The organism is Cellulomonas fengjieae, assembly GCF_018388465.1.
In the GTDB taxonomy this organism is placed as follows: domain Bacteria; phylum Actinomycetota; class Actinomycetes; order Actinomycetales; family Cellulomonadaceae; genus Cellulomonas; species Cellulomonas fengjieae.
Map to the genome: position 1 here is coordinate 801,102 of NZ_CP074404.1, position 57,671 is coordinate 858,772.

Genomic DNA, 57,671 nt, shown 5'->3' on the forward strand with positions numbered 1-57,671 from the left:
CCCGCGGCGGACGCCACAGGGCCTGAGCCCGACCACGACGACGGCCCGCACCCGGAAGGGCGCGGGCCGTCGTCGTCCCTGGACTAGAGCAAGGGACTAGAGCAGGCCCTTGGTGTGCCAGACCGTCTTGGTCTCCACGAAGGCGGTGATGCGGTCCAGCGACGGGGCCGCCGAGCCCGGGCCGTTCGGCGGGAGCACGCGCTTGAGCGTGTCCGCCGCGGCGATCTGCAGGTCGACCCAGTCGAGGGAACCGGCACCGACCAGGTCGAGCGCGTTGACGTCCTGGTGGCCGGCCAGCCAGGGGGCGATCTCCGCCGGCGAGCCGGTGAGGATGTTGACGACGCCCTTGGGCACGTCGCTGGTGGCGAGCACCTCCGCGAGGCTGATCGCCGACAGGGGCAGCAGCTCGGCGGCCGCCACGACGACCGTGTTCCCGGACACCAGCGCCGGGGCGACGGCCGAGACCAGGCCGAGCAGCGACGAGTCCTGCGGGGCGATGATCGCGACGACGCCCGTGGGCTCGGGGACCGAGATGTTGAAGTAGGGCCCCGCGACGGGGTTGGCGTTGCCGGCCACCTGCGCGTACTTGTCGGCCCATCCGGCATACCAGACCCACCGGTCGATCGCCGCGTCGACCTGCGCGGTCGCGACCGCGGCGGACACGCCCTCGGCGTCGACGATCTCCGCCACGAACTGCGCCCGTCGGCCCTCGAGCAGCTCCGCGATGCGGTAGAGCACCTGGCCACGGTTGTACGCGGTGGCGCCCGACCAGCCACCGACCGCGGCCCGTGCGGCGACGACGGCGTCCCGGGCGTCCTTGCGCGAGGCCTTCGCGGCGTTGGCCAGGAAGGCGCCCTTGGCGCTCACGATCTCGTAGGTCCGACCGGACTCGCTGCGCGGGAACGCCCCGCCGATGTACAGCTTGTAGGTCTTGGGTACGGCGAGGCGGGTCACGTGCGGGCTCCCTTGGCGACGGACGTGCGCGGGGTCTCGACGGAGGGCACGGTCGTGCCGCTCGTCAGGTACGCGGCGATGCCGTGGCGGCCACCCTCCCGGCCGTAGCCGGACTCCTTGTAGCCGCCGAACGGGCTCGCGGGGTCGAACCGGTTGAAGGTGTTCGCCCAGACCACGCCGGCGCGGAGCTTGTCGGCGACGGCGAGGACGCGGCTGCCCTTCTCGGACCAGATGCCGGCGGACAGGCCGTACGGCGTGTTGTTCGTCTTGGCGATCGCCTCCGCGGGCGTGCGGAAGGTCAGGACCGAGAGGACCGGTCCGAAGATCTCCTCGCGCGCGATCCGGTGGCTGGTCGAGACGTTGGTGAAGATGGTCGGCGCGTACCAGAACCCGTTCTCCGGGATTGTGCACGCGGCGGTCCAGCGCTCGGCGCCCTCGGCCTCGCCCGCGTCGGTGAGCTCGCGGATCCGCGCCAGCTGCTCGGCGCTGTTGATGGCGCCGATGTCGGTGTTCTTGTCCAGCGGGTCGCCGAGGCGCAGGGTGGACAGCCGAACCTTGAGCCGGTCGACGACCTCGTCGTGGACCGACTCCTGCACCAGCAGCCGACTGCCCGCGCAGCAGACGTGGCCCTGGTTGAAGAAGATGCCGTTGACGATGCCCTCGATGGCCTGGTCGATGGGGGCGTCGTCGAACACGATGTTCGCCGCCTTGCCGCCCAGCTCGAGGGTCAGCTTCTTGTGGGTGCCGGCGACGGTGCGCGCGATCGACCGCCCGACGGCGGTCGACCCCGTGAACGCGACCTTGTCGACGTCGCCGTGCCCGACGAGCGCGGCGCCCGTCTCACCGGCACCCGTGATGATGTTGACGACACCCGGCGGCAGGTCGGCCTGCTGCAGGATCTCGGCGAACAGCAGCGCGGTCAGCGAGGTGGTCTCGGCCGGCTTGAGCACGACCGTGTTGCCGGCGGCCAGGGCCGGGGCGATCTTCCACGCCAGCATGAGCAGCGGGAAGTTCCACGGGATCACCTGCGCGGCGACGCCGAGCGGGACGGGACGGGCGCCGAGGCCGACGTGGTCGAGCTTGTCCGCCCAGCCCGCGTAGTAGAAGAACCAGGCGGCGACCAGCGGCACGTCGACGTCACGGCTCTCCTTGATCGGCTTGCCGTTGTCCAGGCTCTCCGCCACGGCCAGCTCGCGGCTGCGCTCCTGCACCAGGCGGGCGATCCGGAACAGGTACTTGCCGCGGTCGGCGCCGGACATCCGCGACCAGGTCCGGTCGTAGGCGCGGCGGGCGGCGGCCACGGCGGCGTCGACGTCGGACGCGTCGGCGTGCGCGATCGTCGCGAGGTGCTGCTCGGTGGCCGGTGAGATCGACGCGAACGGGACGCCGTGGCCCTCGCGGAACTCGCCGTCGATGAACAGGCCGTAGGAGTCGCGCAGGTGCAGGACCGCCTGCGACTCGGGGGCGGGGGCGTAGTCGAGGAATGACATCGGTGGGCCCTTCAGTCGATCGTCACGTAGTCGGGGCCGGCGTAGTGCCCGCTGGCCATCTTCTGGCGCTGCAGCAGCACGTCGTTGAGCAGGCTCGAGGCGCCGAACCGGAAGAGGTGCGGCGTCAGCCACTCCTCGCCGACCGTCTCCGCGACCGTCACGAGGTACCTGATCGCATCCTTGGACGTGCGGATGCCACCGGCCGGCTTCACGCCGACCTTCTCGCCGCTGAGCCGGTGCCAGTCGCGCACGACCTCGAGCATCAGCAGCGTGACGGGCAGGGTCGCGGCGGGGGAGACCTTGCCCGTCGAGGTCTTGATGAAGTCCCCGCCCGCGAGGATCGCCAGCCAGGAGGCGCGGCGGACGTTGTCGTAGGTGGTCAGCTCGCCGGTCTCGAGGATCACCTTGAGGTGCGCGTAGGTGCCGTCGGGGCGGCGGCAGGCCTCCTTCACGGCGACGATCTCGTCGTGCACCTGGCCGTAGCGCCCGGACAGGAAGGCCCCGCGGTCGATGACCATGTCGATCTCGTCGGCCCCCGCGGCGACCGCGTCGGCGGTGTCCGCGAGCTTGACGGACCGCGAGGCGCGCCCGCTCGGGAAGGCCGTGGCGACGGCGGCCACGCTGATTCCGCCGTCGGTGGGGTCACCGTGCGCGGCGCCGAGCGCCTGCAGCGCGTGCGGGACCATGTCGCCGTACACGCAGACCGCGGCGACGCGGGGGCAGGTGGGGTCGGCCGGGTCGGGCGTGATGCCCTTCGCGACCAGCGAGCGGACCTTCCCGGGGGTGTCCGCGCCCTCCAGGGTGGTCAGGTCGACGAGCCCGATGGTGCGGTCCAGCGCCCACGCCTTGGAGGTGGTCTTGATCGACCGCGTGCCGAGCCCGGCCGCCCGCTGCTCGAGGCCGACGGCGTCGACGCCGGGGATGCCGTGCAGGTAGCGGCGCAGGTTCGCGTCGTTCGCCTCGCCGCCCAGGAGCGCGAGTGCGCGCTCCCCGGGGACGACCTGGGTGCCTGTCATGTCGGGTCCTCACTGACCGTTGCTGTCGCTGACCGGTGGGTGGTTCTCGATGAGGTGCACGGCCGTCTCCTCGTCCGTGACGAGGACCGTGCACAGGCCGCTGCCGACCACCGCCCGGGCGACCGCGTGCTTGGCCGGGCCGGCGATGACCGCGATGCTGAGCGCCGCCGAGCGCAGGTGCTCCAGCGGGAGGCCCACGGTGCGCTCGTCGAGGTCGGGGTCGACGACGGCGCCGCGGTGGTCGATGTACCGGCCGACGACGTCACCGACCGCGCCCCGCCGGACCAGCTCGGCCACGTCGCCCGCCGTGAGGTAGCCGGAGTCCACCAGCACGGAGCCCGCGTCGGCGGCCCCCGCGCTGAACAGGTAGGCGTCGGCACCGGCGGCCTCGTCCAGGACGGCGGCGACGGCGCGGTCGGACTCGATGGCCCGCTTGGTCTCCAGCCGCTCGAGGATGGCCGGGCTGGGCAGCAGCGTCGCGTGCCCACCGGCCTTCTGCGCGATGGTGACGGCGGTGGCGGCCGCGGTTCCGGCACGCCGGTTGACGCTGATGCCGCCGTTGATCTGGACGACGTCGACGCCGGAGCCCCAGCCGTCCGCGAGGTGCCGGGAGAGGTCGTCGAGCGTGCGGCCCCAGCTGATCCCGAGCGTGCGGGGGACGGGGCGCAGCGCGGCGAGGTAGTCGGCGGCGGCCTGCGCGGTGCGCGACTGCAGCTCGTCCGCGCCGTCGACGCCCGTGGCGGACACGACGACCGCGTCCGCGAGCCCGCAGGTCTCCCGCAGCCGCCGCTCGAGCGCCAGCCGCCGTGCCCGCGGGTGGACGATCTGGATGCGCACGAAGCCGCTCGCCTTGGCCTGCGCCAGGAGCCGACCGACCTTCCAGCGGGTCAGCGCCAGGATCGAGCCGATCTCGTCCTGAGTCTTGTCCGCCTCGTAGTACAGCTCGGCAGCGCGGATGGACAGCAGCTCGTCCGACTCGATCATCCGGTTCCTCCCGCCTCGTCCCACCGTAGGCACGGCCGCACCCCGTGGCAACAGTCGTAGGTTTACGTGCTCATCTGAGCAGCGCGGGGGCGTTGACTCGACCCGGACGTTCGGCGACAGTGGGGCAGCCTTGCGGCGGAGCCGGGCAGCACGCGAGAGGACGGACCGGATGGGTCGGTGGGGACGCGGCGTCGTCGCCGTCGTCGTCCTGGTCGTCGTCGGCGCCGGGCTCGCCGCGGCCGTGCGGCACCTCCGGCCGGACAAGACCGTGGTGGTGCCCGCCACCTGGGCGCAGTCGTGGGAACGCGGGCACGTGCGCGAAGGGCGGGACGTGGTGCTCGCCTGGGGGGACCTGGCGGGAGCCGACCCGGCGACGGCGCCGCCCGGGCTGCGGTTCGACCCCGCGCGCGCACTCGCCCAGCTGGACGCCCTGTACGCCCTCGACGTGCACGACCTCGGCGTCGTCGACGACCGCGGCGCGATCGCCCGGCACAAGATCGTGGTCGTCGTCGACGGGACGTGGTCGCGCGGCCCGGGATCGGGCCCACGCACCGCCGTCCCCGGCGGCGGGCTCGCCCAACCCGGGCGCGGGGCCACCGGCACGGTGAGCAACGGCGTCGGGCTGCTGCGCGTGGACGTGGCCGCGCTGACCGCCCGCGGGCACGAGTCCGCGACGGCGCCGCCCACGGGTCAGCCGGCACCCGCCGGGGGCTCCGAGTTCGACCCGTCCTGGGACCTCGCCCGCGGCTTCGCGGAGGTCGTCCAGGGGTTCGCCGTCCTCGACACGCCCGGCGGCGGGTTCGCCTCCGACGACGCCGCGACGTACTGGGCGGCGAGCGCCGCCTACCTGGCCACCGTGGCGGCGCCCGGCGGCATCGGGAACCCGGCGGACCTGGTGCGCAGCCCGCAGCTGCACTGGCCGAGCCCGCGCCTCGGGGACGGCAGTTGGTTGCTGCTCCAGTACCTCGCCGAGCGTGACGGCGAGCAGCTGCTCGCGAGCTTGTGGCGCGAGGCCGAGGCCGGCGAGGACCCCCTGAGCGCCTACAAGCGCCTGACCGGCCTCAGCCAGGCGGACCTGAACCGACGGGTCGCCGAGTACGCGCTGCGCACCGTGTCCTGGGACTTCGCCAACGGCAGCGCGATCGCGGACGCGGTCGACAAGCTCGACCCCGTCCTGCTCGCCGACCGCACCACCCCGGTCCAGGCCGTCGACGGCGACCCCGGGCACTACCGGGTGCTCGACGCGTTCGCGCCGTCCGACTACGGCTTCACGATCGTCCGGCTCGCGCCCGACCCCGGGGCGCGCGCCATCCACCTGCGCCTGCGCGGGCACGAGGTCGCCCCTGACGCGGGGCTGAGCTTCGGGTTCGTCGTCCTCCGCGACGGCGTCCCCCGGTACAGCCCCGTGACCGAGAGCCTCGACCAGGAGGTGCAGCTCACGCTGCGGACGGACGAGCAGGTGTACCTGGTCGTCGTCGGGGCCCCCACCGTGCACCACCCGCACGCCTCCGACGAGGGTTTCGGGGAGGTCGCGCGCTACCCGTACGAGTTCCGGGTGTCGGGCGCGAGCGTGCCCGCCGACGGCACGGAGCCGATCCCGTCGGGCGGCCACCGGCACCCGAACGGCGGCGGCTGGGTGGACGACGCGGCGACGGTGGACCCCACCGCGTTCGTCGGTCCCGACGCGGTCGTGCGCGGCGACGCACAGGTGCGGGGCAACGTGCGGATCGAGGGGCGGGCCTGGGTCGAGGCCGGCGCGGTGGCCGAGGGGGACGTGGTCGTGCGGGACGTGGCGCTCCTGCGCTCGTCGGCCCACCTGAGCGGGAGCGTGGTGGTAGGGGGCGACGCGGTCGTCGACTTCCGGTGCACGGCCGGCTCCTACCTGACGTACGACCCGGCGCGGTCGTGCGACGGGCGCGCGGGCGAGCCCGACGCGAACCCGGCGCCGACCCCGATGACGGCCGCCGACCTGGCGCTCAGCGCGGTCCCGGGGCCCACCGGCACGCCGACGCCGGGGCCGACGTCCCCGACGCCCGCTCCGAGCACGGCCCCGACCCCCGCGCCGACGGCCCCGCCCGACGAGCCGGACGTGCCGACGGTGCCGTCCGCACCGCCGACGCAGGGCGGCGTCGAGCCCCCCGAACCGGTGCCGGCGAGCGCGTGCTCCGCGGCGTACACGGTGACCAGCCACTGGAGCTCCGAGGGCCAGAACTGGTTCCAGGCGCAGGTCGTGGTCACCGCCGGCAGCTCGGGGGTCGGGGGGTGGGCGGTCGGCTGGACGCTGCCCGCCGGCGGACAGGTGACCTCGGTGTGGAACGCGCGGCTGGGCACCAGCGGGTCCGCCGTGACGGCGGAGAACATGTCCTACAACGGCAGCCTGCGTCCGGGCGACACCGCGACCTTCGGGTTCCAGGGCACCGCCCCCGGCGAGACCGGGCGGCAGGCGCCTCAGGTGACCTGCACCCGGACGCGCTAGATCCCCAGCGCCCCGCGCACGTCGGCCGCCACGGCGTCCAGGCGGGCGCGGGCGTCGGTCCGGGCGCGCCCCACGGCCTCGTCGTCCGCCGCGGCGTCCAGCGGCACGATGACCTCGAGGTAGCACTTGACCTTCGGCTCGGTGCCGCTGGGTCGCACGATGACGCGCGTCCCGTCCGCCGTGAGCAGCCGCAGGCCCTCGGTCGGCGGCAGGCCGTCGCGGTCGTCCAGGGTCCCGGCGGCGAGGTCGACCACCTCGGTGACGCGGGACCCGCCCAGCGAGGTGGGCGGGCTGCTGCGCAGGCGGTGCACCGTGGCACCGATCTGGTCGAGGTCCGCGAACCGCGCGGAGACCTGGTCGGTCAGGTGCAGGCCGTGCTCGCGGGCCAGGTCGTCGAGGGCGTCGATGACGGTCCGGCCCTCGGCCTTGAGCCGTGCGGCCAGGCCGGCGACGAGCACGGCCGCCGAGATGCCGTCCTTGTCCCGCACGTGTGCCGGGTCCACGCAGTACCCGAGCGCCTCCTCGTACCCGAACACCAGGCCGTCGACCCGGGAGATCCACTTGAAGCCCGTGAGGGTCTGCGCGTAGCCGTAGCCCGCGCGGCCCGCGATCTTGGCGAGCAGCCGCGACGAGACGATCGAGCTCGCGAAGGACGAACCGGCCCGCGGAGGGGTCCGCGCCAGGTCGGCGCCCAGCAGCGAGCCCGTCTCGTCGCCGTGCAGGATGCGCCAGCCCTCCGCCTGCGCGGTGTCCGGCCCACGGTACGACCGGTGCCGCAGGTCCAGGATGCCGACGCCACAGCGGTCGGCGTCGGGGTCGAGCGCGATCACGAGGTCGGCGCGCTCGTCGCTGGCCAGCCCCAGCGCCAGGTCGATCGCACCCGGCTCCTCGGGGTTCGGGAACGCCACGCTCGGGAAGTCGGGGTCGGGATCGGCCTGCTCGGGAACCACCAGGACGTCGGTGAACCCGGCCTCCGCCAGGACGCGCTGGGCCACCTGGCCCCCGACGCCGTGCAGCGGCGTCAGGACGATCCGCAGGCGGGCGGCGGCGGCGCGCGTGGCGTCGTCCGTGGGTGCCAGCGCGACCGCCGAGGCCACGTACGCGTCGAGCACGTCGGGACCCAGGACCGTCCAGCCGTTCGCCGCGCGCGGCACCGAGGCGACCGAGGGCACGTGCGCGATCTCGGCGGCGATCGCCGCGTCGGCGGGCGGCACGATCTGCGCGCCCTGGCCCGCGTCCACGACGACGCGACCGCCGAGGTACACCTTGTAGCCGTTGTCCTGCGGCGGGTTGTGCGAGGCCGTCACCATGATGCCGGCGTCGGCGCCCAGGTGCCGGACCGCGAAGGCGAGCACGGGGGTGGGCAGCGGCGACGGCAGGACCAGCACCTCGATGCCCACAGCCGTCAGGACGGCGGCCGAGTCCCGCGCGAAGTCCGCGGACTTGTACCGGGCGTCGTAGCCGATCACCACGCGCGGGCGCGGCTGCACACCGTCCAGCTCGCCCAGCAGGTAGTCCGCCAGGCCGGACGCGGCCCGGATGACGACCGCGCGGTTCATCCGGTGAGGGCCGCCGCCGAGCCGCCCGCGCAGCCCCGCGGTGCCGAACTGCAGGAGGCCGCTGAACCGGTCCGCCAGGTCGTCCCGGGCCATCGCCCGGTCCTCGAGCGCGAGCCGTTGCGCGGGGGTCGGGTCGACCCCCGGGTCGATCGTCGGGGGTGCAGCACAGGCCAGGTCGAGCAGCTCACGCAGCTCGTCGGCCGTCTGGGGATCGGGGTCGTCATCGATCCACGTCCGTACCCGCGCCTCGAGGCCTGCCCATGCGTCGTCGCCGGTCATGGGCCCAACGTACCGACCCAGACCGGCCGACGCCGCATCGGACCGCTACAGCCGGCGCACGATCTGTGCCAGCAGGGCGCTGATCCGGGGACCGGCGGCGCGCCCCGCCTCGAGGACCTCCTCGTGCGACAGCGGCTCGTCGCTGATGCCCGCCGCGAGGTTGGTCACCAGGGAGATCCCGAGCACCTCGAGACCGGCGTGCCGCGCCGCGATGGCCTCGAGCGCGGTCGACATGCCGACCAGGTCGCCGCCGAGCACGCCGGCCATCCTGACCTCGGCCGGGGTCTCGTAGTGGGGACCGCGGAACTGCACGTACACGCCGTCGTCGAGTTCCGGGTCCACCTCGCGGGCGACCGCGCGCAGCCGCGCGCTGTAGAGGTCGGTCAGGTCGACGAACGTGGCGCCCTCCAGCGGGGACGTCGCGGTGAGGTTGAGGTGGTCGCTGATCAGGACGGGCGTGCCCGGTCCCCACGCGGGGTTCAGCCCTCCGCAGCCGTTGGTCAGCACGACCGTCGTCGCGCCGGCCGCGGCGGCCGTGCGGACGCCGTGCACGACGCGCCGCACGCCCTTGCCCTCGTACAGGTGCGTCCGCGAGCCGAGCACGAGCGCGTGCTTGTCCGTGCCGCCGATGCGGATGGAGCGGATGGTGCCGACGTGCCCGACGACGGCAGGTGCGGCGAACCCGGGCACCTCGGTGCTGGGCAGGACCGCGACCGTCTCGCCCAGGAGCTCGGCAGCACCGGCCCAGCCGGATCCGAGCACGAGCGCGACGTCGTGGCGGGCCACACCCGTGGCCACGGCGATGTGCTCGGCGGCCGCGCCGGCCAGGTCGAACGGGTCGGTCGTGGGGTCGTCGAGGTCGGGGTGCAGGGTCACGTCGCTCATGGGTCCGAGGCTAACGTGGTCCGTCCGTCTCGCCGTCGGCCCCGGGACCGGCAGAATGTCTGCTCGTGAGCACCCCCGAGCAGCCCCCGTCCGTCCGCGTCGTCATCATCGGTGGTGGGCCCGGGGGGTATGAGGCGGCCCTCGTCGGCCGCCGCCTCGGGGCGGATGTCACCGTCGTCGAGGCCGCCGGCATGGGCGGCGCGGCGGTGCTGACGGACGTGGTGCCCTCCAAGACCCTCATCGCCACCGCCGAGTGGATGACGATCGCCGACCGCGCCCCCGAGCTGGGCATCCGGCTCGACGGCACGCCCCTGGCGGGCGCCGTCGGCGGCACGCTCGAGCAGCTGCGCCACCGCATCGACCTGGCCGCGGTCAACACGCGCGTCAAGGCGCTCGCGGGCGCGCAGTCCGCGGACATCCGGGCGCGGCTCGAGCGGGAGGGCGTGCGGATCGTGCTCGGGCACGGCCGGCTCGACGGGCCGTCGCGGGTGGTCGTGACGCGGCAGGACGGCGTCGAGGACCTCACGCTCGAGGCGGACGCGGTGCTGGTGGCCACCGGGGCGACGCCGCGGACGCTGGACTCCGCGCGGCCGGACGGCGAGCGCATCCTCACGTGGACCCAGCTGTACGACCTGAACGCGCTGCCCAGTCGGCTCATCGTCGTGGGCTCGGGCGTGACGGGCGCCGAGTTCGCCGGCGCCTTCACCTCGCTGGGGGCCGACGTGGTGCTGGTCTCCAGCCGCGACCGCGTGCTGCCCGGAGAGGACGCCGACGCGGCCACGCTGCTCGAGGACGTGTTCAAGACCCGCGGCATGACCGTCATGTCGCGGTGCCGCGCCTCGGGTGCCCGCCGCACCGCGGACGGCGTCGAGGTCACCCTGGCGGACGGCAGCGTGATCGAGGGGTCGCACGTGCTGTTCGCCGTCGGGTCCGTCCCGACGACCGCGGGCCTCGGGCTCGAGGAGGCCGGTGTGCGCCTGAAGCCGTCCGGTCACGTGGAGGTGGACAAGGTCTCGCGCACCAACGTCCGGGGCGTCTACGCCGCCGGGGACGTGACGGGGGTGCTGCCGCTCGCGTCGGTCGCGGCCATGCAGGGCCGGATCGCGATGGCGCACGCCCTGGGCGACGCCGTGAAGCCGCTGTCGCTGCGCGGCGTGTCCGCGAACATCTTCACGTCGCCCGAGATCGCGACCGTCGGCTGGTCCGAGGCCCGCATGCAGGAGCAGGGCGTGAAGTACTCGGTGAGCATGCTGCCCCTGGCCCGCAACCCGCGCGCCAAGATGCTGGGGGTGCGCGACGGCTTCATCAAGGTCTTCGCGCACGCCGGCACCGGCACCGTGCTCGGCGCGGTGGTCGTCGGGCCGCGCGCCAGCGAGTCGATCTACCCGCTGACGCTCGCGGTGACGCACCGCATGACCACCGACCAGCTGGCCGAGACCGCCACCGTGTACCCGTCGATGTCGGGGACGATCGCGGAGGTCGCCCGCATCCTGCACCAGCGCATCGAGGACTGACCGGGGCGCCGAGCGACCATGCCCTGAGCGACGGTCTGCACCGTGCCCGCGTCGCTCAGGGCATGGTCGGCCGTCACGCGCGGGCGAAGAGCAGCTCGCCGACCGCGGTGGCCAGCGGCGGGTCGAGCTCCAGGGACTGCAGGTGGGACGCCCGGACCGTCAGGGGTGCGTCCGACGTCGCGATCTGGTGGATGCGCGTCTTGAGGTCGTAGCCGATCCTCGCGCGGTCGAGCAGCGTGAACAGGCGACCCGCCACGTCGTTCTCCGCGACCTGCGCGCCGGCACCGACCTCGACCGTGAGCGTGGCGTCGACCGGGACGTCGTCGACCGTGACCGAGACCCGGCCGTCCCCGCGCACCAACCGGCTCTCGAAGCCCGGTACGCGCGGCGAGCCGTCGAACGACAGGAACGTCACGGTCCACGTGCGCGTCGCGGGCAGGCACTGCACCGCTCCCTGCGCCGGGTGGACCGTGAACGTGCCGTCGCGGTAGGTGAGCGCCGTGCGGACCACCGCGTCGTCGGTGTCGTCGTCCTCGACCAGCGTGAAGGACCCGTCGGCGCCGACGACCACCCAGACCTCCAGCGCGGCCGGGTTCACCGGGTCGTTGCCGGGGATCGCCGCGGCGTCGAGCGGCACGATCGCACCGGCCGGCGCCAGCACCGGGATGCTCGACAGGTCGCGGTGCAGCAGCAGCTCACGGCCGCCGTCGTAGACCAGGCCGGTGAACACGTCGACCCAGGTGCCCGCCGGCAGCCAGGCCCGCACGGAGGACAGCCGCGTGTGCGGGTCGGCGGGGGAGGTCAGCGGGGCGACCACCAGCTCGCTGCCGAACACGTACTGGTTGGGCTGCTCGTAGGCCTCCCGGGCGTTCGGCCACGCGTGGTAGAGCGGCTCGACGAGCGGGCGGCCGTCGTGCGCGGCGCGGTGGTTCATGGTGTGCAGGTACGGCAGCAGCCGGTGGCGCAGCCGGAGGTGCTCGGTCATGACGGCCTGCGCCGCGGGCTCGTAGGTCCACGGCTCCTTGGTCGTGAACGCGTTGGCCCCCGAGTGCAGGCGCAGGATCGGGGAGAACACCCCGAGCTGCAGCCAGCGGGTGGCCAGCTCGTCGTCCTTGGCGCCGAACATGTGGCCGCCGATGTCGTGGCTCCACCAGCCGTAGCCGATGTTCGAGGCGGTCGCGGTGAAGTACGGCTGGAACTCCAGCGACGCCCACGAGATGACGGTGTCGCCGGAGAAGCCGACGGGGTAGCGGTGGCTCCCGGGGCCCGCGTAGCGCGAGAACGTCAACGGCCGGCGCCCGTCGCGCGCGCTGTCGAGGAAGTGGAAGTGGTTGAGCATCCACAGGGGGTCGATGCCGGCGACGCGCGAGTGCGGTCCGGACTGCCAGTCGAGCCACCAGAAGTCGACGCCCTCGTCCTCGAGGCCGCGGTGCAGCACGTCGAAGTACGCGTCGAGGAACTCGCGGTCCGTCACGTCGAACGGGATGGCGTCCCCCGGCTCGCGGCCGAGCGCCGCGCACATCGCCAGGTAGACCTCCTCGTGCGGTCGCACGCCGTCCGCCGGGTGCACGTTGAGCGTCACCCGCAGACCCCGTTCGTGCAGCGACGCGAGGAACGCCGGCGGGTCGGGGAACAGCGACCGGTTCCACGTGTAGCCCGTCCAGCCGCTGCCGAGGCTGGGGTCGACGTCGGTGACGTGCCAGTCCATGTCGATCACGGCGACGGAGAACGGCAGACCCTCGGCGGCGAACCGGTCGAGCAGGGCCGAGTAGGTGTCGGTGGTGTACCGGTGGTAGCGGCTCCACCAGTTGCCGAGCGCGAACCGGGGCAGCACGGGGGTCCGGCCGGAGACCGCGTAGAACGCCTGGATCGCGGCCCGGTGGTCGTGACCGTAGGCGAACACGTACAGGTCGGTCCGGGAGCCGTCGCGGGGGGCGACCCACCCCTCGCCGTCCAGGACCATCGAACGGGAGTCGTCGATGACCGCGTAGCCCTCGCGCGACACCACGCCGGGCTCGAGCGGGATGGCTCCGTCGGCCATGTCGAGGGTGCGCGCGGTGCCACCGAGGTTCGGGGCGTCCTCGCCGTAGCGCCACACCGAGTGGTACGCGCTGACGCCGCCGAGCACCGACACGCTCAGGCCGCTGGTGCTGAAGGGTGAGCGGTCGTAGACCAGGTGGAACCGGTCCGTGAGCACCTCCACGTGCGTGTCGGACTCGATGACGCGCAGGTCCGGCACCGGGAGCTCGCGGTTGAGCGCGAACGTCGAGGCGCGGTCCTCGAAGACACCGTCCGCGGAGTGCTCGAGCCGCACGAGGCCGTCGGTGAGGACGGTGATGCGGTAGGTCGGACCGAGGACCACCGCGCGGGGGTCGGCGATCGGGCGCGAGGGCAGCGGTTGGCGATGCGTCATGCACACGATTGTCCCTGGTGCGGGTGGTCGCGACGACGTGAGCCGGTGCGCGTCAGTCGTCGACCGAGAGCTCCACGACCAGCGGGCTGTGGTCGGACAGCGACGTCTGCGGGCTGGTCGGCGTGCGGAACGTCACGCCCTGCCCGAGCACCCAGTCGATCTTCCGGTCCGGCTGCTGCGCGGTGAACGTGAGCAGCGTGTCGTCGGCCGCGACCCACCCCCCGGCCTCGAGCCGTTCGATCTCCGGCCACCCCGGCTCCGCGTTGAGGTCGCCCGCCAGCACCGCCGGTGGCCGCACCGGCTCGGCGTCGGCCAGCGCGGTCAGCTGCGCCAGGCGCGTCGGCGTGCTCGGCTCGCGGTGCTGCAGGTGCACCGACGTGACCCGGACCTCGGTCCCGTCGGCGGTGGTCAGCGTGGTCGAGAGTGCCGACCGGGCCTGGGGGCCGACGCCGAAGGGCAGCGGGTGGACGGCGACGTCGGTGAGCTCCGAGCGGGCCAGCACCGCGTTGCCGAACTGGTGGTCGGCCGCGGGTGCGAAGTGGACCGTCATGTCCAGGCGGTGCGCCAGCCAGGTGGCCATGTCCGACCCGCCGCCGAACACCCAGCCGCGCTGCACCTCCTGCAGCGCGACGACGTCCGGGTCGAACGTCTCGATGGTCGCGGCGATGCCCTCCAGGTCGACCGCTGTCAGCGGGGAGACGCCGTAGTGCAGGTTCCAGTCGACTAGCGTGAGGTCGTCACCCGCCGCCCGGGCGGGCACGTCGGCCCCCGTGGCGCTCGCGTCGGACCTGAGGAACCCGAGCAGCGCCAGGACGAGCGCGGGCAGGATGAGCAGCCGCACCGAGCTCGTCCGCGCGGGCATCCGGTCCGGGCTCGTGAGGGCGGGGACCGCACCCGGCGTGCGCCGGCGCAGCCCGGACAGCGCCAGACCGAGCGCCGCGAGCACCATCACCCACACGTTGTCGACGGGCAGGGGGACGTCGTAGTCGAGCATGTAGAGGAGCAGCGGGCCGATGGTGCCGAGCCCGACCACCAGCGTGGCGGCGCCCGTCCGCACGATCCCGCGCGGCGCGGGCCGGTGCGCGCTCAGCGCGGCGGACAGCACGATGCCCAGGCACAGCTCGAGCACCACCACGCAGACCAGGGCGGCGACCCCCGAGAGCCAGAGGGCGCCGGCGGCGCCCGCCACGACCAGGACCGCGGCACCCACACGCACGGGACCCCGCCACGGGTCGGCGCGCAGGAGCGCCCAGGTGCCCACGGAGTTCGCGAGGACGACCGCCAGGCCCGCCCAGCCGAGCGCCACCCCGGACTGCGAGGCGACGAACGCCGGGTTGGCCACGACCGTCGCGGCCAGCGCGAGGAACAGGCCCAGCACCCAGAGGCGTCGCGGTCGCCCGGTCGCCTCCGCGGCCGACGCCGAGGTGGCCCTGGCGGTGAACGACACGAGCCCGCGGGCGGTCACGAGGGCGCCGACCGAGAGCGCGACGGCGACGACCCAGCCGACCCACCCGTCGCGCCACACCGCGTCCCACGTGCCGAGCACCAGCTGCAGCCCGACCGAGAGCCCGCAGCCGATCATCAGGCCGATCGCCGCCTGCCGTCCTCCGGCGGGCCGCCCGGCGACGAACGCGACCGCCAGCGTCAGCACCGCCACGCAGACCGCGACCGCCACGAGGCCGACGACGAACAGCGCCTCGCCGTCCAGGGCCTGGACGACCAGCCGCAGCACCCCCAGTGCGGCGGTCCCCAGCAGGAGCGTGCGGGCGTCGGGTGTGCCGGAGGTCCGACCGAGCACGAGCAGCAGGAGGGCCGCCACCAGTCCGGCGGCAGCGTACGTGCCCAGGGCGGTGACCGCGACGCTCGCGGCGCCCCCGGCGAACGCACGGTCCAGCAGCGGCCCGCTGGCGCGGATCAGCTCCAGGCAGAGCACGGTGAGCATGGCGACGAGCCACACCCGCGTCGGTGTCCCGGCGTCGGGGGGTGTCCGGACGGGCGTACCGGTGGTGGGGGTGGACGTCACGCGCGCGACAGTACCCCGGGTCCCCGTGCTGCCCGGTCCGCGCCGGAGGTCACCGACCGTCGAGCGTCTCCAGGCGGGTCAGCAGCCCCGGCCACGCGTCGGCGAACGCGGGCAGCAGCGGGAGGCGGGCCACCTCGTCGACCGGTACCCAGCGCAGCTCCAGGCTCTCCGCGTCCGTGACCGCCGGGTGGATCTCGCCGACCTCGTCGGCGATCACCGTGGTGTAGGACCAGCCGGGGTGCTCCAGGACGCTGGACTCGCGCACCCGGACGCGCGACGGCTCGATCCCGGCCTCCTCCGCAGCCTCCCGCAGCGCGGCGTCCTGCGCCGCCTCGCCGGGCATCCGCGCGCCGCCCGGCACGCCCCACGTGCCGCCCTGGTCGCTCCACAGCGCCCGGTGCTGCAGGACGACGGCGACGGGTCTGCCGTCCGCGTCACGTCGCACGACGAGCAGCCCAGCAGCGCCGTTCAGACCCCAGTGGCGATGACCGCAGCCGCACTCGACCCAGCCGTCGCCCGGCTGGCGCTGGCGGTGACCCGCGGCCGCGTCGCTCACTCGCGGGTCAGCCGACGATCTCGCAGATGGCCATCCCGGCGCTGACGCTGGACCCGACGGCCGCCGACAGGGCGGTGACCGTTCCGGGCCGGTGCGCCACGAGGGGCTGCTCCATCTTCATGGCCTCGAGCACGACGACCAGGTCACCCGCGGCCACGAGGGCGCCCTCGGCGACCGCGACCTTGACGATCGTGCCCTGCATCGGCGAGCTGAGCGTGGTGCCGTTCCCGCTGGTGGTCGGCCGCGCCACCCGGCGCACGGGCCGGCGCGCGCCCGTCGCGGATCCGCGCGACCCGTTCGTCGCGCCCCGGCTCAGCGACAACGCGGCCGGCAGCACCACCTCGAGCCGCTTGCCGCCCACCTCGACGACGACGCGCTCGAGCACGGCGGGCTCGGCGTCCTCGTCCTCCGGGGTCGGCGTGGCGCTGAGCGCGGCGACCGTCTCGGCGAACTCGGTCTCGATCCAGCGGGTGTGCACCGAGAACGGCTGCGCCGGGTCCGCGGGGGCGAACGCCTCGGCGTCGAGCACGGCGCGGTGGAACGGGACGACGGTCGGGATGCCGACGACCTCCAGCTCGGCCAGGGCGCGTCGGGCGCGCGCGAGCGCCTGGGTGCGGTCGGCTCCCGTCACGATCACCTTGGCGATCATCGAGTCGAACATGCCGGACACGCTGTCGCCCTCGACGACGCCCGAGTCGACCCGCACGCCCGGGCCGGACGGCATCCGCAGCGTCGTGATGCGGCCGGGGGCAGGCAGGAAGCCCTTGCCGGGGTCCTCGCCGTTGATGCGGAACTCGATCGAGTGGCCGCGGGTCTGCACGTGGTCGTAGCCGAGCGGCTCGCCCGACGCGATCCGGAGCTGCTCGCGCACCAGGTCCACGCCGCTGATCTCCTCCGACACCGGGTGCTCGACCTGCAGCCGCGTGTTGACCTCGAGGAACGAGATGACCCCGTCGGCGCCGACCAGGAACTCGCACGTCCCGGCGCCGACGTAGCCGGCCTCGCGCAGGATCGCCTGGGAGGACTCGACCAGCTGGGTGTTCTGCGCCGCGGTGAGGAAGGGGGCGGGTGCCTCCTCGACGAGCTTCTGGTGACGCCGCTGCAGGGAGCAGTCGCGCGTGGACACCACGACGACCGTCCCGTGCTGGTCCGCCAGGCACTGCGTCTCGACGTGGCGGGGCCGGTCGAGGTACCGCTCGACGAAGCACTCGCCGCGGCCGAACGCGGCGACCGCCTCACGCGTCGCCGACTCGAACAGCTCGCCGATCTCGCTCGCCTCGCGCACCACCTTCAGGCCACGGCCGCCGCCGCCGAACGCGGCCTTGATGGCCACCGGCAGCCCGTGCTCGGCGACGAACGCGTGGATCTCGTCGACCCCGGTGACCGGGTCGGCCGTGCCGGCGACGAGTGGGGCGCCGGCGCGCTGGGCGATGTGTCGCGCGCTGACCTTGTCGCCGAGCGCGTCGATGGCCGAGGGCGGGGGACCGATCCAGGTCAGGCCCGCGTCCAGGACGGCCTGCGCGAACGACGCGTTCTCGGCGAGGAAGCCGTACCCGGGGTGTACGGCGTCCGCGCCGGCACGCCGTGCGACGTCGAGCAGCTTGGGGACGTCCAGGTAGGTCTCGGCCGCACGGGCCCCGTTGAGGGCGAACGCCTCGTCGGCGATGCGCACGTGCAGCGCCTCCCGGTCGGTGTCCGCGTACACGGCGACCGAGCCGATCCCTGCGTCGCGGCAGGCTCGGGCGATGCGGACGGCGATCTCACCGCGGTTGGCGATGAGGACCTTGGAGATGGCGGGCACGGCTCACCGTAACGCCCAGGGCGATCCGGACCCGTGCGCGCGCGGCGTACCCGGCCAAGATTGTCGATCCGGCCAGCGCCCCGGCGCGACCGTTGTAGGGATCCACAGCGCGGTGGTGCCCGAGGGCGCGCCAGGGTCCGTGCCGTTGTCCGGTCGCCACAACGAACGAGCCCGGCCCCCCTGCGGGGACCGGGCTCGTCGTGCGGTGCGGTGTCGTCAGACTGCGGCCAGCGCGTTGTCGTCGGCGGCCTTCGCGGCAGCGGCGGACGGGGCGAGGTGGCGCAGGGCGAAGCCGATGAGGCCGAACAGGACGCCGACACCCATGACCAGGGCGGCGACACCGAACGCGACGACCGAGGTGAACAGCGAGGCGCGCAGGAACGAGGCGTTCATCGCGGTGCCGCGCAGCGGGTCCTCCTTGTCGAGCTCGGCGTAGGTCTTGTTGCCGGTCGCGTCGAGGGCGTGGTGGTTGATGATGTCCGCCTCGGCGAACGCCTCCCACGGGGTGTCGACCTTGGCTCCGCCGAACGCGGCGGCGTCGTCGGAGACCGTGATGTTCTCGGCGGAGAGGTTCGACGAGACGAGGCCCCAGGTGACACCTCCCGCAACGAGGAGGAAGGCGCCGGCGATGATCGAGATCAGCCCGGCGATGCGGACGAAGCGGGGGTTCGTGGTGGTCGACATGATGTATGAGTCCTTGGCGCCCTGGAACGGTCCCGGCCTACCCGGACCCGGTGAGCCTCTCGGGCTGGCTCACAGGAAAGATAGTTCCCTGGAAGCTGGACGCTCGTCTGGGACCAAAGTCAGGCGTGTCGCCACAGGCTGGGGATGGGCACTCCCACCTCGCCCAACAGCTCGCGCAGGAGCGGCAGGCTCAGGCCCACGACGCCGTGGTGGTCACCCTCGATCCGCTCGACGAAGGGGCCGCCCAGGCCGTCGATCGTGAACGCGCCGGCCACCGCGAGCGGCTCACCCGTCGCGACGTAGGCGTCGATCTCGTCGTCGGAGAGGTCGGCGAACCGGACCGTCGTCGACGAGGTCGCTCCGAGCATCGCGGGGACGTCGCGCTCGTCCATGAGCCAGTGCCCGGTGTGCAGGACGCCGGTCCGCCCGCGCATCGTCCGCCACCGGGCGGTCGCCTCGGCGGCGTCGGCCGGCTTGCCGTAGATCTCGCCGTCCAGCTCGAGCATGGAGTCGCAGCCCAGCAGCAGGAGGTCGTCCGCGTCGTCGAGGTCCTCCGGCAGGTTCCGGGCCACGTCCTCGACCTTGGCCTGGGCGAGCAGGAGCACGGCGTCCGCGGGGTCCAGCGTGCCGAAGCGCTCCTGCGCCGCCCGCAGCACTGCCTCCTCGTCCACGGCGGACACCGCGACGAGGGGATCGATCCCCGCGGCGAGGAGCGTGGCGCGGCGGGCGGGGGAGGCGGAGGCGAGCAGGAGGCGGGTCACGGGTCGCGAGCCTAGTTCGATCCCGGCGAAGGCGACGTACCGGTCGGGACTTCCGACCCGCGCACGAGGCGGGGGTCTGCGGGGCACAATGGACCGGCGATGGTCGGTTGCGGCGGGCGGCACCGTCGGGCCGAGGACGCGAGGAGGCACTGTGGGTGACACGACGATGTCGTCGGCTGACGTGGACGACGTCGACGACGTGGACGACCTCGACGACGTCGACGACCTCGACCCCGATCCCGACCTGCTGCAGCCCTCCTCGTACGCCTGGCGGGCCCGCACCGCGGTCGAGATGGTCCTCTCCGGCCTGATCGGGCTGGTGGCGTCCTTCGTGCTCTCGATCGAGGCCGTCACGCTCGCGGGCAACCCCGACGCGACCTTCGGCTGCGACATCAACTCGGTGATCAGCTGCAGCATCGTCGCGCAGAGCTGGCAGGCCTCGCTGTTCGGGTTCCCCAACGCGTTCCTCGGGATCGCTGCCGAGGCCGTCGTCATCACGGTCGCGATCGCGATCCTCGGCGGGGTGCGGTTCCCGCGCTGGTTCATGCTGGGCGCGCAGGCGGTCTACACGCTGGGGTTCCTGTTCGCGTGGTGGCTGTTCTTCGAGGCCTTCTTCGTCATCAAGGCGCTCTGCCCCTGGTGCCTGCTGATCACGGTCACGACGACGCTGGTGTGGGCGGGACTGACCCGGTTGAACGTGCGCGACCGCGTCCTGTCGCTCCCCGGCAGCTGGGGTCCCGCCGGCCGGCGGTTCGTCGCGCACGGCAACGACTGGTTCGTGACCGCCGCCCTCATCGTGCTGCTCGCGGTCGCGATCTTGGCCAGGTACGGCTCGACGATCCTGGCCTGAGCCCGGACGCACCAGGGGCCGGCAGCGCGGGTGCGCCGCCGGCCCCCTCGTCGTCGTCAGCCGGCGAACGCGGTCTTGAGCACGTCCAGCGGCAGCGAACCCATGCTCAGCGCCCGGGCGTGGAAGGCCCGCAGGTCGAACTGCTTGCCGGCGGCCTCCGCCTCGGCGCGCGCCGTGTCGCGGGCCTGCTCCCACAGCCGCTGGCCGATCTTGTACGACGGTGCCTGGCCCGGCCAGCCCAGGTACCGGTTCCACTCGAAGCGGATGAACGCCTCGGGCATGTTGACGTTGGCCAGGAGGAACTCCCAGCCCTTGTCGGCGTCCCACGTGCCGCCGCCCCACTCCGGCGGGGCCTCGAGGCCCAGGTGCACGCCGATGTCGAACACCACGCGTGCGGCGCGCATGCGCTGGCCGTCGAGCATGCCGAGCCGGTCGCCCGGGTCGTCGAGGAAGCCCAGGTCCGCCATCAGGCGCTCGGCGTACAGCGCCCAGCCCTCGCCGTAGCCCGACGTCCAGCACGCCAGCCGGCGCCACGTGTTGAGCGTCGCCCGCTCGAAGACGGCCTGGCCGATCTGCAGGTGGTGGCCGGGGACGCCCTCGTGGTAGACGGTCGTCTTCTCGCGCCACGTGTTGAACGTGGTGACCTCGGGCGGGACGGACCACCACATGCGCCCCGGGCGGCTGAAGTCGTCGCTGGGGCCGGTGTAGTAGATGCCGCCGTTCTGCGTCGGGGCGATGCGGCACTCGAGCGCGAGCACCGGGACCGGGATGTCGAAGTGCTTGCCGTCCAGGGCCTCGATCGCCGCGTCCGCCGTCTCCTGCATCCACGCCTGCAGCGCGGCCGTGCCGTGCAGCGTCCGCGCGGGGTCCTCGTCGAGGAGCGCGACCGCCTGCTCGACCGTGGCGCCGGGTCCGGCGATCTGCGCTGCGACGGCCTCCTGCTCCGCGACCACGCGGGCGAGCTCCTCGAGCCCCCACTGGTAGGTCTCCTCGAGGTCGACCGTCGCCCCGAGGAAGGCCCGGGACCACAGCGCGTAGCGCTCGCGACCCGCGGCGTCGGCCTGCGGCGCCTGCGGGGCCAGCTCCTCGCTGAGGAAGGAGGCCAGCCGTGCGTACGCGCCGCGTGCTGCGGTGGCACCGTGCTCGAGCTCGGCGCGGACCAACGAGCACGCCGCCGACTCGTCGAGGACCGCGTCGACGGCCTCGCCGGTGACGAACGACGTGAAGAACGACTCGGCAGGATCGGCGAGCTCGGCGGCCTGGCGGGCGCACTCCTCGACCTGCCGGACCGCGGCGACGGCGCCGTTGCTCGCGGCCAGCTGCAGCGACTCGATGTAGCCGTCGATGGCGAACGGCAGCGCGTTGAGACGCGCTGCGACGTTCGACCAGTCGTCGACCGTGTCGGTCGCCATGATGTCGAAGACGTCCCGCAGCTGCTGGACGGGCGAGGCGATGTTGTTGAGGTCGCGCAGGAACTCGCCGGCGTCGTGCAGCTCGAGCTCGAGGCCCAGCCGCTCCCGCATGGCCGCGAGCGTGATCCGGTCGACCTCGTCCGTCGGCGCCACGCCGTCGAGCGACTGCAGGGTGGTGCGGGCGAGATCTGCGCGTGCCGCGAGACCGGCCGGGGAGTGGTCCGTCATCTCGTGGTCGTGCCCTGCGATACCCATGCTGGTCGCTGCCAGGGGGTCGAGGGTGGCGTACTGGCTGATGTAGGCCTCGGCGATCGAGTCGATCGGGGAGGCGTCGCGCACGGGCGCGACGGGGTTCGAAGGCGTCATCGTCACCCGCCCGACCCTACCCGCCGGGGGCCCCGCAGCCGGAGGGGATTCCGGGAGGGCATCGGGTCAGCCGCGCAGGCTCCAGCGCCACACGTCCGGGCCGGGCAGCAGGCCGACGCGGCTGCCCCGCATGGTGCGACGCCGGTCCGCCCACGGCGCGGCGACGGCGTGGTCCCGCTCGTCGGCGAGGCGGGCCCGCTCCGACGCGGCGGCCATCAGCCCGGCGACCAGCGCCGCGAGCTCGACGTCGTCGGGCGTGCCGCGGACCACGTGCACATCGGCGTCGCGCGCGCTCATGACCCCTCCGCCCGGTCGTCGTCCTCTCCCTCGTCGTCGACCTCGAGGAACGTCACCGCAGCCCCGCGGGACGCTCCCCACTCACCGACCTCGAACCCGACGTCGACGAGCCGCTGCGCCAGGTCGGCGCCGCCCTGCTCGACGAGGTCGAGCACCGACTCCAGCGAGAGGTCCGACGTCCCGGGCGGTGGCCCGACGACGAAGCCGAGGTGGAACGTGTCGATCTCGGCGTCGCTGCGCGGGGCGTCCGCGTCGCCGTGCTCCTCCTCGCCCCAGGACATGCCGGTGAGGTCCGCGTGCAGCCCCAGCCGCTCGTGCAGCAGGTCGTACAGCTGCGCGTTCAGCGCGCCGACCTCGGACTCCAGGGCGAGGATCCGCGGGTCCTCGTCGGCCTCGGTGGACCCGAACTCGGCGCGCACGCCGACGGCGACGTCGACGTAGCCGTGCAGCGTGGCGGCCAGCGCGGCGACCACGGCGTGCAGGTCGGCGGCGTCGACGCCGACCAGCGGCTCGGGGCCGTGGGCGGGGTCGTCGTGCCCGCCGTGCTCGTCGTGCGCGTGCTCGCTCACAGGGGGATGTTCCCGTGCTTCTTGGGCGGCAGGCTGGCGCGCTTGGTGCGCAGCAGCCGCAGGGCCTTGGTGATCTCCGAGCGCGTCTGCGCCGGAGCGATGACCGCGTCCACGTAGCCGCGGTCGGCTGCGTCCCAGGGGTTCACGATCGCCTCCTCGTACTCGGCCGTCAGGCGACGTCGCTCGGCCTCCACGTCGCCCCCGGCATCCTCGACTGACTTCAGGGCACCGCGTTGCAGGATGTTCACCGCGCCGCCGGCGCCCATGACGGCGATCTGCGCGGTGGGCCACGCGAGGTTCACGTCGGCGCCGAGCTGCTTGGAGCCCATGACGATGTAGGCGCCACCGTACGCCTTGCGGGTGATCACGGTGACCAGCGGGACGGTCGCCTCCGCGTACGCGTAGATGAGCTTGGCGCCGCGCCGGATGATGCCGTTCCACTCCTGGTCCGTGCCCGGCAGGAAGCCCGGCACGTCGACGAACGTGAGCACCGGGATGTTGAACGCGTCGCAGGTCCGCACGAACCGCGCGGCCTTCTCGGCGGCGTTGATGTCCAGGGTGCCGGCCATCGCCAGGGGCTGGTTGGCGACGACGCCCACGGGGTGACCCTCCACGTGCCCGAAGCCGATCAGGACGTTCTTGGCGTACAGGGGCTGGACCTCGAGCAGGACCCCGTCGTCCAGCACGTGCTCCACGACCGTCCGCATGTCGTACGGCTGGTTGTCGGAGTCGGGCAGGAGCGTGTCGAGCTCCTTGTCGGCGTCGTCGACCGTCAGCTCGACCTCGTGGTCGAAGGTCAGCGGGTCCGTGAGGTTGTTCTGGGGGAGGTAGATGAGCAGCGAGCGCACGTAGTCGAGCGCGTCGTCCTCGTCGGACGCCAGGTAGTGCGCGACACCGGAGCGGGCGTTGTGCGTCGTCGCGCCACCCAGCTCCTCGAACCCGACGTCCTCGCCGGTGACCGCCCGGATCACGTCGGGCCCCGTGATGAACATGTTGGACGTGCCGTCGACCATCACGATGAAGTCGGTCAGCGCGGGGGAGTACACCGCGCCGCCCGCCGACGGGCCCAGGATGAGGCTGATCTGCGGGATCACGCCAGACGCGGCCACGTTGCGACGGAAGATCTCGGCGAACTGCGTCAGTCCCGCGACGCCCTCCTGGATCCGCGCGCCGCCGCCGTCGCTGATGCCGATCAGCGGGACGCCCGTGCGCAGCGCCAGGTCCATCACCTTGGTGATCTTCTGGCCGTGCACCTCACCCAGGCTGCCGCCGAAGACGGTGAAGTCCTGCGAGTAGATGCACACGGGCCTGCCGTCGACCGTGCCGTGGCCGACGACGACGCCGTCGCCGGGGACGCGCTTCTTGTCGAGCCCGAAGTTGGTGGAACGGTGCCGGACGAATGCGTCGAGCTCGGTGAACGAGCCCGGGTCGAGCAGCTGCTCGATGCGCTCGCGGGCGGACCGCTTGCCGCGCGCGTGCTGCTTGTCCACGGCGCCCTGCTCCGCAGTCTGAGCCGCGGTGTACCGGTTCGCCAGGTCGACGAGCTTCGCGGACGTGGTGCGCGGAGCCGTCTCGATGGGCTGCGGGGTGTCGGTCACCCGACGAGGCTAGTTGTCGACGCCCACCATGCACGTGCAGGCGCCTCACGGTGTTGCCCGCGCCGGGGTGTCGGGTTCCCACAAGCAGGTCATCATGGTCGCCATGCCTGCGCTCCGTGTCGCCGAGCTCCGCGACCTCCTGCTCGCTCCCGCCGGGCCGTTGGCGCGGGTGGAGGTGGTCGAGGCCACCGAGTCGACCAACACCGACCTGGCCGCCACCCTGCGCTCCGATCCCGACTCGTGGCCGGATGCCAGCGTCCTGGTCGCGGAGCACCAGTTCGGCGGGCGCGGCCGGGCGGGACGCTCGTGGGAGACACCCGCCGGGACCTCGCTGACGTGCAGCTTCGTCCTGCGTCCCGTGACCCCGCCGGCCTCCTTCGGCTGGATCGGGCTGCTGGCAGGGCTGGGCACGGTCAACGCGCTGCGCGCGACGGCGGGCGTGCCGGCCACCCTCAAGTGGCCCAACGACCTGCTCGTGCCCGCCGACACCGAGGTCGAGGGCTGGGGCGCGGCCCGCAAGGTCGGCGGGATCCTCACCGAGGTCGTGCCGCTGCCCCCGGGGCAGCCTCCGGCGGTCGTCATCGGTATCGGCGTCAACGTGAGTCAGTCCGCCGACGAGCTGCCGGTGCCGAGCGCGACCTCGCTCGCGCTCGCGGGCGCGCAGCACGTGGACCGCGAGAGCCTGCTGGTCGCGATCGTCGCGGCGCAGCTCCAGGTGGCTCAGCGCTGGCGCGACTCGGGCGGGGACCCCGCGGGCTCCGGCCTGGGCGGTGAGGTGGCAGCGGTGTGCAGCACGCTGGGCACGACCGTGCGCGTCGAGCTGCCCGGGGGTGCCTCGGTGAGCGGGCTGGCGGCGCGGCTCGACGGGGACGGGGCGCTGGTGGTCGTCGACGACGCGGGGGCCGAGCACCGGGTGCTCGCGGGTGACGTGCGCCACGTCCGCACGGGCAGGTGAACTACCCTCGACCCGTGCCGGAAGACCGATCGCAGGAGCTTGATTTCGTCGAGTCGACGGTGGGAGAGCTCGACGCCGAGCTCCTCGGCGGCCCACGCACCCTGAGCGCCCGAGACCTGGCGGACCGCGCCGGCATCGACGTGGACGTGGTGCGGGGCTTCTGGATGACGATGGGTCTGCCGCACGCGGACCCGGACGAGCGGATCTACACCGAGCGCGACGCCGAGGCGATCGAGCGCGCGGCCGCGCTGATCCGCGAGCACGGCCTCGACCTCCGCACCGTCATCACCGTCACGCGCGCCCTCGGCCACACCTCCGACCGCCTCGCGCTGTGGCAGGTGGAGGCCCTGGTCGAGGACATGGCCGACCGCTACGAGCTCGACGACACCTCGGCGCGGCTGCTCGTCCTGGACCGGCTTGCGTCGCTCGCGCCGGTCCTCGAGGCGCAGCTGGTGCACTCCTACCGCAGGCAGCTCGCCGCGATCGCGGGGCGCTATGCCGCCGAGTTCGGTCAGCAGCGCGGTCCGGGGCCTGACCGCTCCGCCCTGCCGCTGGCGCGCGCCGTCGGGTTCGCGGACATGGTCTCGTTCACCCGCCGCACCGCCGGCCTGGGCTCCACCGACCTCTCCCAGTTCGTCCAGCGCTTCGAGGCGGCCGCGCGCGACATCGTCTCCGCCAACGGCGGCCGGGTGGTCAAGACGATCGGCGACGCCATCCTGTTCGTCGCCGACAGCCCTGCCACCGGCGCACACATCGCGCTCGGCCTCGCGGACACGCTCGGCAAGGAGATCGACGTCGACCGCGAGACGACGAGCGGGGGCCTGTTCGAGGGTGCACGCGGCGTCACGCCCGTGCGGGTCGGGCTGGTCTGGGGGCGGGTGCTGTCGCGGTTCGGCGACGTGTTCGGGCCGGACGTGAACCTGGCGGCGCGGCTGACCGACATCGCCGAGCCGAGCACGGTCCTGGTGGACGGGGCGACCGCTGAGGTGCTCGGGGCCGATCCGCGGTTCGTGCTCGAGCCCCGGCCGTCGCGCCGGCTGGCGGGGATCGGGACGGTGGCGCCCGTGCGGCTGAGGGCGGCGGAGGCGTAGGGCGGTCGTCGGGCCGCTGTTGTCGATGCGGTGCGGGCTGACGCTGCCGCACAGGCCGGGCGTCCGGTGATGGGGCGTCGCGCTACTCGTCCATGGGTGCGCGCGTTGCGGATCCTCACGGTTCGTTGGCCGCCCGCTCTGGGCGGTTCGGTGCCGCCGCCGTTCGTGGCTGCAGGCCGTGGACGGGGCCGTCGCGGTCCGGTGGCTGCGGGCTGTGGGCGGCTCGGTGAGGTGGCCTGTGGATATGTTTGTGCAGGTCAGGGCATTGATCCGGATGTCCGGTTCGAGTAGAATCGCACGTATGTTCGATACGGTGGTGCGGGTCGGTGAGGTGGCGGCGCGGGTGCGCGACGCCGCCGCCGACCTGGCTGCCGTGTCCCGGGCCAGCTCGGGCTGGAGCGCTGCGGAGCGTGCCTCAGCGTTGGCCGCGGTCGCGTCGGGGCAGGCTGCGTTGGCCGAGGCGCGGGCGCACCTGCTGGTCGCCGACCGTCAGGCCGGGGACACCGTGCGCCCCGGGGACCGCTCGTTCGAGGCGGCGCACGCCCGGGCCTCGCGGGCGGGTCTTGGTGAGGCGACGCGGCAGGTGCGTCAGGCCGACGCGTTGGTCTCGATGCCGGTGGTGGCTGCGGGGGTGCGGGAGGGGTCGGTGCCGTTGCCGCACCTGGACGCGTTGGCTCGGGTCGCCGCGACCGCGTCCCCGCAGGTCGCGTCTGTCCTGCGTGCCCCGGACACCCAGCAGGCGGTGCTGGCGATGGCCCGGACCCGGTCGGCGCCGGACTTCGCCCGGGCGTTGGCCCGGTTCGTGGCCACCCAGGACCCGGCCGGGGTGCAGGGCGAGCACGACCGGCAGTACCGGGAACGGTTCTTGTCGTTGTCCGCCCAACCTGACGGGGTGTTCCTCAAGGGCCGCCTGGACCGGGTCGCCGGGGAGAGCCTGCGGGTGGCGTTGGACGCGATGGGCCAGTTCGGTGACCAGACCCGCTCCCCAGGCCAAGCAAGCGCGGACGCGTTGACCATGCTCGCGGAGAAGGTCTGCGCCGGAACCGGCCCGGTGCGAGCGGCGGCCGGATCGAGTCTCTCTGGCGCCGATGGCGCCGCCCCCACCGCTGGTGGGGGCGTGGGTGAGGCTGCGGGCGCGGCCGGTGCGGCCGTGTCGGGGATGGTGCCGCGTCCGCACGTGTCGTTGCTCGTGTCGGCCGAGACTGTCGCGGAGCTGATCGCCCATGAGAGGGCCGGGGCGGATGTGGTGGCCCCGCCGATCGCCCTGCCGTGGGGGACGGTGGCGCCGGCGACGTTGGAGGACGGCACCCCGGTGGCGATGTCCGAGCTGGCCCGGGTGCTGTGCCAGGCCGACCTCACCCGGATCGTGCTGTCCGCCGAAGGTGTCCCGCTGGACGTGGGCCGCACCAAGCGGTTGTTCAGCACCGCGCAACGCCGGGCGGTGGTCGCCCGGGACGGGCAGTGCGTGTGGAACGGGTGCGAACAGCACGCCTCCCGCTGCGAGGTCCACCACATCACCTGGTGGGCCCGCGACACCGGCCCGACCTCGGTGGCCAACGCTGCACTGTTGTGCCGGTTCCACCACTCCGAAGTCCACCGCCTGCACCTGAGCATCCACCGCCAGGAAAAGCCCCCGGGCTGGACCAGACGACAACGCACCAAGGCAGCGGCGGCTGGACGAGGTGACGGTGCAGGCGTCGCCGATGGCGACCGCGCCGGCCCCGACGGATGCGCTGGTGGTGAGCGGGGTGACCCCAACCGACGCGCTGGTGGTGAGCGGGGTAACTCCGACGGGCGCGCTGGTGGAGAACGCGGCGGCTCTGACGGGCGCGATGGTGGCGAGCAGCGCGCTCGCGCTGAGCGCGGCGGCGGTGAGCGGGGTGAGCCCGGCGGGCACGGTGACGGCGCCTGGGGCGAGCCCGCAGGTCGGCAGCCGATGCGGTACGTCTTCCTCAACACCCGCGGTATCGCTGTCAACTCACCTCATGGGTGCCTGTCCGGCTGACTCTCGTGGCCGCGCGGTCGAGCCCAGGCGAAGGGCTCGGCTCGTCCGCGGGGGTGAATGCTTGCCCGGACGACCTGAAACTCCCCACGTACCGGACAGCCGTCCAGGCTCGTGGTGCGCAGGACGAAAGTCCTACCGAGGGATGCCGATAAGCGGCTAGAGGCCACCTGCTCCGGGGCGGTCCGAACAGAGAGGTGCCGACACATGTCTGCACGCATGTCTGCCCCCCGTGCCCGGCGCATCGTCGCCGCGGGCGTTATCGCCGCCGTCCTGACCGCCGGGAGCGTCGGCGTCGCCGCCGCGACGCCCCTCGACGGCCCGGACACCGGTGTCGGGGCACTCGCCGACGAGGGCGGTGCCGGCGGTGGCGACGCCCCGGCTCCCGCCGCCGAGGATGGCTCGGGTGAGGACGTTCCGGCCGAGGACGGTTCTGGCGAGGACGGTTCGGCTGAGGACGGTTCGGCTGAGGACGGTTCCGGTGAGGACGGTTCGGCTGAGGACGGTTCCGGTGAGGACGGTTCGGCTGAGGACGGTTCCGGTGAGGACGGTTCTGCCGAGGACGGTTCCGGTGAGGACGGCTCGGCTGAGGACGGTACCGACGAGGACGGTTCCGACGAGGAGCCGCCCGCGGATGTGGTCGTCGTCGCGCCGACCGTCGCGGACGCCACCGTCCAGGCCATCGCCGGTGAGACCACTGCGATCGACCTCGACGCGTACGTCACCGCGGGCAGCGGCGAGATCGTGGGCATCGACCTCGAGGAGTGGCCCGGGGACCGCGCCAACGCCGACTACGACTGGGACACGCACGTCCTGACCGTGTCGCCCTGGGAGGGTGGCACGTTCACCGCCCAGTTCGTCGCGGTCGGTCGCACTGCCGGTGCCAGCGGCGCCGACGAGCGCTCCAGCACGGGGACCCTCACGATCGTCGTCCCCGAGCCCGTCGACCCGGTCGTCTCCTGGGCGCAGACCCCTGCCGCGTCGACCACGTCGACCTCCGCTCGCTTCACGGTCAACGTGGACCCGGGCGAGTTCACCCTCGGCTACGTCGTGGACCTGCCCCCGGGTGCGCAGTCGGCGTCGCCGGTCGAGGTCCAGGGCAACACCTTCGAGGTCACCGGGCTCGCGGTCGGCCGCCACACGGTCGGCGTGAGCGTCCAGCGCGGCGCCGGGACGAGCTGGCTCGAGTACACGTGGGAGGTCGTCGGTTCCGCGCCGGTGCTCGCCGCCGACGCCATCCCGGCGGCGACGATCCGCGCCGGCATCAGCCGCGGCGCGTCCGGTGAGTCCGTCGCGATCATCCAGCGGGTCGTCGGCACCCCCGCGGACGGTCGCTTCGGCGCCGCCACCCGCGCGGCGGTCGTGGCGTTCCAGCGGGCGCACGGCCTCGTCGCCGACGGGATCGTCGGGCCGCTCACGTGGGCCGCGATCGTCAGCGTCGCCAACGGCGGGACGGGCATCGCCCCGGTCACCGCGACGTCGATCCCTGCGGCGCAGATCGCACGCGGCATCTCCCGCGGCGCCTCGGGCCCCTCGGTCGCCATCGTGCAGCGGATCGTCGGCGCGGACGCCGACGGGCGCTTCGGACCGCGCACACAGGCTGCGGTCCGTGCGTGGCAGAAGGCGCACGGCCTCGTCGCCGACGGCATCGTCGGTCGCCTGACCTGGGCGGCGATGGTCGCACGCTGACCTGACCCGCACGACGGAGCCGCCCCCACCGTGACCGGTGGGGGCGGCTCCGTCGTCTGCGGGATCAGGTGATCACGAGCGACGTGGCGGGCCAGGGCCTGGTCGTGCACGGCGGTCTACGAGGTCTCGCCCTCCGGCTCGACCTCGTCGACGAGCGACGGACCGTTGTTGGCCACCGTGTTGACGGCCGTGGACACGGGCGTCGCGACCATGGTCGGCGCCGGTGCGTCCAGCAGCTCCGCAGCGTCGTCCGCGCCGACGGCCGGGTCGAGCCAGGCGGACCACGCCTCCCGGCGGAGCATGAGTGGCTGCCGGTCGTGGATGTGTGCGAGCTCGTCCGAGGCCGGGCGGGTGATCACCGTGGCGCTGACCACCCAGCGGGCGGGGTCGTCGTCGGCCTTGGTCGGGTCCTTCCAGAACTCGTACAGACCCGCGAGCGCCACGACGTCCCCGTCGGCGGGGTGCAGGTAGAACGGTTGCTTGCGCTGGGTCGGCGCTCCGGGCTCGGGCTTCTTCCACTCGTAGTAGCCGTCGGCCGGCAGGAGGGCGCGGCGCGCTGCGAACGGACGGGCGAACGCGGGCTTGTCCGCGATCGACTCCACGCGGGCGTTGATCATCCGGTTGCCCACGGAGATGTCCTTGGCCCAGGAGGGGACCAGTCCCCAGCGCGCCACGCGCAGCTGGCGCGTGATCTCGCCCGTCTGCCTGTCGGCGCGCTCGACGACCATGCGGACGCCGTCGGTGGGGGCGACGTTCCACGACGGGCCCAGGAGGCGCACGTCGTCGGCGACCGTCGCGATGGCGAACTCGTCAGCCAGGGCCTGGTTCTCGCGGAAGGAGGCATATCGACCACACATGGGTACCAGCCTGCCAGGGATGACCCACATCACCGCCCGCTCGGATCGAATCGATTCGCGAAATGTGGGATTATTGAGCCGATGACTGACCGGACCACACCCGCCGCCACGACCGACGCCTCGGCCGCCGCTGTCGCGACACACGGAACAGCGAACGCCGCGGGCACAGCAGACGCCGCGAGCGCGGCACGCACGCCGGGTACAGCAGACGGCGCGGGTGGTGCGAGCACCGGCTCCGCGGAGGCCGCCGCCCAGTTCCGGCCGAACGCCAGGTACGTGCTGCTCCTGGGGCTCATGTGCGCCCTGCCGGCCGTGTCGACCGACATGTACCTGCCCTCGCTGCCGGACGTGGCGCGGGACCTGAACACGTCGGCCACCGCGGCGCAGCTGACCATGACGGCGATGCTGATCGGCGGCGCCGCTGGCCAGCTCGTGATCGGACCGCTGTCCGACCGCTTCGGCCGGCGCAAGCCGGTGCTGATCGGCGTCGCGCTGCACATCGTCACGTCGCTGCTGTGCGCGATCGCGCCGGCGATCGTGCCGCTGATCGCGCTGCGCACGATGCAGGGCTTCTTCAACGCGTCCGCGACCGTGGTCGCCATGGCGATCATCCGGGACCGCTTCGTCGGCTCCGACGCCTCTCGGCTGATGTCGCGGCTGATGCTGGTCATCGGGGTCGCCCCGCTGTTCGCACCCTCGCTCGGCGGCCTCGTCGCCGGGCAGTGGGGCTGGCGCGCGGTGTTCGTGGTGCTCGGGGTGTTCGGCGCCGTGCTGTGGGTGGTCGTGTGGCGACGGCTGCCGGAGACCCTGACGCCCGAGCGTCGACGCCACGGCGGGCTGCGGACGGCGCTGAGCGGCTACCGCGCGCTGCTGTCGGACCGGCACTTCGTCGCGCTGGCGATCCTGCCCGGCCTGGGCATGGCGGTGCTGATGAGCTATGTCGTGGCCTCGCCGTTCGTGCTCCGCGAGGGCTACGGGCTGTCGGCCACGGAGTTCTCGCTGCTGTTCGCGGTCAACGGCGTCGGCCTGGTCGCGGGTGCGCAGGTGAACGCGGCCCTGGTCCGGCGGGTCGCGCCCATCCGCATCGTGCGGGTCGTCCTGCCGATCTCCCTCGGGCTCACCGCGGTGCTGCTGGCGCTCGCGCTCACCGGCTGGGGCGGGCTGGTCGCTCTGCTGGTGGTGCTGTGGCTCATCCTGGCGCTGGTCAACTTCGTGCCGCCGAACGCCTCGGCGCTCGCACTGACCCGGCACGGGGAGATCGCGGGGACGGCCGCCGCGGTCATCGGCTCGCTGCAGGCCGGCGTCGCGGGCGTCGTGAGCCCGCTGTCCGGCCTGCTCGGTGGCGACGCGGTCGCGATGGCGTCCGTGATGGTGGGTTCCGCCCTGCTCGGCCTTCTCGTGCTCGCGCTGGCGACGCCGGCCTACCGACGGGACGGCGCCTGGTCGGTCTGACCGCGCAGGTCGGACCGCGCAGGTCGGACCGCGCAGGTCGGACCGCGCCGACCGCACCGCACGCCCGCGGCGCCGCCGGTCAGCGCCGGAGCGCCGCGAGCCGGTCGACGGCGTCCGCCAGCACGTCCTCGCGCTTGACGAACGTGAACCGCACCCACGACCGCAGCGCCTGGTCGACAACCGAGCCCGCGTGCGTGAAGGCGGTCACGGGCACGCCGACCACGCCGGCCAGGCGCGGCAGGTCGCGGCACAGGGTCACTCCGTGGTCGTACCCCAGCGGCGCGGCGTCCGCGAGCACGAAGTAGGTGCCCTGCGGCCGCACGACCGCGAACCCCGCGGCCTCCAGCCCGGCGCAGAGCAGGTCCCTCCGCCGGGACAGCGACGAGGCGAGCTCCGTGACCCACGCCGCGACGTCCGGGTCGCGCAGCGCGAAGGCGATCGCCGGTTGGAACGGTGCCCCGTTGACGTACGTGAGGAACTGCTTGACGGTCCGCACCGCGGTCACCAGGGCCACCGGCCCGGTCAACCAGCCGATCTTCCACCCGGTGAACGAGAACGTCTTGCCGGCCGACGAGATCGTCAGCGTCCGTGCCGCCATGCCCGGCAGGGTCGCCATGGGGACGTGCTCCCCGGCTGAGCCCTCGAGGACCAGGTGCTCGTACACCTCGTCGGTCACCACGAGGGCGTCGTGCTCGACCGCGAGCCGAGCGATCGCGGCGAGCTCCTCGCGCGAGAGCACCGAGCCGGTCGGGTTGTGCGGGGTGTTGACCAGGACGAGCCGGGTCCGGGGAGTGAACGCGGCGGCCAGCGCGTCGAGGTCGAGGCGGAACCCGTCCGCGGTCGCGACCAGGGGAGCGGTCGTGTGGGTGGCGCCCGCGAGCGCGATGACCGCGGCGTAGGAGTCGTAGAAGGGCTCGAGCGTGAGCACCTCGTCGCCGGGGCCGGTCAGGGCGAGCACCGTTGCCGCGATCGCCTCGGTAGCCCCCGCGGTGACCAGGACCTCGGTGTCCGGGTCCCAGTGCAGCCCGTACCGCGACCCCTGGTGGGCAGCCACCGCCTCGCGCAGGGCGGGGATGCCGGGGCCGGGCGGGTACTGGTTGGCGCCCGCCGCGATGGCGTCGGCTGCGGCGCGGGCGACGGAGGCGGGCCCGTCGACGTCGGGAAAGCCCTGCCCGAGGTTCACCGCACCGGTCCGCGCGGCGAGCGCGGACATCTCCGCGAACACGGTGGCCCGCGCGGTGCCGTCGTCACCGAGGAGCCCCGTCGCGCGGGCGACGTCCTGCCAGCGGGGAGCGGTCATGCTCAGAAGATTAGGCGGTGAGCGGGGACGGACCCGTCGACGACGGGCCCGGGACGGGAGCGCTCAGCTCACCAGTCCGGCCGCGGCGGTCAGGCCCGCGACCACGACGAGAGCAAGCGATGCCCAGGCTGTGACGACCCACCACTCCACGTGGTGTCGCCGCAGAACCCGCTGCGCCTGTCGATCGGCCATAACTAGAAGATCGGCACGCGCTGTCCCACGTACAACGTCCCGCGCCGTCGGGTGTGGAATTCACCCGGCGAGCACGCAACGAATCGCCGGCGAGCGACAGGACGACACCGATGAGCGTCGCCGAGGAGCGCCGTCGATCAGCTCCCGGCGCTGGCCTCGAGCTTGTCGCCGAGCGTGGTCAGCTGGCGTGCGAGCTCGTCGAGGGAGTCCGCGGCGGACCCGGCGGCGTTGCCCTTGGCGGCGTCGAGCTCGGTCGTGGCGTCGGCGACCTGCGCCCGGGCGTCGGCGAGCGCCTCCTGCGACGCGGCGGCCCCCTCGGCCTGGGCCTTGTCCAGCGCGGACTTCGCGTTGGCGACGGCGGTCTCCGCGTCGGTGACGGCGGTCTGCGCGTCGGCCCGGACCGACTCGTCGAACGACTCGAGCTGCGCCTTGACGTCGGCGACCTTCTGCTCGGCGGCGTCCGCCTCGGCCCTCGCGTCGTCGAGCTGGGCCCGCAGGCCGTCCACGGCGCTGCGCGCCTCGCCCGCGGCGTCCTTCGCCTGCTGGGCGGCGTCGTCGATCTCGGCGTCGGAGCACGCGGTCAGGGTCAGCGCGAGCAGCCCGGCGGCGAGCGGTGCACAGGCACGGGCGAGGCGTGAGCGGGACGGGCTCGTCGGGTTGGGCATCGGGGCCTCCGGGTGGCTTCGGGGGGTGCGGTCCGGTCCCACAGTGTGCCCGTCGCGGGGCCGGCCCGCCCGTCGGGTGGCCCCCGGACGCGTCGACGCCCCGCCGGCGCGAACGCGGGCGGGGCGTCGGGGCGGGGAGTCAGACGGCGGGGAGGGGATCCCGCTCGTCGGTGCTCTGCCCGCTGCGGCGCGCACGGACGTCATCCAGCGACGTGCCGTAGTAGGCCGCGGTCATCAGGTCCTTCATGTCGTCGATCATCGGCATGCGCGGGTTCGCCGGGGCGCACTGGTCCTCGTAGGCCCCCATCGCGACCTCGTCGAGCCGCGCGAGGAACTCGTGCTCGTCCACCCCCTGCGCGTGGAACGAGGACGGGATCCCGACCCGGGCCCGCAGCGACTCGACGGCCAGCGCGTAGGACTCGACGCCCTCCGCGGGGGTGGCCGCCGGGAGGCCGAGCATCTGGGCGAGCTGCTGGAACCGCTCCGGCGCGACGTAGTGCTCGTACTTGGGCCAGCTGGTGAGCTTGGTGGGGACGGTGCCGTTGTACCGGATCACGTGGGGCAGCAGGGTGGCGTTCGTGCGGCCGTGCACCAGGTGGTAGGTGGAGCCGACCACGTGGGCCATGGCGTGCACGATGCCGAGGAACGAGTTGCCGAACGCCATGCCGGCGATCGTGCCCGCGTTGTGCATGGTCTCGCGGGCGTCCTGCGTGGCCGGGTCGGCGGGGTCACCGTTCACCGACGTGGCCAGGTTGTCGAAGATCAGTCGCACGGCCTGCATCGCCATGCCGTCGGTGAAGTCGTTGGCGTAGACGCTGACGTAGGCCTCGGTGGCGTGCGTGAGGGCGTCGAAGCCGGAGTCCGCCGCGAGCGACGGCGGCATCTTCGCGGTCAGGATCGGGTCGATGATCGCGACCGACGGGGTCAGCGCGTAGTCGGCCAGCGGGTACTTCTTGCCCGCGTCCGGGTCGCTGATCACCGCGAACGGCGTCACCTCGGCCCCCGTGCCCGACGTCGTCGGGATGCACACGAGCTGCGCCAGCTCGCCCAGGACGGGGAACTTGAAGGCGCGCTTGCGCACGTCGAAGAACTTCTGCTTGAGGTCCGAGAAGTGGATCTCCGGGTGCTCGTACAGCAGCCACATGACCTTCGCCGCGTCCATCGGCGAGCCACCGCCCAGCGCGATGATCGTGTCGGGACGGAAGTGGCGCATCTGCGCGGCGCCGGCCTGGACCGTCTTGACGGACGGCTCGGCCTCGACCTGGTCGATGATCTGCAGCGCGACCTTGTTGGAGCGGCGGCCCAGCACGTCGAGGATCTTGTCGACGAACCCCAGCGTGGTCATGGTCGCGTCGGTCACGATCGTGACGCGCTCGACGTCCGGCATGTCCGCCAGGTAGCGGATCGCGTTCGGCTCGAAGTACGTCTTGGCGGGGACCTTGAACCACTGCAGGTTGTTGTTCCGTCGGCCGATCCGCTTGATGTTCACCAGGTTCACCGCCGAGACGTTGTTGGACACGGAGTTGTGGCCGTACGAGCCGCAACCGAGGGTCAGCGACGGGATGAACGAGTTGTAGATGTCACCGATCCCGCCCAACGACGAGGGCGCGTTGGCGATGATCCGCACGGCCTTGATCCGGCTGCCGAACTCCTCGGTGAGGGCGTCGTCCTGGGTGTGGATGGCCGCGGAGTGGCCGAGGCCGTCGAACTCCACCATCTGCTCGGCGAGGCGGATGCCGTGCTCGGTGGACTCGGCGCGCAGGACGGCCAGCACGGGCGCGAGCTTCTCGCGCGTCAGCGGCTCCTGAGGACCGACCCCGCCGACCTCGACCATGATGATCGAGGTGTCGTCCGGCACGGTGAACCCGGCCCGCTTCGCGATCCACTGCGGGGACTGACCCACCACGGAGGCGTTCAGCTTGGCGTCGCCGCAGTTCTTGCCCTCGGCCTCGACGCCGAAGATGAAGGTCTCCAGCAGGGCCTTCTCGGTCGCGTTCGCCCGGTACGCGTGCAGGATGTCGAACTCGGCCATCGCGGCGTCGTAGATGACGTCGTCGATGATCACGGCCTGCTCGGACGCGCACACCATCCCGTTGTCGAACGCCTTGGACAGGACGACGTCGTTGACTGCCCTCTTGAGCTTCGCCGACTTCTCGATGTAAGCCGGTACGTTGCCCGCCCCGACGCCGAGCGCTGGCTTGCCGCACGAGTAGGCCGCGCGGACCATGGCGTTGCCGCCGGTGGCCAGGATGAGCGCGACGCCGGGGTGGTTCATGAGTGCGGTGGTCGCCGTGATCGACGGCGTCTCCACCCACTGGATGCAGTGCTCGGGCGCACCCGCGGCAACCGCGGCGTCCCGCACCACGCGAGCGGCGGCGACGGACGACTCCTGCGCGCTCGGGTGGAAGGCGAACACGATCGGGTTGCGCGTCTTGAGCGCGATGAGCGACTTGAAGATGGTGGTCGACGTCGGGTTGGTCACCGGCGTGACGCCGCAGATGACGCCGACGGGCTCGGCGATCTCGGTGATGCCGCTGAGGTCGTCGCGGTGCACGATTCCGACGGTCTTGAGCGTCGCCATCGAGTGGGTCACGTGCTCGCACGCGAAGATGTTCTTCACGGCCTTGTCCTCGAACACGCCCCGGCCGGTCTCGTTGACCGCGAGGAGGGCGAGCTCGCCGTGCTTGTCCAGGGCGGCGACCGACGCCTTCTTCACCAGCTGGTCGATCTCGGCCTGGTCGAATCGCGCGTACTCGGCCAGGGCCTTGGCGGCCTGGGCCACCAGCTGGTCGATCGCGGGTGCGGGGTCGTTCTCCACGGGGGCGGTCCGCCCCGTCGTGGTTGCTGTGCGGGACACGGTCTGAGCCTTGACGGTCACCGTTCTTCTCCCTGTCGATGCCTCGGCCGACGTGCGACCCGGTGCTCTCGACGGTACGGACGTGGATCGTCCGTGTGGTGGGCCGAACGTCCCCTCATCCCGCGGCGCCGTCGTGACGGTGCGGGTGCACCCCGGTCGACCTGGGCCGGGCGCGACCGGTCCCGGCGTCAGACGACGAGCTCGGCGAACGCGATGACGTTGTCCTCGTAGTGGCCGGTGCTCCGGTCGAACTCGCCGCCGCAGGAGACGACCCGCAGGCCGGCGTGGTCGAGGTCGCCGTAGACGAGGTCGGTCGGGAAGGCGTCCTTCGGGTAGCTCTCGACCGCGGTGGTGCGGAACACGGCCACGGAGCCGTCCGCGCGGGTGACGCGGACCTCGTCGCCGACCGCGAGCTCGGCCAGCCGGAGGAAGACACCGGGGCCCGTCACCCAGTCGATGTGGCCGACGATGATCGCGGGCCCCAGCTCGCCGGGGGTGGGCGCACCGGAGAACCACCCCGCGGGGAACGCTCCCGGCGGGACCTCGAGGGTCCCGTCGGCCTGCAGCCCGAGCTCCATGAGCTCCGAGTCCACCGCGATGGTCGGGATCTCCACCCGCACCGGGACCGAGGCCGCCATCGCCGGTGCGCGGGTGGGCGTGACCGGGGGGACGTCGCGGGGTGTCGGGGCGGACGTCGCGCCGGCGGAGGGTCCGGCGGACTGTCCGGCCGCGGGTCCCGGCGAGGGCTCGTGGGAGCCGCACGCGCCGAGCGCCAGGGCGACGGCCAGCGCGACCAGAGCGGCGGCGGTGCGGCGGCCCGCCCGCGTCATCCGCGCTGGCGGCGACGCGCGCGGGTCACGAGCAGCGCGGCCGCCGCGAACCCGGCGAGCGTGAGGGTGACGAGCGCCGAACGGTCGGCGGCCGTGGTGCTGCTGCCGTCGCCGGCGGCGATGCCGCCGCGCGGGACGACCGGCACCTGACGAGCGCTCGCGGGCGCCGCGGCGGCAGCCGCGCCGTCCGGGGCGCCGACCACGGGTCCGCCCGGGGCCGGCACGGTGGGAACCGGGACGGTGGGGGTGGGGGTCGGGGCGCCGGGTGCACCGGCGCCCGTGCAGTCGGGCAGGTCGATGGTGTTGCCGATGAGGGTCACCTGGCCGGACTGCGACATCGCCCGCCCGGTCAGGGTGGCGCCGGCACCGAACGCGATGGTGGCCTCGGCGAGGATGGTCCCGGCGAACTGCGCGCCGGCCTGGATGGCCGCACTGCTGGGGACGCGCCAGTAGAGGTTGCAGGCGGTGGCGCCGTCGACGAACGTGATCGAGCTGCCCGCGCCGGCGAGCAGCGTGGCCGTCGACTGGAAGATGAAGACCGCCGCAGGGTCGCCGTTGGCGTCGAGCGTCAGGTTGCCGTTGAGCTCGATGACGCCGCCCGTGTCGTAGACGCCGGGCTCGAGGGTCAGGCCGGCCAGCTCGACGCCGGCGAGGGGGTCGGGTGTCTGCGACGAGGCGGAGCCGTACGCGGTGACCAGGTCCAGCTTCGCCTGCTGGGTGACCACGTCGCCACCGTGGTTGACGGCACCGTCGACCAGGACGAGCGACCCCGGCACGGAGGCGGTGGGGAAGCTGCCGACGTCGCCGCCGACGACGGTCGTGCCCGTGCTGGTGACGCCGGCGTAGGCGAGCACGGCGAACGACGCGCCGGCGCCGAGCGGGACCGGCGTGCCGATGTCGGCGTGCGCAGCGGACGGGATGGTGGCGAGCGCCGTGCCGACGATCGCGGCGGTCAGCGCGGTGCGCACGCCCGTGGTCCGGCTGCGCTCGGGTGTGGTCGGGAGAGTCATGAGGTCCTCCGGAAAATGGGATGCGGCAACGGCTACGTCGGCATCGGGCGGAGGCGCCAGGGTCCTGGCTCAACCCGGACGGAGGGCCGTCCGGGGCGGGGCCGCCGGAGCAGCCAATGCATGTGGGGGACTGCACACAATGTGCGTCCTACGCAAAGAATAGACGTATTCCACGAGGAGCGACAGCGGGGGAAATCGCCCAGGAGGGCGCAATTCGGCGTCGAATTCCCGTCATTCGGTCGTGGGTCCTCGGTACCGGGTCACCCTGCCACGGCAGGCCGGAGGAACTCGTGGGCCCAGGAGCCGAGCGTCGTCGGTGTGGTGGTGGCGATGCTGCGCGGGTCCGCCGGTTCGAAGCCGTCCTCGAAACCTCGCGTCATGCCCAGGAGCGAGTCGATCTGCGCCGCCGTCAGGCCGAACTGGGCCAGCTGGCGTGCCTGGTCCTGCTCGCTGACCTGCTGCGCGACGACGGTCCGGCCGATGGCGTCGCTGATGATCGCCGCGGCCTGGGCGAACGACAGGTCCGTCGGGCCGTGGACGCCCACACTCTGCACGCCGTGCCAGTCCGCCGAGAGGAGCCGGGTCGCCGCGACGGTGGCGATGTCGAGCGGCGCGACCCACGCGAGCGCGCTGTCCACGGAGCGGGTGGTGGTCAGCACGCCGGCCCGGATGGCGTCGACGTCCATGAGGAGATTGCTGAAGAAGAAGCCGCTGCGCAGATGCGTGACATCCGCGCCCGTGGCGTTCAGCAGGTCCTCGGTCAGCCCCAGGCCGTCGATCTCGCCGAACCCGTGCCTCGCCTCCGCGCCGACGCTGCTCTGGAACACGACGCGGGGGATCCGGTTCGCGGTCACGGCGAACGCTGCCGACTCGCCCATGCGCCGGTACCCGTCGAGCGGGTCGTCGTCCTGGGTCTGCGGGTCGACCCAGTACAGCGCGTCGGCGTCCCGCGTCGCTGCGGCCACCGCCTCCCGATCGCCCTGGTCGAGCTCGACCACGTCGCAGACCGCCCGCAGCGCCGCGTCGACCCGGGAGGCGTCCCGGGCCAGCAGCCGCGGCGGCGTGCCCGCCCGCACGAGCATCGGGGCGAGCAGCGAGCCGACGTTGCCGGTGGGCGTGGTGACGACGATCTTCACGGGCCGAGCCTAGGGAGAGCCTGTGACATCCGCTCCGCGACCACAGGAGTTCTCCGGAACGTCGCCCGGAGGTCTGGTGCGCGCCGCCTCGAAGGAGTTCTCTGGACTGCATGAGACGAAGCGCTGCAGTCACTGTCCTCGCGGCGGCGATGACCGTCGCGCTCCTGGCGCCGGCGACGGCCGGCGGTCGCGGGGGTGGTGGCGGTGACGACCGCGGCCGGCACGTCGTCCAGCCCACCCTGGTCGCCCGCGCGACCCTGTCCGCGGACTTCATCGCGCCGGGTCCGCCGTCGGGCGCGGCGGCCACGCCCGCCAACGGTCGACAGGGCCCGTTCCCCGGCCAGGTGGTCCCGGGGTTCTCGGGCATGGTCGACGCGGGGGACGGGACCTTCTGGGGTCTCACGGACAACGGGTTCGGCAGCAAGGCGAACTCCGCGGACTTCCTCCTGCGCCTGTACCGCGTCACGCCCGACTGGCAGACGGCCCGCGGGGGAGCCGGCCAGATCCAGGTGGGGGAGTTCATCTCGCTGCGGGACCCGGACCGCCGGATCGACTTCCCGATCGTCAACGACGCCACCCCGGACCGGCTGCTCACCGGCGCCGACCTCGACGTCGAGTCCGTCGTGCGGGCCAAGGACGGCACGTTCTGGATCGGTGAGGAGTTCGGTCCGTTCCTGCTGCACGTCGACGCGTCGGGCAAGCTGCTCGCTCCGCCCGTGCCCTTCGTCGGGGGGAAGTCGCCGCAGAACCCGTACCTGGAGCCCGGCGAGACCCCGAACATCCGGGCGAGCCGCGGGTTCGAGGCGCTGGCCTCCTCCCGCGACGGCCGCCTCCTGTACCCGATCACCGAGGGCGCGTTCGTCGACGACCCGCAGCAGCGCCGCCGGACGATCTACGAGTTCGACACCGCCGCCGGCAGCTACACCGGACGCACCTGGGCCTACCAGACCCATCGGGACGCGAACCTGGTCGGCGACGCGTTCATGACGGGACGCGGTGAGCTGCTCCTCATCGAGCGCGACGACTTCGAGGGACCGGCGTCGGTGGTCAAGCGGGTCTACCGGGTCGACCTGCGCAGGACCGACCCCGACGGCTACCTGACCAAGACGCTGGTGCTGGACGCGCTGAAGATCGCCAACCCCGACCGCCTCGGCTCGGGCGACGGCTACGGGACCGACGACCCGTTCGCCCTGCCGGTGCAGTCCTTCGAGACGGTCGTGCAGCTGCGCGACGGCCGGCTGCTCATCGCGAACGACAACAACTACCCGGGCAACGCGGCCCGGATCCCCGGGACGCCCGACGACACGGAGATGGCCCTCATCGACCTGCGCACGGTGCGCACGCCGCACGCCTCCGACGTGACCGTCGTCGGCCACCGCGGGGCGAGCGGCTACCGGCCGGAGCACACGCTCGCGTCCTACGAGACGGCGATCCTGCAGTGCGCCGACTACATCGAGCCCGACCTCGTCGCGACGAAGGACGGCGTGCTCGTCGCCCGGCACGAGAACGAGATCGGGGGGACCACCGACGTGGCCGCCCGACCGGAGTTCGCCGCGCGGCAGGTCACGAAGGTCATCGACGGGCGCAGCGTGACCGGCTGGTTCACGGAGGACTTCACGCTCGCGGAGCTCAGGACCCTGCGGGCCAGGGAACGCCTCCCGGAGGTGCGGCCGGCGAACACCGCGTTCGACGGGCTCTACGAGATCCCGACCCTCGACGAGGTGCTCGACCTGGCCCGGCACTCGGTGAGCTGCGACGGCCGGCAGGTCGGGGTCTACCCGGAGACCAAGCACCCGACGTACTTCGACTCGCTCGGGCTGTCCCTGGAGGAGCCCCTCGTGGCCCAGCTGGCGGCCGACGGGCTCGACGGCCGCCGCGCACCGGTGATCATCCAGAGCTTCGAGACGGGGAACCTGCGCCAGCTCGACTCGATGACCAGGGTCCGCCTGGCCCAGCTCGTGGACTGCTCGGGCGCGCCCTACGACCTGGTGGTGGCGGGTGACCCGCGCACCTATCGGGACCTGGTGACGCGTCGAGGGCTCGCCGAGATCTCCCGGTACGCGGACGGGGTCGGCCTGTGCAAGGACCTGATGATCCCGCGGACGGCCGACGGCAGCCTCGGAGCGCCGACGCCGGTGATCAGGGACGCGCACCGGGCCGGCCTCGAGGTCCACGGGTGGACGTTCCGTCGGGAGAACCAGTTCCTGCCCGCGCAGTTCCGCAGCAGCGCGGACCCGAACGCGCCCGGCGACCTGGCCGGGGAGATCCGGGTGTTCGTCGGCGCGGGCATGGACGGGCTGTTCAGCGACAACCCCGACATCGCCGCGGCCACGGTGGGCTGACGACGGCGGACGACCAGTCGGGACGCAGCGGGTGAAATCCGTCTCCCACGTCACCTGTTCGCGTCCCGGAAACCCGCCGAAACCCGATGGAAACTCCGCGCGTGCCACCCTCGCAGGGAGCTCCCGAGGCCCGGTTCGAGCCGGCTCCCGGGCCTCGGGATGCCCACACGAGCACCCGTCCCCTAGGCCGTGAGCTGAGGAACCGATGAACCGACCCGACGTCCTCGTGATCGGCGAGGCCCTGATCGACGTCCACGACGACGGCATGACCGTCCGCGAGCGCGTGGGCGGCAGCGCGGGCAACGTCGCGGTGGGCCTGGCCCGGCTCGGGCGCGACACGCTGCTGCACACCGCGATCGGCGCTGACGAGCACGGCCGGGAGATCTCCGCGTACCTGGCGGCGTCCGGCGTCGGGCTGTCGCGTTCGTCGGTCACGCAGGGCGCCTCGTCCGTCGCCCGGGCGGTGCTGCGGGTGGACGGCTCTGCTCGGCACGACTTCCGGATCCACTGGGCGCCCGCCGCGGACCCCGGGACCCTGTCGGCGCGCTGCGTGCACGCCGGCTCGATCGCGGCCTATCTCGAGCCGGGTGCCGGTACGGTGCTGGACCTGGTGACCGGCTCCTACGGGCGGTCGCTGATCACGTTCGACGCCAAGGTCGAGCCGGCCCTGGTGGGTCCGCGCGAGGCCGCCCGGCGGCGTGCGCTCGAGTTCGTCGCGCTCGCGGGCATCGTCAAGGCGAGCGAACGGGACCTCGCCTTCCTGTATCCCGACGACCACCCGCTCGACGTCCTGCGCGACTGGGTCGGGCGCGGACCCGATCTCGCCGTGCTGACCCGCGGCCCACGCGGCGCGACGGCTGTGACCGCACGCGGGATCGTCGACGTGCCGGGCATCCCCGTGCTCTACGCGGAGGCCGGGGTGGGGGGCGGCGACGCGTTCATGTCCACGCTGATCGACAGTGCCCTGACCCTCGGGTCGGATGCCGGCATGCGCTGGGTTCGCTCGGGCGCGCCGGTCGTCGAGCAGGTGCTGGCGCGGTCGGTGCAGGCTGCGGCGCTCACCGTCGCGCGCCTCGGTGCGGTGCCGCCGACCGCCGACGAGCTCGCGTCAGCCGGGCCCGAGGCGCTGACGGCCGGCTGAGCGCCCGCTGCCGTCCGGCCGGCTCCACGTCACGAGCCGTCTTCGCGACGTTCACGGACCGCGACCAGCATGGGCGTACAACAAGGCGCTGCCGATGCTGCAGGACGTCGTCGGCGGGGGTCGCGGCGGCTCAGGAAAACACCCTCCTGCTCCGGACCGAGCGCGAGTAGGTTCGAACCAGCTCCTCGAGCCCCCGCTCTTCTCGGGTCGAGGAGCCACGACCGTCGCGCCGTCCACGCCGCCCGCATCGATGCGGGCCCTCGGGTCGACGTCGACCACGTCCCGTCCGCGGCGCACCGGACGTCGTAGCCCCAGCCCGAGCCGATGACGGGCAGGTCGGTCAAGCACCGGTGGATCAGCCGACCGAAGCCGTCACGTACGTCAAGTAGCCCGACCCGCATCCGGTCAGACAGGGGGAACATCGTGTCGCAGTCCATCCGGCTGATCTACCGCAACCAGCAGGGGCGCATCCCGAAGAACTTCAACTGGGACCCCATCACCAAGCGCTCCGCGGTCGTGATCACCGCGGCGGAGTGGAAGGCCGGGCGAGATCCCATCGATGCGACCGGCCGCCCGCACGTGGGGGACGCCGACGTCTACGTGACCAACATCGGGCCCCACGACCCCGAGGGCGCCACGGGCGGTGTCGAGTTCGTCCTGCACGTGGACTGGGGCAGCCCTCTGCACATCCAGGTCACGATCACCGTCCTCGACCCGGTCGAGGACGTCCTGGTGGTCGGGTAGGCGCGCGGCGCCTCCGGAAACCGGAACGAGAAGAGCCGTACCGCTGGGCTCAGCGGTACGGCTCGTTCGTGTGGTGCCCGCGAAAGGACTCGAACCTTCGACCTTCTGCTCCGGAGGCAGACGCTCTATCCACTGAGCTACGCGGGCAAGGCACCGACCCGAGGGTCGATTCGGTGCACGACACTACCAGCCGTCGCTCACTCCCCCAGCAGCGCGGACAGGTACCGGGCGGTCTCGTCGGCCGCGGTCTGGTCGTCGCCCGCCACGATCGCCTCGACCAGGTGGTCGTGCGCGTCGTGCCCGTGCGCGTCGGTGACGAAGTTGAACCGGATGTTCTCGCCGATCGCGTCGAGCAGGTTCTCGTAGAGGGTGACCAGCAGGGGGTTGGCGCCCGCCCGCACGATCGCCCGGTGCAGGCCCAGGTCCGTGGCGACCATCGCCTCCAGATCACCGGCGTGGTAGGCGGAGGCGCGCTCGTCGCGCAGCTCCAGCAGGCCCGACGCGTCCGCAGCGGTGCGCCGCCGGGCCGCGAGCCGGGCGGCCTCGACCTCGAGGGCACGACGGACCTCGACGACGTCGCGCTGGCGGGCGTCGGCGATCTGCCGGCCCATCGTGACCGCGAGCTCGGAGCGGGACAGCACGTAGGTGCCCGAGCCCTGCCGGCGCTCCAGCAGGCCGGCGTGCACGAGGGACTGCACCGCCTCGCGGACGGTGTTGCGACCCACCCCGAGGAGGTCGACGAGGGCGGGCTCGGCGGGGATCCTCGTCCCCACCGGCCACTGCTGCGATTCGATCCGTTCGCGGAGCTCGTCGACCGCGGTGTCGATCAGTCCGGTGCGTCGCACCATCCGGTTAGGCTCCGTTCCGAGGCATGCGGTGCAGTCAACACTGGCGGTCGGGCGCACGCCAGACCCCCGGACGGATGATTCCGGCAGCCGCGGCCCCCGATCCAGGAGCTCAGCAGTGCAGTTCAACGTGCCCTCGCACGCCCCCTGGCGCGGCCGTCTCGTCGTGCTGGCGGGGATCGTGCTGGTCGGGCTCAACCTCCGGCTCGCCGTCGCGGCGCTGTCACCGATCATCGAGGTCGTCCGGCAGGACTTCGCGCTCTCGGCCACGCAGGTGGGCCTGCTCGGCACGGTCCCCGTGGCGTCGTTCGCGGTGTTCGGCTCGCTGGCCACGCCGCTGGCCCGGCGGCTGGGCCTCGAGCCCACCCTGATCCTGGCGCTCCTGCTGTCCATGTCGGGGGAGCTCCTGCGCGCCCTGGCCGGCGGTGCGCCCGCCCTCATCGGCTGGTCGGTGCTCGCGCTCGCGGGCATGGGGATGGGCAACGTGCTGCTCCCACCGCTGGTCAAGCGCTACTTCCCCGACCGCATCGGTGCGGTCACGGCGGCCTACTCCGTGGCGATGTCGTTCAGCACGGCGGTCCCTCCGCTGGTGGCGCTGCCCGTGGCCGTGGCCGCCGGCTGGCGCGTGTCCCTCGGGATGTGGGCGGTCCTCGGCTTCGCCGCCGTCGTGCCGTGGGTGGTGGTCATCGTGCAGTCCGTGCAGGCGCGGTCGCACCTGCGCGGCCTCCTGCGACGCGCACCGCGCTCGGACCGTCCGGCCGTGCTGGTCCGGCCGGGCGCGCAGGAGAACCGCCTGGTCTGGCGCTCGTCGCTGGCCTGGGCGCTCGTCCTCACGTTCTTCGCCAACACCACCTGCGTCTACGTGCTGTTCGCCTGGTTGCCGCAGATCCTCGACGACGCCGGCCTGGGTGCCGACGTCGGCGGCTGGTGGCTGGCGGTCTTCGCGATCGTGGGCCTGCCGGCGTCTCTCCTCGCGCCCGTCCTCACCGCCCGGATGCGCAACCCGTACCTCCTGGTTGCCGGGTTCGCCGCGTGCTGGGCGGCCGGTCTGGTCGGGCTCATGCTGTGGCCGGCGCACGGGACCGCGGTGTGGATGGTCCTGCTCGGCATCGGCCCGGGATCGTTCCCCGTGCTGCTGACGCTCATCGGGTTGCGCTCGCGGACGCCGTCGACCGCCGTCGCGCTGTCCGGCATGGTGCAGGGCCTCGGGTACGGGCTCGCGATCGCCGGTCCGGTGGGCATCGGCGTGCTGCACGGGGCGACGGGCTCGTGGCACGGGCCGATCCTCGTGCTGCTCGGCCTCGTGGCGCTGCTGCTCGTGGCGGGCTGGTTCGCGTGCCGCCCGACGATGCTCGGTGCCGAGGCACCTGCATAACCGTTCAGTTCCGCTCGGTACCCTTCTCCGGTGACCCCCGCTCAGCTCTCCGAGGCCATCAAGGCCGCCCTCGTGCACGCCGTCGACGACGGCACGTTCGCCCTCGACCCCGCCGCGATCCCCGCGACCGTGCACCTCGAGCGACCCCGCCAGCGCGAGCACGGGGACTGGGCCACCAACGTGGCGATGCAGCTGGCCAAGAAGGCCGGCACCAACCCGCGCGCCTTCGCCGAGGAGCTCGCCAAGCGCCTGACCGACACCGACGGCGTCGCCTCCGTCGAGGTCGCGGGTCCCGGATTCCTGAACATCCGGCTCGACGCGGCCGCCGCGGGCGAGCTGGCCCGCTCCGTCGTCGAGCAGGGTGTCGAGTACGGGCACAACGAGACGCTGGCCGGCGTCGCGCTCAACCTCGAGTTCGTCTCGGCCAACCCCACGGGGCCGCTGCACATCGGCGGGGTGCGCTGGGCCGCCGTGGGGGACAGCCTCGCCCGGGTGCTCCAGGCGTCCGGTGCCACCGTGACGCGCGAGTACTACTTCAACGACCATGGCGCCCAGATCGACCGCTTCTCGCGCTCGCTGCTGGCCCGCGCGCTGGGGCAGCCGGCGCCCGAGGACGGCTACGGCGGCGAGTACATCACCGAGATCGCCGAGCAGGTGGTGGCCGACGCCCTCGCGGCCGGCGAGGCCGACCCGCGCACCCTGCCGTTCGACGAGGCCAACGAGGCGTTCCGGGCCCGCGGCGTCGAGCTCATGTTCGCGGAGATCCGCAAGTCCCTCGAGGACTTTGGCGTCGAGTTCGACGTCTACTTCCACGAGGACTCGCTGCACGAGTCCGGTGCCGTGGACCACGCGATCGCCCGCCTGCGCGAGCTCGGGCACATCTTCGAGGCCGACGGCGCCGTCTGGCTGCGCACCACGACCTTCGGCGACGACCGCGACCGCGTGATCATCCGGTCCAACGGCGAGGCCGCGTACATCGCGGGCGACATCGCCTACTACCTGGACAAGCGCGAGCGCGGCTTCGACCGCGTGGTGATCATGCTCGGCGCCGACCACCACGGGTACATCGGCCGCATGATGGCCGTCTGCGCGGCGTTCGGGGACACCCCCGGCGTCAACCTGGAGATCCTGATCGGCCAGCTGGTCAACCTGGTCAAGGACGGCGCCCCGGTCCGGATGAGCAAGCGCGCCGGCACGGTCGTCACCATCGACGACCTGGTCGAGGCGGTCGGCGTCGACGCCGCGCGGTACGCGCTGGCGCGCTCGTCGGCCGACTCGATGATCGACCTCGACCTGGACCTGCTGAGCAGCGCCAAGAACGAGAACCCGGTGTTCTACGTCCAGTACGCGCACGCCCGCTCCAGTGCGGTGGACCGCAACGCCGAGGCGACCGGCGTGCGGCGCGAGGACGGCTTCGACGCCTCGACGCTCGACCACGAGAGCGACTCGGTGCTCCTGGGCCAGCTGGCGGAGTTCCCCCGGATCGTCGCGCAGGCCGCCGAGCTGCGCGCGCCGCACCGGGTGGCCCGCTACCTGGAGGAGCTCGCCGGCGCGTACCACACCTGGTACGGCCAGGTCCGCGTGGCCCCGCTCGGCGACGAGGAGGTCACCGACGTGCACCGCACCCGCCTGTGGCTCAACGACGCCACCCGTCAGGTCCTGGCCAACGGTCTCGGCCTGCTCGGGGTCAGCGCGCCGGAGCGCATGTGACCGGCGAGCCCTGGTCGACGGGTGTCCGCCGGGGCCCCGACGGCGTCGTGAGCGTGGCCGGCGTCGACGTCCACGCGCTCGCGGCCGAGCACGGCACGCCCGCGTACGTGCTCGACGAGGCCGACCTGCGGACCCGCGCCCGCGCGTACCGGCGCGCGTTCGAGTCGGCGTGCGCGCAGATCGGCGCCGGGGTCGACGTCTACTACGCCGGCAAGGCGTTCCTGTCCGTCGCGGTCGCGCGCTGGGTGCATGAGGAGGGCCTGCGCGTCGACACCTCGACGGGCGGAGAGCTCGCGGTCGCGCTGCGCGCGGGGATCCCCGGCGAGCACCTCGGGCTGCACGGCAACAACAAGTCGGACGCGGAGATCGCGCGGGCGCTCGACGCGGGTGTCGGTCGGATCATCGTCGACTCGCTCGTGGAGATCGACCGGGTGGCCGACGCGGTCGCCGCCCGCGGGGGAGGGCCCGCGCCCGTGATGGTCCGCGTGACCACCGGGGTGCACGCGGGCGGGCACGAGTACATCTCGACGGCGCACGAGGACCAGAAGTTCGGCCTCTCGATCGCCACCCCGCCCCGCCCTGCCTCCGAGCAGGTGGCTGCTGGGCCGACCACGTCCGCGGACGCCGCGGTGAACGGGGCTGCGGTGAACGGGGCCGCGGTGGACAGCGGTGCCGGGGACAGTCCCGCGATGTGCGCGCTGCTCGCGGTGCTGGCGCGGCCCGAGCTGCGGCTGCTCGGCATCCACTCCCACATCGGCTCGCAGATCCTGGACCCCTCCGGGTTCGAGGTCGCGGCGCGGGCGGTGCTGACGCTGCGGGCGCAGCTCGCCGAGCGCACCGGCGTGCTGGTCGACGAGGTCGACCTCGGCGGCGGCTACGGCATCGCGTACCTGCCCGGGGAGGTCGCCCTCGACCCGGACCGGATCGCCAAGGACATCGCGGCGTCGGTGCAGGGCAGCGCCAGGGACCTCGGCACCCCGCTGCCGCGCTTCTCGATCGAGCCGGGCCGCGCGATCGTCGGCCCCGCCGGGCTCACGCTCTACACGGTCGGCACGGTCAAGCCCGTGCGGATCGACGACGGCCGCGTCCGTACCTACGTGTCGATCGACGGCGGGATGAGCGACAACATCCGCCCCGCCCTGTACGGCGCGCAGTACCACGCGGAGGTCGTCGGCCGGCTCGCGGGCCCCGAGACGGTGCTGGCCCGCGTCGTCGGCAAGCACTGCGAGAGCGGCGACATCGTGGTGCACGAGGTCCAGCTGCCCGCCGACGTCCGCGCCGGTGACCTGCTCGCGGTCGCGGCCACGGGTGCGTACGGCCGGTCGATGGCCTCCAACTACAACCACGTCCCGCGCCCGCCGGTGATCGCCGTCGCGGACGGCGCCACCCGCGTGCTCGTGCGCCGCGAGACCGAGGACGACCTGCTGGCCCTCGACCAGGGCTGACGCACCCCGTCCCACCTGCGAGGCCACGGACCACCACCCGGACCCGTCGTCCGGGCGGAGGGGACGCACCCCTATCCTGGGTGCGCTCCCGCCCGATCCGACTGGAGGCCGCACCGTGCCCTCGCCCGTGCCCGCCCACCCGCCCCTGCGCGTCGCCGTCCTCGGCTGCGGCGTCGTCGGCACGCAGGTGGTGCGGCTGCTCACGACGCAGGCCTCGGACCTGGCCTCCCGGGTGGGTGCGCCCCTGGAGCTCGTCGGGGTGGCGGTCCGGGACGCGGACGCCGAGCGTGATCCCGTCGTCGACCGGGCGCTGCTCACCACCGACGCCGAGTCGCTGGTCGAGCGAGCCGACGTCGTCGTCGAGGTCATGGGCGGTCTGGAGCCCGCGCGCGGGCTGCTGCTGCGGGCGATCGCGGCCGGCGCCTCGGTGGTCACCGCCAACAAGGCGCTGCTCGCGCAGGACGGCCCCACGCTGTACGCCGCCGCCGACGAGGCCGGCGTGGACATCTACTTCGAGGCAGCGGTGGCCGGGGCCATCCCGATCGTCCGCCCGGTGCGGGAGTCGCTCGCGGGGGACCGCGTGACGCGCGTGCTCGGCATCGTCAACGGCACCACCAACTACGTGCTCGACAAGATGGCGTCCGAAGGGCTCGACCTCGACCAGGCGGTCAAGGAGGCCCAGGCCCTCGGCTACGCGGAGGCGGACCCCACGGCCGACGTCGAGGGCTACGACGCCGCCGCCAAGGCCGCGATCCTGGCGTCGCTCGCGTTCCACACCCGGGTGTCGATCGACGACGTGTCCCGCGAGGGCATCACGTCGCTGACCGCCGACGACGTGCTGTGGGCCCAGCGCACCGGCCACGTGCTCAAGCTGCTGGCGATCGCGGAGCGGGGCTCCGTCGAGGACGCGGACGGGGCACGCGTCGAGGGCGTGCAGGTGCGCGTGCACCCCGCGCTCGTCCCGGCCGGCCACCCGCTGGCGTCGGTGCGCGGCGCCTTCAACGCGGTGTTCGTGGAGGCGGAGGCGGCGGGCGAGCTCATGTTCTACGGACGCGGGGCGGGCGGCGAACCCACGGCGTCCGCGGTGCTCGGCGACGTCGTCTCCGTGGCCCGTCACCGCGTGCTCGGCGGCAAGGGGCCGGTCGAGTCGCGCTACGCCGAGCTGCCCGTGCTGCCCGCCACCGCGGCGCGCACCCGGTACCAGGTCCGGCTCGAGGTCGCCGACCGCCCGGGGGTCCTCGCGCAGGTCGCCGCCGTCCTGGCGGCGCACGACGTCTCGATCGAGGCCGTCCGCCAGTCCCCGGCCTCGCAGACCCCCGAGGCCGATGTCGCGCGCCTGGTGATCACCACGCACGTGGCCCCCGAGCACGCCCTGCGCAGCACGGTCGACGCCATCGCCGGCCTCGACGTCGTGCGTCGTGTCGTATCCGTCCTGCGAGTCGAGGGAGCCTGATGGCCCACCAGTGGCGCGGCGTGATCGCCGAGTACGCCGACCGTCTGCCCGCGCACGTCCAGGAGCGCGTCGTGACGCTGGGGGAGGGCGGCACGCCGCTCGTCCCGTCGCCGACGCTGTCGGCCCGCACGGGTGCCGAGGTCTTCGTCAAGGTCGAGGGCATGAACCCGACCGGCTCGTTCAAGGACCGCGGCATGACGACCGCGATGTCGGCGGCCGCCGGGCGCGGGGCCAAGGCCGTGGTGTGCGCGTCGACCGGCAACACGTCGGCGTCGGCGGCGGCCTACGCCACCCGCGCGGGCATGGTGTGCGCGGTGCTGGTCCCGGACGGCAAGATCGCGATGGGCAAGCTCAGCCAGGCGATCGCGCACGGTGCCACGCTGCTCCAGGTGGACGGCAACTTCGACGACTGCCTGATCGCCGCCCGCAAGCTCGCCGAGGCGTACCCGGTGGAGCTCGTGAACTCGGTGAACCCCGACCGCATCGAGGGTCAGAAGACGGCGGCGTTCGAGATCGTCGACGCACTCGGCGACGCCCCGGACATCCACGTGCTGCCGGTCGGCAACGCCGGGAACATCACCGCCTACTGGAAGGGCTACCGCGAGTACGCGGCGCTCGACGCGGGAGCGGCGCACACCGCCGTGGCCACGCGCACGCCGATCATGTGGGGCTTCCAGGCGTCAGGCGCCGCCCCGATCGTCCTCGGCCACCCGGTCGACCAGCCCGAGACCATCGCCACCGCGATCCGGATCGGCAACCCGGCGTCGTGGCTGCAGGCGGAGGAGGCGCGGGACACGTCCGGGGGCCTGATCGAGGCGGTCACGGACGAGCAGATCCTCACCGCCCACCGGGTGCTGTCCGCCGAGGTCGGGATCTTCGTCGAGCCTGCCTCGGCGTCCGGCGTCGCCGGCCTGCTCGCGCTCAGCGACGCGGGCCGTGTCCCCGCGGGCGCCCGCATCGTCGTCACGGTGACCGGGCACGGGCTCAAGGACCCGCAGTGGGCGCTGCGCGCCGCCGACGGCAGCGAGGTCGCGCCGGTGCGCATCTCCTCGGACGTGGTGTCCATCGCCACCGCCCTCGGCCTGGACTGAGGGCCGCGATGCGCCTGGGTGCGGACCGCGTCCGCGTCCGCGTCCCCGCCACCAGCGCCAACCTGGGTCCGGGGTTCGACGCGTTCGGCATCGCCCTCGGGCTGCACGACGAGCTCGAGGTGCGTGCGCTCGGCCGGCCCGGCGTGCACGTCGAGGTGACCGGTGAGGGTGCCGGCCAGGTGCCCGACGACGAGCAGCACCTGGTCGTCAGCTCCCTGCGCGCCGCCCTGGACCTCGTCGGCGCCTCGCAGACCGGGCTGCACCTGGTCTGCCGCAACCGGATCCCGCACGGGCGCGGGCTCGGCTCCTCGGCCGGGGCCGTCGTCGCGGGGATCGTGGCCGCCCGGGGGCTGATCGCCGAGCCCGAGGCGCTGTCCGACGACGTGGTCCTCGACCTCGCCGCCCAGCTCGAGGGCCACCCGGACAACGCGGCACCGGCGGTGCTCGGCGGCGCGACGCTCGCCTGGCGCGAGGACCGGTTCCGCGCCACCGACCTCGTGGTCCACGACGACCTCGCGCTGCTCGCGATCGTCCCGCCGAACCACCTGTCCACGAAGGCCGCCCGCGGTGTGCTCCCGGCGAGCGTCCCGCACGCAGACGCCGCGTTCCAGGCCGGACGCGCGGCGCTCCTGGTGGAGGCGCTGGGCCGGCGACCCGAGCTGCTGCTGGCCGCCACGGCGGACCGTCTGCACCAGGAGTACCGCCGGGCGGTGATGCCGGCGTCGCTGGCTCTGGTCGACGCGCTGCGCGCCGCCGGGGTCGCCGCCGTGGTGTCCGGCGCCGGCCCGACGGTGCTCGTGCTCGCGCGGCGGATGCCGGCCTCGCCGGCCGCCGGGGGAGCCCCGGGGACCGACGCCGACGAGGCCGTGCGCGCCGCGTTCGGGGGCGCGATGGGCGGCTGGCAGATCCTCCCGCTGCCGGTGGACCGCACCGGCGCGACCGTCGAGCGGATGGCCTGACAGCCGCAGGAACACGCCGCTCGAAGGGGGTCGCGGGGGGTGGTGTCGACAGTGGTAGCATCGTCGCGTTCCCCGGACCTCGTCCTCCAGCAGCCCGTGTCGCACCTGACCGGGCGCCTCGGAATGAGTAGACGAGCCGGGAGCGATCCAGCCCACCGTGCGCAGACGTCGTCGTACGCAGCGCGTGTGTGGCTCCAGAATCGTCTCGGTCACCTCGACCGAGCGTCGGCCGATCCCCGCCCCGTCGGGTCCCGGTCACCGACGAGGGGAAGGGTCCTTCGTGACAGACACCATCGAGCCCGCCGTGAGCAGCTCCGGCGGCGCCCGCAGCACCGGCATCTCGGCGCTGCGCCTGCCTGAGCTGCAAGCCATGGCGTCCCAGCTGGGCGTCAAGGGCACCTCCAAGATGCGCAAGGGCGACCTCGTCCAGGCCATCTCGGACGCGCGCGGCACCTCCAGGCCCGCGGTCAAGGAGCCTCGCCGCGAGCAGGACCGCGCGCAGAGCCAGGACCGCACGCAGAGCCAGGACGGCACGCCGAGCCAGGACGGCACGCAGGGCGCCCCCGTCGGCGACGGGCCGCCGGCGCGCACCGGCCGGACCCGCACCCGGGCTCCGCAGCTCGACCTCGAGGTCGACCTCGGCGCCCCGAAGAAGGACCGGACCGCACAGGACCGGACCGCACAGGACCGGACCGAGCAGGACCAGCCCACGCAGGACCGCGGCCCTCGTGCGCCGCGCGGCGACGCGCTGGCCGGCCTCGAGGCCGCTCTGGACGCCAAGCTCGCCCCCGTGGAGCAGCGCGACGACCGCGCCGCGCGTGCGGCCGACGCCGTCGGTGCCGTGACCGGGGAGCGTCGCTCGCGTCGCGCCGGTCGTGGTGCCGGTGCGCCGCAGGTCGACGACGCCGACCGCGCGCCCGTCGGCGGCCGGCAGCGTGACGGCCAGTCGGAGCGCCCGCAGCGTGACGCCGAGCAGCGTGACGGCCAGCAGCGCGACGGCCAGCCCCGTGACGGCCAGCAGCGCGGCACCCAGCAGGACACCCGCCAGCAGACCGGCACCCCGCCGCAGGCCAACCAGCCCCGCCGGGACCAGGACGACGACGGCTTCGACGAGCGCGGCGGACGCCGTCGGCGCTCGCGGGACCGCTTCCGCGACCGTGACCGGGACCGCAAGGGTCGCGGGACCCGCGGCCGCGCGGGCGCCGGTGACATCGCCGGGCTCGACGACATCGAGGTCAGCGACGACGACGTGCTGCTGCCCGTCGCCGGCATCCTCGACCTGATGGACAGCTATGCGTTCGTGCGCACCACGGGCTACCTGCCCAGCGCCAACGACGTGTACGTGTCCCTGAACCAGGTCAAGCGGTACGGCCTGCGCCGCGGCGACGCCGTGACGGGTGCCGTCCGTCAGCCGCGCGAGGGCGAGCAGCCCTCGCAGGGCAACCGGCCGAGCAAGTTCAACGCGCTGGTCCGGCTGGACTCGATCAACGGCCTCGAGCCGGACAGCGCCCGCGTGCGCCCCGAGTTCAACAAGCTGACGCCCCTCTACCCGCAGGAGCGCCTGCGCCTCGAGAGCGACCAGAACAAGCTGTCGCCCCGCGTCATCGACATCGTGGCGCCCATCGGCAAGGGCCAGCGCGGCCTCATCGTCGCGCCCCCCAAGGCGGGCAAGACGATCATCATGCAGCAGATCGCGAACGCGATCACGACCAACAACCCCGAGGTCCACCTCATGGTCGTGCTCGTCGACGAGCGCCCCGAAGAGGTCACGGACATGGAGCGCACGGTCAAGGGTGAGGTCATCGCCTCGACCTTCGACCGCCCCGCCTCCGACCACACGATCGTCGCCGAGCTCGCCATCGAGCGCGCCAAGCGGCTGGTCGAGCTGGGCCAGGACGTCGTCGTGCTGCTCGACTCGCTGACCCGCCTCTCGCGGGCCTACAACCTGGCCGCCCCCGCGTCCGGGCGCATCCTGTCGGGCGGTGTCGACGCCTCGGCGCTGTACCCGCCCAAGCGGTTCTTCGGCGCGGCCCGCAACATCGAGCACGGCGGCTCCCTGACGATCCTCGCGTCGGCGCTGGTGGAGACCGGCTCCAAGATGGACGAGGTCATCTTCGAGGAGTTCAAGGGCACCGGGAACATGGAGCTCCGGCTGTCCCGTGGCCTGGCGGACAAGCGCATCTTCCCCGCGGTCGACGTCAACGCGTCGGGCACCCGCCGCGAGGAGATCCTCATGCCGCACGACGAGCTGAAGATCATCTACAAGCTCCGTCGCGTGATGGGTGCGCTCGACCAGACGCAGGCCATCGAGCTGCTCATCGGCAAGCTCAAGGAGACCAAGTCGAACGTCGAGTTCCTGCTGCAGGTGCAGAAGACGACGCCCGGCAGCGAGTAGACCGCACGACCGACGGCCCCGAGACGTCCCCCGCGGGATGATTTCGGGCGTCGTCGCTGTTCTGGCACAATGGTTCGCTGGTCTGCGGTTCACCGGCGCCAGTCGCGCGTCCGGACCCGGAGACACCCACCCGAGGAGATAGTTCTGTGAAGGCTGACATCCACCCCGAGTACGTCCTGACCGAGGTCACCTGCACCTGTGGCAGCACCTTCGTCACGCGCTCGACCGTCACGTCCGGCAAGATCCACGCCGACGTCTGCAGCGCCTGCCACCCGTTCTACACGGGCAAGCAGAAGATCCTCGACACCGGTGGCCGCGTGGCCCGGTTCGAGGCGCGGTACGGCAAGAAGACCGCCAACTAGCACTCCCGCAGCGCCGGTGCCCGGCGCGGACGGCTGCCCTCCATGGCAGCGTCCGCGTGGGCACCGGCGCTGCGTCGTTGTCGGGACCTGATCGAGACGCCCAGCCAGAGGACCACCCGCATGAGCGAGGCATTCGCCGCCGCCGAGCCGCTGCTCGCCGAGCACGCCCAGATCGAGCGGCAGCTGGCCGACCCCGCGGTGCACGCCGACGCCGCCAACGCCCGCCGGCTCGGCCGCCGGTACGCCGAGCTCGGACGCGTCGCGCAGGCGTACACGGCGTGGAAGGCCGCGTCCGACGACGCCGAGGCCGCCGCGGAGCTCGCGCAGCTGGACGAGAGCTTCGCCGCCGAGCTGCCGAGCCTGCAGCAGGCCGCCGACCTGGCCTCGGCCCGGTTGCGCGAGGTCCTCATCCCGCGTGACCCGAACGACGCCCGCGACGTGATCCTCGAGGTGAAGGCGGGGGAGGGCGGCGAGGAGTCGGCGCTGTTCGCCGCGGACCTGCTGCGGATGTACACGCGGTACGCCGAGAAGATGGGCTGGACCACGCAGCTGCTGGGCGCCACCGAGTCGGACCTGGGCGGGTACAAGGAGGCGTCGCTCGCCATCAAGAGCCGCGGCGCCGTCGCTCCCGAGGACGGCGTGTGGGCGCACCTGAAGTACGAGGGTGGCGTGCACCGGGTGCAGCGGGTGCCCGTCACCGAGTCGCAGGGCCGGATCCACACCTCCGCGGCGGGCGTCCTGGTGTTCCCCGAGGCCGAGGACGAGGCGGAGGTCGCCATCGACCCGAACGACCTGCGCATCGACGTGTACCGGTCGTCCGGCCCCGGCGGGCAGTCGGTCAACACGACCGACTCCGCGGTCCGCATCACCCACCTGCCCACCGGCATCGTCGTGTCCATGCAGAACGAGAAGTCGCAGCTGCAGAACCGCGAGGCGGGCATGCGCGTGCTGCGGGCGCGCATCCTGGCCGCCCGGCAGGAGGAGGCCGCCGCCGCGGCGAGCGAGGCGCGTCGCTCGCAGGTGCGCACGGTCGACCGCTCCGAGCGCATCCGGACGTACAACTTCCCGGAGAACCGCATCGCCGACCACCGCACCGGTTACAAGGCGTACAACCTCGACGCGGTCCTGGACGGCGACCTCGCTCCCGTGGTGCAGTCCGCGATCGACGCCGACGAGGCCGCGCGCCTGGCGTCGGCGGGCACCGTGGGCACCGCGTGACGGCGCCGGACCTGCGGGCGCTGGTCGAGGGTGCCGCGCGGCTCCTGGCGGAGGCCGGGGTGCAGTCG

The 57,671-nt window shown here is 73.3% G+C and carries 47 protein-coding genes and 1 tRNA gene (2 of these 48 cut by a window edge); 22 read left to right on the forward strand and 26 right to left on the reverse strand.

Annotated elements, in window-relative coordinates; translation table 11 throughout:
* Positions 1-26, forward strand: the 3' end of a protein-coding gene (locus KG102_RS03715) for an adenosine deaminase (protein ID WP_208290450.1). The gene continues 1,129 nt to the left of window position 1, outside the view; the window shows 26 of its 1,155 coding nt (coding positions 1,130-1,155); the start codon falls outside the window, past its left edge; its stop codon occupies positions 24-26.
* Between the two features lie 70 nt (positions 27-96).
* On the opposite strand, the gene KG102_RS03720 is transcribed toward KG102_RS03715, so the two are convergent.
* Genes KG102_RS03720 through KG102_RS03735 form a run of 4 tightly spaced genes read right to left on the reverse strand, consistent with a single transcriptional unit; the run spans position 97 to position 4,444 of the window.
* On the reverse strand, positions 97-954 hold the full coding sequence (locus tag KG102_RS03720) for an aldehyde dehydrogenase family protein (protein ID WP_208290449.1): 858 nt from the start codon (positions 952-954) through the stop codon (positions 97-99).
* The gene (locus tag KG102_RS03725; protein WP_208209826.1) at positions 951-2,444 is read right to left on the reverse strand and encodes an aldehyde dehydrogenase family protein; all 1,494 of its coding nucleotides are present in this window, start codon (positions 2,442-2,444) and stop codon (positions 951-953) included. Before KG102_RS03725 ends, KG102_RS03720 begins: the two co-directional genes overlap by 4 nt.
* An 11-nt stretch (positions 2,445-2,455) precedes the next feature.
* Entirely contained in the window at positions 2,456-3,460 is a 1,005-nt protein-coding gene (gene deoC / locus KG102_RS03730) for a deoxyribose-phosphate aldolase (RefSeq protein ID WP_208290448.1), read from the reverse strand.
* A 9-nt stretch (positions 3,461-3,469) separates the two neighbouring features.
* Complete coding sequence (locus KG102_RS03735) at positions 3,470-4,444, reverse strand: sugar-binding transcriptional regulator (RefSeq protein WP_208290447.1); 975 nt, start codon at positions 4,442-4,444, stop codon at positions 3,470-3,472.
* A gap of 169 nt (positions 4,445-4,613) precedes the next feature.
* On the opposite strand from KG102_RS03735, the gene KG102_RS03740 reads away from it, so the two are divergent.
* A complete protein-coding gene (locus KG102_RS03740; RefSeq protein ID WP_208290446.1) occupies positions 4,614-6,920 on the forward strand; it encodes a DUF6055 domain-containing protein in 2,307 nt (768 codons plus the stop codon).
* Here the strand turns inward: KG102_RS03740 and KG102_RS03745 are convergent.
* A complete protein-coding gene (locus tag KG102_RS03745) occupies positions 6,917-8,758 on the reverse strand; it encodes a phospho-sugar mutase (RefSeq protein WP_208290445.1) in 1,842 nt (613 codons plus the stop codon). The genes KG102_RS03740 and KG102_RS03745 overlap by 4 nt on opposite strands.
* 45 nt (positions 8,759-8,803) lie before the next feature.
* Positions 8,804-9,643, reverse strand: coding sequence for a purine-nucleoside phosphorylase (locus tag KG102_RS03750; protein WP_208290444.1), 840 nt, complete (start codon positions 9,641-9,643; stop codon positions 8,804-8,806).
* Between the two features lie 65 nt (positions 9,644-9,708).
* Between KG102_RS03750 and KG102_RS03755 the strand changes: the two genes are divergently transcribed.
* Positions 9,709-11,157 (forward strand): NAD(P)H-quinone dehydrogenase, encoded by a 1,449-nt coding sequence (locus KG102_RS03755; protein WP_208209820.1) that lies wholly within the window; start codon positions 9,709-9,711, stop codon positions 11,155-11,157.
* Positions 11,158-11,230: 73 nt separating this feature from the next.
* Here the strand turns inward: KG102_RS03755 and KG102_RS03760 are convergent, their stop codons facing one another.
* From KG102_RS03760 to KG102_RS03785, 6 genes are all read right to left on the reverse strand, one after another.
* On the reverse strand, positions 11,231-13,570 hold the full coding sequence (locus tag KG102_RS03760; protein WP_208290443.1) for a glycoside hydrolase family 31 protein: 2,340 nt from the start codon (positions 13,568-13,570) through the stop codon (positions 11,231-11,233).
* Between the two features lie 52 nt (positions 13,571-13,622).
* On the reverse strand, positions 13,623-15,593 hold the full coding sequence (locus KG102_RS03765; RefSeq protein ID WP_249667457.1) for an endonuclease/exonuclease/phosphatase family protein: 1,971 nt from the start codon (positions 15,591-15,593) through the stop codon (positions 13,623-13,625).
* A 49-nt stretch (positions 15,594-15,642) separates the two neighbouring features.
* Positions 15,643-16,149 (reverse strand): NUDIX domain-containing protein, encoded by a 507-nt coding sequence (locus KG102_RS03770; RefSeq protein WP_208290442.1) that lies wholly within the window; start codon positions 16,147-16,149, stop codon positions 15,643-15,645.
* A 7-nt stretch (positions 16,150-16,156) separates the two neighbouring features.
* Positions 16,157-17,950: an ATP-binding protein gene (locus KG102_RS03775; protein WP_208209817.1), complete on the reverse strand. Its 1,794-nt coding sequence runs from the start codon at positions 17,948-17,950 to the stop codon at positions 16,157-16,159.
* Between the two features lie 216 nt (positions 17,951-18,166).
* Positions 18,167-18,634, reverse strand: a complete 468-nt coding sequence (locus tag KG102_RS03780; protein WP_208209816.1) for an aromatic ring-opening dioxygenase LigA — start codon at positions 18,632-18,634, stop codon at positions 18,167-18,169.
* A 119-nt stretch (positions 18,635-18,753) separates the two neighbouring features.
* Positions 18,754-19,395 carry a Maf family protein gene (locus KG102_RS03785; protein ID WP_208290441.1) on the reverse strand — a complete coding sequence of 214 codons (642 nt, stop codon included), beginning with the start codon at positions 19,393-19,395 and terminating at the stop codon, positions 18,754-18,756.
* A gap of 151 nt (positions 19,396-19,546) precedes the next feature.
* Here KG102_RS03785 and KG102_RS03790 point away from each other — a divergent pair, with 151 nt between their 5' ends.
* Positions 19,547-20,245, forward strand: coding sequence for a vitamin K epoxide reductase family protein (locus tag KG102_RS03790; RefSeq protein ID WP_249667459.1), 699 nt, complete (start codon positions 19,547-19,549; stop codon positions 20,243-20,245).
* A gap of 56 nt (positions 20,246-20,301) precedes the next feature.
* On the opposite strand, the gene KG102_RS03795 is transcribed toward KG102_RS03790, so the two are convergent.
* From KG102_RS03795 to KG102_RS03810, 4 genes are all read right to left on the reverse strand, one after another.
* Positions 20,302-22,023, reverse strand: a complete 1,722-nt coding sequence (locus KG102_RS03795) for a DUF885 domain-containing protein (RefSeq protein ID WP_208290598.1) — start codon at positions 22,021-22,023, stop codon at positions 20,302-20,304.
* 66 nt (positions 22,024-22,089) lie between these two features.
* Entirely contained in the window at positions 22,090-22,320 is a 231-nt protein-coding gene (locus KG102_RS03800; RefSeq protein WP_208209814.1) for an acyl-CoA carboxylase subunit epsilon, read from the reverse strand.
* Positions 22,317-22,889, reverse strand: a complete 573-nt coding sequence (locus KG102_RS03805) for a hypothetical protein (RefSeq protein ID WP_208290440.1) — start codon at positions 22,887-22,889, stop codon at positions 22,317-22,319. Before KG102_RS03805 ends, KG102_RS03800 begins: the two co-directional genes overlap by 4 nt.
* Entirely contained in the window at positions 22,886-24,487 is a 1,602-nt protein-coding gene (locus KG102_RS03810) for an acyl-CoA carboxylase subunit beta (RefSeq protein ID WP_208209812.1), read from the reverse strand. The genes KG102_RS03805 and KG102_RS03810 overlap by 4 nt, the downstream gene beginning before the upstream one ends.
* A gap of 103 nt (positions 24,488-24,590) precedes the next feature.
* Between KG102_RS03810 and KG102_RS03815 the strand changes: the two genes are divergently transcribed.
* The 3 genes from KG102_RS03815 (at position 24,591) to KG102_RS03825 (ending at position 28,538) form a co-directional block, all read left to right on the forward strand.
* Positions 24,591-25,442 (forward strand): biotin--[acetyl-CoA-carboxylase] ligase, encoded by an 852-nt coding sequence (locus tag KG102_RS03815; protein ID WP_243885154.1) that lies wholly within the window; start codon positions 24,591-24,593, stop codon positions 25,440-25,442.
* Between the two features lie 14 nt (positions 25,443-25,456).
* On the forward strand, positions 25,457-26,533 hold the full coding sequence (locus KG102_RS03820; protein WP_249667460.1) for an adenylate/guanylate cyclase domain-containing protein: 1,077 nt from the start codon (positions 25,457-25,459) through the stop codon (positions 26,531-26,533).
* Between the two features lie 244 nt (positions 26,534-26,777).
* The gene (locus KG102_RS03825) at positions 26,778-28,538 is read left to right on the forward strand and encodes an HNH endonuclease signature motif containing protein (protein ID WP_213363033.1); all 1,761 of its coding nucleotides are present in this window, start codon (positions 26,778-26,780) and stop codon (positions 28,536-28,538) included.
* Between the two features lie 156 nt (positions 28,539-28,694).
* Here the strand turns inward: KG102_RS03825 and KG102_RS19020 are convergent, their stop codons facing one another.
* Positions 28,695-29,675, reverse strand: a complete 981-nt coding sequence (locus KG102_RS19020) for a pentapeptide repeat-containing protein (protein ID WP_407645197.1) — start codon at positions 29,673-29,675, stop codon at positions 28,695-28,697.
* A 78-nt stretch (positions 29,676-29,753) separates the two neighbouring features.
* Between KG102_RS19020 and KG102_RS19025 the strand changes: the two genes are divergently transcribed.
* On the forward strand, positions 29,754-30,224 hold the full coding sequence (locus KG102_RS19025; protein ID WP_407645198.1) for a peptidoglycan-binding domain-containing protein: 471 nt from the start codon (positions 29,754-29,756) through the stop codon (positions 30,222-30,224).
* 116 nt (positions 30,225-30,340) lie between these two features.
* On the opposite strand, the gene KG102_RS03840 is transcribed toward KG102_RS19025, so the two are convergent.
* Positions 30,341-31,081, reverse strand: coding sequence for an SOS response-associated peptidase (locus tag KG102_RS03840; RefSeq protein WP_208290435.1), 741 nt, complete (start codon positions 31,079-31,081; stop codon positions 30,341-30,343).
* A 72-nt stretch (positions 31,082-31,153) separates the two neighbouring features.
* Here KG102_RS03840 and KG102_RS03845 point away from each other — a divergent pair, with 72 nt between their 5' ends.
* Positions 31,154-32,533, forward strand: coding sequence for a multidrug effflux MFS transporter (locus tag KG102_RS03845; protein WP_372438466.1), 1,380 nt, complete (start codon positions 31,154-31,156; stop codon positions 32,531-32,533).
* Positions 32,534-32,612: 79 nt separating this feature from the next.
* Here KG102_RS03845 and KG102_RS03850 read toward each other — a convergent pair whose 3' ends face one another.
* The 6 genes from KG102_RS03850 to KG102_RS03875 form a co-directional block, all read right to left on the reverse strand.
* Positions 32,613-33,833: a pyridoxal phosphate-dependent aminotransferase gene (locus KG102_RS03850; RefSeq protein ID WP_208290433.1), complete on the reverse strand. Its 1,221-nt coding sequence runs from the start codon at positions 33,831-33,833 to the stop codon at positions 32,613-32,615.
* Positions 33,834-34,162: 329 nt separating this feature from the next.
* Positions 34,163-34,690 (reverse strand): hypothetical protein, encoded by a 528-nt coding sequence (locus tag KG102_RS03855; RefSeq protein ID WP_208290432.1) that lies wholly within the window; start codon positions 34,688-34,690, stop codon positions 34,163-34,165.
* A gap of 139 nt (positions 34,691-34,829) precedes the next feature.
* Entirely contained in the window at positions 34,830-37,547 is a 2,718-nt protein-coding gene (adhE, locus tag KG102_RS03860; RefSeq protein ID WP_372438458.1) for a bifunctional acetaldehyde-CoA/alcohol dehydrogenase, read from the reverse strand.
* Between the two features lie 188 nt (positions 37,548-37,735).
* Positions 37,736-38,377 carry a class F sortase gene (locus KG102_RS03865; RefSeq protein WP_208290430.1) on the reverse strand — a complete coding sequence of 214 codons (642 nt, stop codon included), beginning with the start codon at positions 38,375-38,377 and terminating at the stop codon, positions 37,736-37,738.
* Positions 38,374-39,387: an ice-binding family protein gene (locus KG102_RS03870; RefSeq protein WP_208290429.1), complete on the reverse strand. Its 1,014-nt coding sequence runs from the start codon at positions 39,385-39,387 to the stop codon at positions 38,374-38,376. The genes KG102_RS03865 and KG102_RS03870 overlap by 4 nt, the downstream gene beginning before the upstream one ends.
* Positions 39,388-39,647: 260 nt before the next feature.
* Positions 39,648-40,523: an NAD(P)H-binding protein gene (locus KG102_RS03875; protein ID WP_208290428.1), complete on the reverse strand. Its 876-nt coding sequence runs from the start codon at positions 40,521-40,523 to the stop codon at positions 39,648-39,650.
* A 110-nt stretch (positions 40,524-40,633) separates the two neighbouring features.
* On the opposite strand from KG102_RS03875, the gene KG102_RS03880 reads away from it, so the two are divergent.
* The 3 genes from KG102_RS03880 to KG102_RS03890 all read left to right on the forward strand — a co-directional run bounded on the left by KG102_RS03880 (position 40,634) and on the right by KG102_RS03890 (position 44,750).
* Positions 40,634-42,865: an esterase-like activity of phytase family protein gene (locus KG102_RS03880; protein WP_208290427.1), complete on the forward strand. Its 2,232-nt coding sequence runs from the start codon at positions 40,634-40,636 to the stop codon at positions 42,863-42,865.
* Positions 42,866-43,070: 205 nt separating this feature from the next.
* Positions 43,071-44,006, forward strand: coding sequence for a PfkB family carbohydrate kinase (locus tag KG102_RS03885; protein WP_208290426.1), 936 nt, complete (start codon positions 43,071-43,073; stop codon positions 44,004-44,006).
* A gap of 423 nt (positions 44,007-44,429) precedes the next feature.
* Entirely contained in the window at positions 44,430-44,750 is a 321-nt protein-coding gene (locus KG102_RS03890; RefSeq protein ID WP_208209797.1) for a hypothetical protein, read from the forward strand.
* Between the two features lie 71 nt (positions 44,751-44,821).
* Here KG102_RS03890 and KG102_RS03895 read toward each other — a convergent pair.
* Positions 44,822-44,897, reverse strand: a tRNA-Arg gene (locus KG102_RS03895).
* A 50-nt stretch (positions 44,898-44,947) separates the two neighbouring features.
* Positions 44,948-45,598: a FadR/GntR family transcriptional regulator gene (locus tag KG102_RS03900; RefSeq protein WP_208209796.1), complete on the reverse strand. Its 651-nt coding sequence runs from the start codon at positions 45,596-45,598 to the stop codon at positions 44,948-44,950.
* A gap of 115 nt (positions 45,599-45,713) precedes the next feature.
* Here KG102_RS03900 and KG102_RS03905 point away from each other — a divergent pair, with 115 nt between their 5' ends.
* The 10 genes from KG102_RS03905 to prmC all read left to right on the forward strand — a co-directional run.
* Positions 45,714-46,970, forward strand: a complete 1,257-nt coding sequence (locus tag KG102_RS03905; RefSeq protein ID WP_208290425.1) for an MFS transporter — start codon at positions 45,714-45,716, stop codon at positions 46,968-46,970.
* Positions 46,971-47,000: 30 nt separating this feature from the next.
* Positions 47,001-48,680 (forward strand): arginine--tRNA ligase, encoded by a 1,680-nt coding sequence (argS, locus tag KG102_RS03910; RefSeq protein ID WP_208209794.1) that lies wholly within the window; start codon positions 47,001-47,003, stop codon positions 48,678-48,680.
* A complete protein-coding gene (locus KG102_RS03915) occupies positions 48,677-50,125 on the forward strand; it encodes a diaminopimelate decarboxylase family protein (RefSeq protein ID WP_208290424.1) in 1,449 nt (482 codons plus the stop codon). The genes argS and KG102_RS03915 overlap by 4 nt, the downstream gene beginning before the upstream one ends.
* Positions 50,126-50,240: 115 nt before the next feature.
* Positions 50,241-51,578: a homoserine dehydrogenase gene (locus KG102_RS03920; RefSeq protein ID WP_249667461.1), complete on the forward strand. Its 1,338-nt coding sequence runs from the start codon at positions 50,241-50,243 to the stop codon at positions 51,576-51,578.
* A complete protein-coding gene (gene thrC / locus KG102_RS03925) occupies positions 51,578-52,669 on the forward strand; it encodes a threonine synthase (protein WP_208290423.1) in 1,092 nt (363 codons plus the stop codon). Before KG102_RS03920 ends, thrC begins: the two co-directional genes overlap by 1 nt.
* A gap of 8 nt (positions 52,670-52,677) precedes the next feature.
* Positions 52,678-53,628 carry a homoserine kinase gene (gene thrB, locus KG102_RS03930; RefSeq protein ID WP_208290422.1) on the forward strand — a complete coding sequence of 317 codons (951 nt, stop codon included), beginning with the start codon at positions 52,678-52,680 and terminating at the stop codon, positions 53,626-53,628.
* Between the two features lie 280 nt (positions 53,629-53,908).
* A complete protein-coding gene (gene rho, locus KG102_RS03935) occupies positions 53,909-56,023 on the forward strand; it encodes a transcription termination factor Rho (RefSeq protein WP_208290421.1) in 2,115 nt (704 codons plus the stop codon).
* A gap of 146 nt (positions 56,024-56,169) precedes the next feature.
* Positions 56,170-56,385 carry a 50S ribosomal protein L31 gene (gene rpmE / locus KG102_RS03940; RefSeq protein WP_208209789.1) on the forward strand — a complete coding sequence of 72 codons (216 nt, stop codon included), beginning with the start codon at positions 56,170-56,172 and terminating at the stop codon, positions 56,383-56,385.
* Positions 56,386-56,505: 120 nt separating this feature from the next.
* Positions 56,506-57,603: a peptide chain release factor 1 gene (prfA, locus tag KG102_RS03945; protein WP_208290420.1), complete on the forward strand. Its 1,098-nt coding sequence runs from the start codon at positions 56,506-56,508 to the stop codon at positions 57,601-57,603.
* Positions 57,600-57,671, forward strand: partial view of a peptide chain release factor N(5)-glutamine methyltransferase gene (gene prmC, locus KG102_RS03950; protein WP_208209787.1) — the 5' end (the start) only. The gene runs 819 nt beyond the window's last position; only the first 72 of its 891 coding nucleotides appear in the window; the start codon lies at positions 57,600-57,602; its stop codon lies beyond the right edge, outside the window. Before prfA ends, prmC begins: the two co-directional genes overlap by 4 nt.

Excerpts from the sequence above, each read along its gene's own strand:
- KG102_RS03725 (WP_208209826.1), bottom strand. The coding sequence starts at position 2,444 with ATGTCATTCCTCGACTACGCCCCCGCCCCCGAGTCGCAGGCGGTCCTG.
- deoC (WP_208290448.1), bottom strand. The coding sequence starts at position 3,460 with ATGACAGGCACCCAGGTCGTCCCCGGGGAGCGCGCACTCGCGCTCCTG.
- KG102_RS03735 (WP_208290447.1), bottom strand. The coding sequence starts at position 4,444 with ATGATCGAGTCGGACGAGCTGCTGTCCATCCGCGCTGCCGAGCTGTAC.
- KG102_RS03740 (WP_208290446.1), top strand. The coding sequence starts at position 4,614 with ATGGGTCGGTGGGGACGCGGCGTCGTCGCCGTCGTCGTCCTGGTCGTC.
- KG102_RS03745 (WP_208290445.1), bottom strand. The coding sequence starts at position 8,758 with ATGACCGGCGACGACGCATGGGCAGGCCTCGAGGCGCGGGTACGGACG.
- KG102_RS03750 (WP_208290444.1), bottom strand. The coding sequence starts at position 9,643 with ATGAGCGACGTGACCCTGCACCCCGACCTCGACGACCCCACGACCGAC.
- KG102_RS03760 (WP_208290443.1), bottom strand. The coding sequence starts at position 13,570 with ATGACGCATCGCCAACCGCTGCCCTCGCGCCCGATCGCCGACCCCCGC.
- KG102_RS03780 (WP_208209816.1), bottom strand. The coding sequence starts at position 18,634 with ATGTCGACCACCACGAACCCCCGCTTCGTCCGCATCGCCGGGCTGATC.
- KG102_RS03795 (WP_208290598.1), bottom strand. The coding sequence starts at position 22,023 with ATGACGCCTTCGAACCCCGTCGCGCCCGTGCGCGACGCCTCCCCGATC.
- KG102_RS03800 (WP_208209814.1), bottom strand. The coding sequence starts at position 22,320 with ATGAGCGCGCGCGACGCCGATGTGCACGTGGTCCGCGGCACGCCCGAC.
- KG102_RS03815 (WP_243885154.1), top strand. The coding sequence starts at position 24,591 with ATGCCTGCGCTCCGTGTCGCCGAGCTCCGCGACCTCCTGCTCGCTCCC.
- KG102_RS03825 (WP_213363033.1), top strand. The coding sequence starts at position 26,778 with ATGTTTGTGCAGGTCAGGGCATTGATCCGGATGTCCGGTTCGAGTAGA.
- KG102_RS03840 (WP_208290435.1), bottom strand. The coding sequence starts at position 31,081 with ATGTGTGGTCGATATGCCTCCTTCCGCGAGAACCAGGCCCTGGCTGAC.
- KG102_RS03850 (WP_208290433.1), bottom strand. The coding sequence starts at position 33,833 with ATGACCGCTCCCCGCTGGCAGGACGTCGCCCGCGCGACGGGGCTCCTC.
- KG102_RS03855 (WP_208290432.1), bottom strand. The coding sequence starts at position 34,690 with ATGCCCAACCCGACGAGCCCGTCCCGCTCACGCCTCGCCCGTGCCTGT.
- KG102_RS03865 (WP_208290430.1), bottom strand. The coding sequence starts at position 38,377 with ATGACGCGGGCGGGCCGCCGCACCGCCGCCGCTCTGGTCGCGCTGGCC.
- KG102_RS03870 (WP_208290429.1), bottom strand. The coding sequence starts at position 39,387 with ATGACTCTCCCGACCACACCCGAGCGCAGCCGGACCACGGGCGTGCGC.
- KG102_RS03880 (WP_208290427.1), top strand. The coding sequence starts at position 40,634 with ATGAGACGAAGCGCTGCAGTCACTGTCCTCGCGGCGGCGATGACCGTC.
- KG102_RS03885 (WP_208290426.1), top strand. The coding sequence starts at position 43,071 with ATGAACCGACCCGACGTCCTCGTGATCGGCGAGGCCCTGATCGACGTC.
- KG102_RS03900 (WP_208209796.1), bottom strand. The coding sequence starts at position 45,598 with ATGGTGCGACGCACCGGACTGATCGACACCGCGGTCGACGAGCTCCGC.
- thrC (WP_208290423.1), top strand. The coding sequence starts at position 51,578 with ATGGCCCACCAGTGGCGCGGCGTGATCGCCGAGTACGCCGACCGTCTG.
- thrB (WP_208290422.1), top strand. The coding sequence starts at position 52,678 with ATGCGCCTGGGTGCGGACCGCGTCCGCGTCCGCGTCCCCGCCACCAGC.
- prfA (WP_208290420.1), top strand. The coding sequence starts at position 56,506 with ATGAGCGAGGCATTCGCCGCCGCCGAGCCGCTGCTCGCCGAGCACGCC.